The 56,094-nt window shown below is 72.7% G+C and carries 48 protein-coding genes, 1 tRNA gene and 1 pseudogene (1 of these 50 only partly in view); 30 read left to right on the plus strand and 20 right to left on the minus strand.

All coding sequences use genetic code 11. The annotated features are described in order from the left end of the window. The 3 genes and pseudogenes from ACFVUH_RS17755 to aceE form a co-directional block, all read right to left on the minus strand. Positions 1-386 (minus strand): annotated as a pseudogene (locus tag ACFVUH_RS17755) (hypothetical protein); the annotation flags it as partial. Between the two features lie 99 nt (positions 387-485). Then, a complete protein-coding gene (locus ACFVUH_RS17760) occupies positions 486-926 on the minus strand; it encodes a nitroreductase/quinone reductase family protein (protein WP_387914194.1) in 441 nt (146 codons plus the stop codon). A gap of 211 nt (positions 927-1,137) precedes the next feature. Then, complete coding sequence (aceE, locus tag ACFVUH_RS17765) at positions 1,138-3,888, minus strand: pyruvate dehydrogenase (acetyl-transferring), homodimeric type (protein WP_387914195.1); 2,751 nt, start codon at positions 3,886-3,888, stop codon at positions 1,138-1,140. Between the two features lie 516 nt (positions 3,889-4,404). Between aceE and ACFVUH_RS17770 the strand changes: the two genes are divergently transcribed. From ACFVUH_RS17770 to ACFVUH_RS17790, 5 genes are all read left to right on the plus strand, one after another. Continuing rightward, positions 4,405-4,842: a DUF3052 domain-containing protein gene (locus ACFVUH_RS17770; RefSeq protein WP_355371007.1), complete on the plus strand. Its 438-nt coding sequence runs from the start codon at positions 4,405-4,407 to the stop codon at positions 4,840-4,842. Between the two features lie 257 nt (positions 4,843-5,099). After that, positions 5,100-5,558, plus strand: a complete 459-nt coding sequence (locus ACFVUH_RS17775) for a peroxiredoxin (protein WP_355371004.1) — start codon at positions 5,100-5,102, stop codon at positions 5,556-5,558. Between the two features lie 172 nt (positions 5,559-5,730). Next, complete coding sequence (locus ACFVUH_RS17780) at positions 5,731-6,306, plus strand: TerD family protein (RefSeq protein WP_355371002.1); 576 nt, start codon at positions 5,731-5,733, stop codon at positions 6,304-6,306. A gap of 216 nt (positions 6,307-6,522) precedes the next feature. Further along, complete coding sequence (locus ACFVUH_RS17785) at positions 6,523-7,098, plus strand: TerD family protein (RefSeq protein ID WP_355370999.1); 576 nt, start codon at positions 6,523-6,525, stop codon at positions 7,096-7,098. 54 nt (positions 7,099-7,152) lie between these two features. Continuing rightward, positions 7,153-8,262: a DUF475 domain-containing protein gene (locus ACFVUH_RS17790; RefSeq protein ID WP_355370996.1), complete on the plus strand. Its 1,110-nt coding sequence runs from the start codon at positions 7,153-7,155 to the stop codon at positions 8,260-8,262. An 85-nt stretch (positions 8,263-8,347) separates the two neighbouring features. Here the strand turns inward: ACFVUH_RS17790 and ACFVUH_RS17795 are convergent, their stop codons facing one another. Continuing rightward, positions 8,348-9,463: a DUF2637 domain-containing protein gene (locus ACFVUH_RS17795; RefSeq protein ID WP_355370993.1), complete on the minus strand. Its 1,116-nt coding sequence runs from the start codon at positions 9,461-9,463 to the stop codon at positions 8,348-8,350. A 346-nt stretch (positions 9,464-9,809) separates the two neighbouring features. Between ACFVUH_RS17795 and ACFVUH_RS17800 the strand changes: the two genes are divergently transcribed. Next, entirely contained in the window at positions 9,810-10,538 is a 729-nt protein-coding gene (locus ACFVUH_RS17800) for a Tellurium resistance (protein WP_355370992.1), read from the plus strand. Positions 10,539-10,601: 63 nt separating this feature from the next. On the opposite strand, the gene ACFVUH_RS17805 is transcribed toward ACFVUH_RS17800, so the two are convergent. Continuing rightward, positions 10,602-11,657, minus strand: coding sequence for a TerD family protein (locus tag ACFVUH_RS17805; protein WP_387914197.1), 1,056 nt, complete (start codon positions 11,655-11,657; stop codon positions 10,602-10,604). A gap of 321 nt (positions 11,658-11,978) precedes the next feature. Here ACFVUH_RS17805 and ACFVUH_RS17810 point away from each other — a divergent pair, with 321 nt between their 5' ends. From ACFVUH_RS17810 to ACFVUH_RS17820, 3 genes are all read left to right on the plus strand, one after another. Next, on the plus strand, positions 11,979-13,190 hold the full coding sequence (locus tag ACFVUH_RS17810) for an HpcH/HpaI aldolase/citrate lyase family protein (protein WP_387914198.1): 1,212 nt from the start codon (positions 11,979-11,981) through the stop codon (positions 13,188-13,190). 63 nt (positions 13,191-13,253) lie between these two features. Continuing rightward, a complete protein-coding gene (locus ACFVUH_RS17815) occupies positions 13,254-15,776 on the plus strand; it encodes a phosphoribosyltransferase (RefSeq protein WP_387914199.1) in 2,523 nt (840 codons plus the stop codon). A 6-nt stretch (positions 15,777-15,782) separates the two neighbouring features. After that, positions 15,783-16,682: an HAD family hydrolase gene (locus ACFVUH_RS17820; RefSeq protein ID WP_387914200.1), complete on the plus strand. Its 900-nt coding sequence runs from the start codon at positions 15,783-15,785 to the stop codon at positions 16,680-16,682. A gap of 32 nt (positions 16,683-16,714) precedes the next feature. On the opposite strand, the gene ACFVUH_RS17825 is transcribed toward ACFVUH_RS17820, so the two are convergent. Further along, positions 16,715-16,942 carry a zinc ribbon domain-containing protein gene (locus ACFVUH_RS17825; RefSeq protein ID WP_355370978.1) on the minus strand — a complete coding sequence of 76 codons (228 nt, stop codon included), beginning with the start codon at positions 16,940-16,942 and terminating at the stop codon, positions 16,715-16,717. A gap of 89 nt (positions 16,943-17,031) precedes the next feature. Further along, complete coding sequence (locus ACFVUH_RS17830; RefSeq protein ID WP_387914201.1) at positions 17,032-18,354, minus strand: hypothetical protein; 1,323 nt, start codon at positions 18,352-18,354, stop codon at positions 17,032-17,034. 218 nt (positions 18,355-18,572) lie between these two features. Here ACFVUH_RS17830 and ACFVUH_RS17835 point away from each other — a divergent pair. Further along, a tRNA-Val gene (locus ACFVUH_RS17835) sits at positions 18,573-18,644 on the plus strand. A gap of 82 nt (positions 18,645-18,726) precedes the next feature. Here the strand turns inward: ACFVUH_RS17835 and ACFVUH_RS17840 are convergent. Both ACFVUH_RS17840 and ACFVUH_RS17845 read right to left on the minus strand, forming a co-directional pair. Then, entirely contained in the window at positions 18,727-19,917 is a 1,191-nt protein-coding gene (locus ACFVUH_RS17840; RefSeq protein WP_387914202.1) for an HNH endonuclease, read from the minus strand. Positions 19,918-20,158: 241 nt separating this feature from the next. Then, entirely contained in the window at positions 20,159-21,115 is a 957-nt protein-coding gene (locus tag ACFVUH_RS17845) for a restriction endonuclease (protein ID WP_380294736.1), read from the minus strand. A 298-nt stretch (positions 21,116-21,413) separates the two neighbouring features. Here ACFVUH_RS17845 and ACFVUH_RS17850 point away from each other — a divergent pair, with 298 nt between their 5' ends. Further along, complete coding sequence (locus tag ACFVUH_RS17850) at positions 21,414-23,936, plus strand: ATP-dependent Clp protease ATP-binding subunit (protein WP_387914451.1); 2,523 nt, start codon at positions 21,414-21,416, stop codon at positions 23,934-23,936. 13 nt (positions 23,937-23,949) lie between these two features. Here ACFVUH_RS17850 and ACFVUH_RS17855 read toward each other — a convergent pair whose 3' ends face one another. Continuing rightward, complete coding sequence (locus ACFVUH_RS17855) at positions 23,950-24,822, minus strand: metallophosphoesterase family protein (RefSeq protein ID WP_387914453.1); 873 nt, start codon at positions 24,820-24,822, stop codon at positions 23,950-23,952. A 156-nt stretch (positions 24,823-24,978) separates the two neighbouring features. Between ACFVUH_RS17855 and ACFVUH_RS17860 the strand changes: the two genes are divergently transcribed. From ACFVUH_RS17860 to ACFVUH_RS17885, 6 genes are all read left to right on the plus strand, one after another. Continuing rightward, positions 24,979-25,848, plus strand: a complete 870-nt coding sequence (locus ACFVUH_RS17860) for a serine protease (protein ID WP_387914203.1) — start codon at positions 24,979-24,981, stop codon at positions 25,846-25,848. Positions 25,849-26,021: 173 nt separating this feature from the next. Then, the gene (locus ACFVUH_RS17865; protein WP_387914204.1) at positions 26,022-27,479 is read left to right on the plus strand and encodes a S28 family serine protease; all 1,458 of its coding nucleotides are present in this window, start codon (positions 26,022-26,024) and stop codon (positions 27,477-27,479) included. A 152-nt stretch (positions 27,480-27,631) separates the two neighbouring features. Further along, a complete protein-coding gene (locus ACFVUH_RS17870) occupies positions 27,632-28,261 on the plus strand; it encodes a TetR/AcrR family transcriptional regulator (protein WP_387914205.1) in 630 nt (209 codons plus the stop codon). Beyond that, positions 28,245-29,882, plus strand: coding sequence for an acyl-CoA dehydrogenase family protein (locus ACFVUH_RS17875; RefSeq protein WP_387914206.1), 1,638 nt, complete (start codon positions 28,245-28,247; stop codon positions 29,880-29,882). Before ACFVUH_RS17870 ends, ACFVUH_RS17875 begins: the two co-directional genes overlap by 17 nt. After that, complete coding sequence (locus ACFVUH_RS17880; RefSeq protein ID WP_355362067.1) at positions 29,879-30,769, plus strand: amidohydrolase family protein; 891 nt, start codon at positions 29,879-29,881, stop codon at positions 30,767-30,769. The genes ACFVUH_RS17875 and ACFVUH_RS17880 overlap by 4 nt, the downstream gene beginning before the upstream one ends. Positions 30,770-30,871: 102 nt before the next feature. Next, a complete protein-coding gene (locus ACFVUH_RS17885) occupies positions 30,872-31,291 on the plus strand; it encodes a hypothetical protein (protein ID WP_387914207.1) in 420 nt (139 codons plus the stop codon). 64 nt (positions 31,292-31,355) lie between these two features. On the opposite strand, the gene ACFVUH_RS17890 is transcribed toward ACFVUH_RS17885, so the two are convergent. The 3 genes from ACFVUH_RS17890 to ACFVUH_RS17900 all read right to left on the minus strand — a co-directional run bounded on the left by ACFVUH_RS17890 (position 31,356) and on the right by ACFVUH_RS17900 (position 33,551). Beyond that, positions 31,356-32,195 carry a helix-turn-helix domain-containing protein gene (locus ACFVUH_RS17890; RefSeq protein ID WP_387914208.1) on the minus strand — a complete coding sequence of 280 codons (840 nt, stop codon included), beginning with the start codon at positions 32,193-32,195 and terminating at the stop codon, positions 31,356-31,358. 45 nt (positions 32,196-32,240) lie between these two features. Continuing rightward, complete coding sequence (locus ACFVUH_RS17895) at positions 32,241-32,723, minus strand: DUF2269 family protein (RefSeq protein ID WP_355362061.1); 483 nt, start codon at positions 32,721-32,723, stop codon at positions 32,241-32,243. 141 nt (positions 32,724-32,864) lie between these two features. Next, a complete protein-coding gene (locus tag ACFVUH_RS17900; RefSeq protein WP_387914210.1) occupies positions 32,865-33,551 on the minus strand; it encodes a 4'-phosphopantetheinyl transferase family protein in 687 nt (228 codons plus the stop codon). A 315-nt stretch (positions 33,552-33,866) separates the two neighbouring features. Between ACFVUH_RS17900 and ACFVUH_RS17905 the strand changes: the two genes are divergently transcribed. Beyond that, entirely contained in the window at positions 33,867-35,333 is a 1,467-nt protein-coding gene (locus tag ACFVUH_RS17905) for a choice-of-anchor A family protein (RefSeq protein ID WP_387914211.1), read from the plus strand. Between the two features lie 62 nt (positions 35,334-35,395). Here ACFVUH_RS17905 and kynU read toward each other — a convergent pair whose 3' ends face one another. Further along, positions 35,396-36,622, minus strand: coding sequence for a kynureninase (gene kynU / locus ACFVUH_RS17910; RefSeq protein ID WP_387914212.1), 1,227 nt, complete (start codon positions 36,620-36,622; stop codon positions 35,396-35,398). A 65-nt stretch (positions 36,623-36,687) separates the two neighbouring features. Then, a complete protein-coding gene (locus ACFVUH_RS17915; protein WP_387914213.1) occupies positions 36,688-37,518 on the minus strand; it encodes a tryptophan 2,3-dioxygenase in 831 nt (276 codons plus the stop codon). Positions 37,519-37,754: 236 nt separating this feature from the next. Here ACFVUH_RS17915 and ACFVUH_RS17920 point away from each other — a divergent pair, with 236 nt between their 5' ends. Both ACFVUH_RS17920 and ACFVUH_RS17925 read left to right on the plus strand, forming a co-directional pair. Next, complete coding sequence (locus ACFVUH_RS17920) at positions 37,755-38,189, plus strand: Lrp/AsnC family transcriptional regulator (RefSeq protein ID WP_355362051.1); 435 nt, start codon at positions 37,755-37,757, stop codon at positions 38,187-38,189. 22 nt (positions 38,190-38,211) lie between these two features. Beyond that, the gene (locus ACFVUH_RS17925; protein WP_355362049.1) at positions 38,212-38,754 is read left to right on the plus strand and encodes an NADPH-dependent FMN reductase; all 543 of its coding nucleotides are present in this window, start codon (positions 38,212-38,214) and stop codon (positions 38,752-38,754) included. 80 nt (positions 38,755-38,834) lie between these two features. Here the strand turns inward: ACFVUH_RS17925 and ACFVUH_RS17930 are convergent, their stop codons facing one another. Continuing rightward, the gene (locus tag ACFVUH_RS17930; protein ID WP_355362047.1) at positions 38,835-39,470 is read right to left on the minus strand and encodes a MarC family protein; all 636 of its coding nucleotides are present in this window, start codon (positions 39,468-39,470) and stop codon (positions 38,835-38,837) included. Positions 39,471-39,650: 180 nt separating this feature from the next. Here ACFVUH_RS17930 and ACFVUH_RS17935 point away from each other — a divergent pair, with 180 nt between their 5' ends. The 3 genes from ACFVUH_RS17935 (at position 39,651) to ACFVUH_RS17945 (ending at position 43,134) form a co-directional block, all read left to right on the plus strand. Next, complete coding sequence (locus tag ACFVUH_RS17935) at positions 39,651-40,211, plus strand: DoxX family protein (protein WP_387914214.1); 561 nt, start codon at positions 39,651-39,653, stop codon at positions 40,209-40,211. 156 nt (positions 40,212-40,367) lie between these two features. After that, a complete protein-coding gene (locus tag ACFVUH_RS17940) occupies positions 40,368-40,994 on the plus strand; it encodes an FxLYD domain-containing protein (protein WP_387914215.1) in 627 nt (208 codons plus the stop codon). Positions 40,995-41,334: 340 nt separating this feature from the next. Further along, on the plus strand, positions 41,335-43,134 hold the full coding sequence (locus ACFVUH_RS17945) for a glycosyl hydrolase family 18 protein (protein ID WP_355362041.1): 1,800 nt from the start codon (positions 41,335-41,337) through the stop codon (positions 43,132-43,134). Between the two features lie 107 nt (positions 43,135-43,241). Here the strand turns inward: ACFVUH_RS17945 and ACFVUH_RS17950 are convergent, their stop codons facing one another. Beyond that, on the minus strand, positions 43,242-43,802 hold the full coding sequence (locus ACFVUH_RS17950; RefSeq protein ID WP_355362039.1) for a MarR family transcriptional regulator: 561 nt from the start codon (positions 43,800-43,802) through the stop codon (positions 43,242-43,244). 170 nt (positions 43,803-43,972) lie between these two features. Here ACFVUH_RS17950 and ACFVUH_RS17955 point away from each other — a divergent pair, with 170 nt between their 5' ends. The 4 genes from ACFVUH_RS17955 to ACFVUH_RS17970 all read left to right on the plus strand — a co-directional run bounded on the left by ACFVUH_RS17955 (position 43,973) and on the right by ACFVUH_RS17970 (position 48,744). Next, a complete protein-coding gene (locus tag ACFVUH_RS17955; protein WP_387914216.1) occupies positions 43,973-45,313 on the plus strand; it encodes an MFS transporter in 1,341 nt (446 codons plus the stop codon). A 185-nt stretch (positions 45,314-45,498) separates the two neighbouring features. Continuing rightward, a complete protein-coding gene (locus ACFVUH_RS17960) occupies positions 45,499-47,106 on the plus strand; it encodes a dolichyl-phosphate-mannose--protein mannosyltransferase (protein WP_387914217.1) in 1,608 nt (535 codons plus the stop codon). A 3-nt stretch (positions 47,107-47,109) separates the two neighbouring features. Continuing rightward, positions 47,110-47,913, plus strand: a complete 804-nt coding sequence (locus ACFVUH_RS17965) for an ABC transporter permease (protein ID WP_355362033.1) — start codon at positions 47,110-47,112, stop codon at positions 47,911-47,913. Positions 47,914-48,156: 243 nt separating this feature from the next. Continuing rightward, entirely contained in the window at positions 48,157-48,744 is a 588-nt protein-coding gene (locus tag ACFVUH_RS17970) for a TMEM165/GDT1 family protein (protein ID WP_355362031.1), read from the plus strand. Between the two features lie 32 nt (positions 48,745-48,776). On the opposite strand, the gene ACFVUH_RS17975 is transcribed toward ACFVUH_RS17970, so the two are convergent. Then, positions 48,777-49,958, minus strand: a complete 1,182-nt coding sequence (locus ACFVUH_RS17975; protein WP_387914219.1) for a peptidoglycan-binding protein — start codon at positions 49,956-49,958, stop codon at positions 48,777-48,779. Positions 49,959-50,299: 341 nt separating this feature from the next. On the opposite strand from ACFVUH_RS17975, the gene ACFVUH_RS17980 reads away from it, so the two are divergent. Genes ACFVUH_RS17980 through ACFVUH_RS17990 form a run of 3 tightly spaced genes read left to right on the plus strand, consistent with a single transcriptional unit; the run spans position 50,300 to position 52,901 of the window. Next, positions 50,300-52,372 (plus strand): DHA2 family efflux MFS transporter permease subunit, encoded by a 2,073-nt coding sequence (locus ACFVUH_RS17980; RefSeq protein ID WP_387914221.1) that lies wholly within the window; start codon positions 50,300-50,302, stop codon positions 52,370-52,372. Between the two features lie 25 nt (positions 52,373-52,397). Further along, complete coding sequence (locus ACFVUH_RS17985) at positions 52,398-52,529, plus strand: hypothetical protein (protein WP_355362025.1); 132 nt, start codon at positions 52,398-52,400, stop codon at positions 52,527-52,529. A gap of 45 nt (positions 52,530-52,574) precedes the next feature. Next, complete coding sequence (locus tag ACFVUH_RS17990; RefSeq protein ID WP_355362023.1) at positions 52,575-52,901, plus strand: antibiotic biosynthesis monooxygenase; 327 nt, start codon at positions 52,575-52,577, stop codon at positions 52,899-52,901. Between the two features lie 85 nt (positions 52,902-52,986). On the opposite strand, the gene ACFVUH_RS17995 is transcribed toward ACFVUH_RS17990, so the two are convergent. Together ACFVUH_RS17995 and ACFVUH_RS18000 are read right to left on the minus strand one after the other, a co-directional pair. Continuing rightward, positions 52,987-55,437: an LPXTG cell wall anchor domain-containing protein gene (locus tag ACFVUH_RS17995; RefSeq protein ID WP_387914223.1), complete on the minus strand. Its 2,451-nt coding sequence runs from the start codon at positions 55,435-55,437 to the stop codon at positions 52,987-52,989. 121 nt (positions 55,438-55,558) lie between these two features. Continuing rightward, positions 55,559-56,094, minus strand: the 3' portion of a protein-coding gene (locus ACFVUH_RS18000; protein ID WP_387914224.1) for an ECF transporter S component. It continues 370 nt past the right edge of the window; the window shows 536 of its 906 coding nt (coding positions 371-906); the start codon falls outside the window, past its right edge; it ends in the stop codon at positions 55,559-55,561.

Genomic DNA, 56,094 nt, shown 5'->3' on the forward strand with positions numbered 1-56,094 from the left:
CGGCTGCATGATGGGCCCTCGGCGGAGACGAGCCCGACGGCCGGCCCGGGCCCGGCCGGGGTCCGGCCCGGCGGGGCACTCGGCGCGGCCGGCTCACGGCCGGGCCCGGACGGGACGGCCGGGGGCGCGGACGCCCCGGAGCCCGGGTCGGCGGGTGCGGGCGGCGCGACGGCGCCGGGGTCGGCGCCGGACGGCGCGCCGGGTCCGGGTGCGGGGACCGCCGGCCCCGGCAGCAGCTCGACCAGTCCCCGGTCCGGGGCGGCCGGCAGGGCCACCGACGGCCCGCCGAGCTCCTCGGGAGCGGGCAGCAACTGGGACAGCAGGGCGCCGGTCGTCACCCCGACCAGCAATGCCAGGGGGAAGGCCCCCGTTCTCGGTCCGCGCACGATACCGGCCCCCTCCCCTCGCCCCCTGGAAAGACACCTTAAGCGTGACTCTCGGGAAGGTTAAGAGGGAACCGGCACCGTCCTCGGCGCCGTCCCGGCTCAGCCGGCCGGGCGCAGCTCCACCAGCGGCACCACACGGGTGGTTCGGGCGCGGAATTCCGCGAACAGCGGCTCCACCGCGATCTGCCGGGCCCAGACGGCCTCGTGCTCGGCCGCGTCGAGCGGAACGGCCCGCGCGGCGAAGGTGTCCCCGCCGAGCTCGACGGTGACCTCGGGGATGGCGGCGAGGTTGCGGTACCAGGCCGGGTCGGCCGGCGCGCCGCCGTTCAGCGCGAAGACGATCACCCGCCCGTCGTCCTTCAGGTACACCAGCGGGGTGGTGCGGGACTCGCCGCTGCGCCGGCCGCGGGTGGTGAGCAGCAGCAGGGTCTTGCCGGCGAAGTCGCCGCCGACCACGCCCTCGGCCGCCCGGAACTCGGTGATCACCTTGCGGTTGTAGTCGTTCCCGCCGTCGGCGGGCTGGGGGTGGGCGGCGGTCATCGGTGACCCTCCTCGGCTGGTCCGGTTCGTCGGGACGAGCCTAGGAGCTGACACCGGTGTGAGATTCAAGTCGATGTGGCCGGAGTCACACCGGAAGGCCGCGGTCGCGCCGGGAAGTCGCGGTCGCGCCGGGAAAGGCCGAGGGGCCGGTCCTCCCGCACACGGCGGGAGGACCGGCCCCTCGGTGGTGCTACCGGTTCCGGCTACCGGCTCAGGCGTCGCCGCCCGCGGCGCCCGGGTCGGCCGCCGCCACGTCGAGCAGCTGGTAGCGGTCGATCGCGTCCTTCAGCACGCTGCGCTCGAGCTTGCCCTGCTTGGCCAGCTCGGTGAGCACGGCCAGCACGACGGACTGCGCGTCGATGTGGAAGAAGCGACGGGCCGCACCCCGGGTGTCGGCGAAGCCGAAGCCGTCGGCACCCAGCGACTGCCACTGGCCCGGCACCCAGCGGGAGATCTGGTCCGGCACCGCGCGCATCCAGTCGGACACCGCGACGAACGGACCCTCGGCGCCCTGGAGCTTGGCGGTCACGTACGGGACGCGCTGCTGCTCCTCGGGGTGCAGCAGGTTGAACTCCTCGGCCTCCACCGCCTCGCGGCGCAGCTCGTTCCAGGAGGTCGCGGACCAGACGTCGGCCTTGACGTTCCACTCCTCGGCCAGGATCCGCTGGGCCTCCAGGGCCCACGGCACGGCCACGCCGGAGGCGAGGATCTGCGCCGGGATCTGGCCGGCGGTGCCGGCGGCGTACTTGTGCAGACCCTTGAGGATGCCCTCGACGTCCACGTTCTCGGGCTCGGCCGGCATCTTGATCGGCTCGTTGTAGACGGTGAGGTAGTAGAACACGTCCTCGCCGGTCGGGTGCTCCTCGCTGGAGCCGTACATCCGGCGCAGACCGTCCTGGACGATGTGCGCGATCTCGAAGCCGTACGCGGGGTCGTACGCGACGACGCCCGGGTTGGTCGAGGCCAGCAGGTGCGAGTGGCCGTCGGCGTGCTGCAGGCCCTCACCGGTCAGCGTGGTGCGGCCGGCGGTGGCACCGAGCACGAAGCCGCGGGCCAGCTGGTCGGCCATCTGCCAGAACTGGTCGCCGGTGCGCTGGAACCCGAACATCGAGTAGAAGACGTAGACCGGGATCAGCGGCTCGCCGTGGGTGGCGTAGGCCGAGCCGGCGGCGATCAGCGAGGCGGTGCAGCCGGCCTCGGAGATGCCGTCGTGCAGCATCTGACCGGTGGGCGACTCCTTGTACGCCAGCAGCAGCTCGCGGTCGACCGACTCGTAGGTCTGGCCGAGCGGGTTGTAGATCTTCGCCGACGGGAACAGCGAGTCCATGCCGAAGGTGCGGTACTCGTCGGGCGCGATCGGCACGAAGCGGTTGCCGATCCCCTTGTCCCGCATGAGGTCCTTGAGCAGCCGGACGAACGCCATGGTGGTGGCGATGGTCTGGTTGCCGGAGCCCTTCTTGACCGCCTTGTACGCGTCGTCGGCCGGCAGCTCCAGCTTGCGCGGGCGCACCTTGCGGGTCGGCACGTAGCCGCCCAGCTCCTCGCGGCGGTCGTGCATGTACTGGATCTCTTCCGAGTCGCGGCCCGGGTGGTAGTAGGGCGGGTAGCCCTCCTCGAGCTGCTTGTCGGTGATCGGCAGGTGCAGCCGGTCGCGGAAGCGCTTCAGGTCCTCGACCGTCAGCTTCTTCATCTGGTGGGTGGCGTTGCGGCCCTCGAAGTTGGGGCCCAGCGTCCAGCCCTTGACGGTCTGCGCCAGGATGACGGTCGGCTGGCCCTTGTGCTCGCGGGCCGCCTTGAACGCCGCGTAGATCTTGCGGTGGTCGTGGCCGCCGCGGCCCAGGTGCTGGATCTGCTGGTCGGTCATCGACTCGACCATCTTGCGCAGCCGCAGGTCGCCGCCGAAGAAGTTGTCGCGGATGTACGCGCCGGACTCGGTGGCGTAGGTCTGGAACTGGCCGTCCACCGTGGTGTTCAGCTTGTTCACCAGGACGCCGTCGCGGTCCTGCGCGAGCAGCGGGTCCCAGCTGCGGTCCCAGACCAGCTTGATGACGTTCCAGCCGGCGCCGCGGAACTGCGACTCCAGCTCCTGGATGATCTTGCCGTTGCCGCGGACCGGGCCGTCGAGGCGCTGCAGGTTGCAGTTGACCACGAAGGTCAGGTTGTCCAGGCCCTCGCGGGCGGCCAGCGACAGCTGGCCGAGCGACTCGGGCTCGTCCATCTCGCCGTCGCCGAGGAAGGCGTAGACGTGCGAGGCGGAGGTGTCCTTGATGCCGCGGTGCTCCAGGTAGCGGTTCATCCGGGCCTGGTAGATCGCGCCGAGCGGGCCGAGGCCCATCGAGACGGTCGGGAACTCCCAGAAGTCCGGCATCAGCCGCGGGTGCGGGTAGCTGGAGAGGCCGTACGGGGCCTTCGACTTCTCCTGGCGGAAGGCGTCGAGCTGCTGCTCGCTGAGCCGGTCCAGCAGGAAGGCGCGGGCGTAGATGCCGGGGGAGGCGTGGCCCTGGAAGAAGATCTGGTCGCCGGACTCGCCCTCGGCGTCCTTGCCGCGGAAGAAGTAGTTGAAGCCGACGTCGTAGAGCGACGCGGAGGAGGCGAAGGTGGCGATGTGGCCACCCACGCCGATGCCCGGGCGCTGCGCCCGGGAGACCATCACCGCGGCGTTCCAGCGGGTCGCGTTCAGGATCTTGCGCTCGATCTCCTCGTTGCCGGGGAAGAACGGCTCGTCCTTGGTGGCGATGGTGTTGACGTAGTCCGTGCTGCGCATCTCGGGCACGGCGACACGCTTCTCGCGGGCGCGCTCGATCAGCCGCAGCATCAGGTAGCGGGCACGCTCACGCCCCCGCTCGTCGATGGCCGCATCGAGCGACTCCAGCCATTCCGCGGTCTCCTCGGGATCGAAGTCCGGGACCTGACTCGGAAGGCCGCCAATGATGATCGGGTTGCGATCGGATCCGGAAGCCACGCTGTTCCTTCACTGTCGGTCGAAACTGAGGTGTGTCGCGCCGCCTCCATCGTGCTACCGCGCTCGGAGATCCGTCATCTCTACCGATCGGTAACCGCTCTCCCTGACAGAAGGAGCGGTCTGGTGATGTGCGGTTCGGACAGCGTTGTCCGGGCCGCGCACCCCCGGGTGTTACGAACAGAGGTGGTCCGACCTGGTTTCCCGCCCGTCCGATGGCGGACGGCCGGGGTGAGGGCCAACAGGAGACTCTACGCCCGCGCACGCGCGGACCCGAATGCCGTTCGCATCTCGGGCGTGCGTACGGCCTGTGGACCAGGACCTCCCGAAGCATCCTTGTCCTGTGCAGAGAAGGGCAAATCGGTGTGATTCCCGACACGTCGCCCGGCGTGTCCCGGCGCGACACGTCAACCTTTGGAGGGGATCGGGGGTCGGGTACTTGCGCGAACCGCCGCGCCCGTGTGGACTACGGCCACAGCCTCGGCATGGACGCCGGGCCGAATACTGGAGGTTATTCCCGTGAGCGCGACCGCGGACCCCGCGGACAAGTCCAACCCGGCAGCTCGTCTCGGCTTCGAAGAAGGCCAGATCATCCAGGAGCTGGGGTACGACGAAGACACTGACCAGGACCTCCGCGAGGGCATCGAGGAGATCACCGGGACGGATCTCGTCGACGAGGACTACGACGACGTCGCCGACGCCGTCCTGCTGTGGCACCGCGACGACGACGGGGACCTCACCGACGCCCTCGTCGACGCCCTGGAATACCTGGCGGAGGGCGGCCTGATCTGGCTGCTGACGCCCAAGACGGGCCGCGACGGCCACATCGAGGCCTCGGACATCGCCGACGCGGCGAAGACCTCCGGTCTCTCCCAGACCAGCTCGATCGCGATCGCCAAGGACTGGGCCGCGACCCGCCTGGCGACCAAGTCGACCGCCAAGCAGAGCAAGCGCTGAGCGCCGCCTGACGGGCCTCACCGGGCCCCGCCGGAGCATCCTCCGGCGGGGCCCGGTCGTTTTCCGGCGGGCGCCCCGCCGTCCGGGCGCCGGGGGCGGGGCGCCCGGACGGCCGAACCGTTCGCCCAGGGCGAAAGCGGTGGCCCCGGACGGCGCAGCGCTCACCCGTCCGGACCAGCCGCCACCGGTGGATGCGAGGATGGCGCTCGTCGCGCCACCCGCGCGGCCCAGTCGCGTCGAGTGGGAAAGGTCCCCGCATGGCCATCGAGATCGGCACCGAGGCTCCGGACTTCGAGCTCAGGAACCAGCACGGCGAGTCGGTCCGGCTCTCCGACTTCCGGGGCGAGAAGAACGTCGTCGTGGTCTTCTACCCGTTCGCGTTCACCGGTGTCTGCACCGGCGAGGTCTGCGCGATCCAGAAGGAGCTGCCGCGACTGCAGAACGACGAGGTCCAGGTGCTCGGCGTGTCCAACGACGCGCCCTTCAGCCAGCGGGTCTTCGCCGACCAGGAGGGCCTGGAGTTCCCGCTGCTCTCCGACTTCTGGCCGCACGGCGAGGTCTCCCGCGCCTACGGCGTCTTCGACGAGGAGAAGGGCTGCGCGGTGCGCGGCACCTTCGTCATCGACAAGGCCGGCGTGGTCCGCTGGAGCGTCGTGAACGGCCTGCCGGACGCCCGGGACGAGCAGGAGTACCTGACGGCGCTCGGCGCCCTCTGAGCCACCGCCGCGGGCTTCGCCCCGCCCGCTTCGGGCCGGTTCCCCGGCGCGGACGGGAACCCCGCACTACGATCGGCTCGTTGGCTGGTCAGAGGCTCGGACGGTGCGCCGTCGGAGCCTCGGACCGCACCACGGGGGCACCGAGCAGTGCCTCCCGAATCTTGGAGGACAAGTGGGTGTCAGCCTGAGCAAGGGCGGCAATGTCTCGCTCACCAAGGAGGCCCCGGGCCTGACCGCCGTAGTGGTCGGCCTCGGCTGGGACGTCCGCACCACCACGGGCACGGATTTCGACCTGGACGCCAGTGCCCTGCTCTGCAACGACCAGGGCAAGGTCGGCGCGGACGGCAACTTCGTCTTCTTCAACAACCTCAAGAGCCCCGACGGCTCGGTCGAGCACACCGGTGACAACCTCACCGGTGAGGGCGAGGGCGACGACGAGGCGATCAAGGTCAACCTGGCGACCGTGCCGGCCGACGTGCAGAAGATCGTCTTCCCGGTGTCCATCTACGACGCCGAGAACCGGTCGCAGAACTTCGGCCAGGTCCGCAACGCGTTCATCCGCGTGGTGAACCAGCTCGACAACAAGGAGCTGGCCCGGTACGACCTCACCGAGGACGCCTCCACCGAGACGGCGATGGTCTTCGGCGAGCTGTACCGCAGCGGCGCCGAGTGGAAGTTCCGCGCGATCGGCCAGGGCTACGCCTCCGGCCTGCGCGGCATCGCCCAGGACTTCGGCGTCAACGTCTAGTCGGGCGGGGCCGGTGACGGCCCGTAGCAGCAGTACGAACGGCCGGGGCGGCCGCGGACGCGAGGGCGTCGGCGACCGCCCCGGCCGTTCCGTCGTTCCCGGACCACTGGAAGGATGGGAGTTCAGGAAAGTTCAGCCGGCCGGAAGGGGCCGGCCGGGGCCGCGGGGGAATAGACCTGAGATGCGCCCCGGGAGGCATGGGAGGAAGGACAAGCCATGAGTGTCACGCTCGCCAAGGGCGGCAACGTCTCGCTGACGAAGGCCGCGCCGAACCTGACGCAGGTGCAGATCGGTCTCGGCTGGGACGCCCGGTCGACGACCGGCGCGCCCTTCGACCTCGACGCGAGTGCGCTGCTCTGCTCGAACAACCGGGTCCTGGGTGACGAGTACTTCGTCTTCTACAACAACCTCAAGAGCCCCGAGGGCTCGGTCGAGCACACCGGTGACAACCTCACCGGTGACGGCGACGGCGACGACGAAGTGGTCCTGGTGAACCTGGACCTCGTGCCGGCGCAGGTCGACAAGGTCGTCTTCCCGGTGTCCATCTACGACGCCGAGAACCGGGCGCAGAACTTCGGCCAGGTCCGCAACGCGTACATCCGGGTGGTGAACTCGGTGGACGGCCAGGAGATCGCCCGCTACGACCTCACCGAGGACGCGTCCAGCGAGACCGCGATGATCTTCGGCGAGCTGTACCGGTACGCGGGCGAGTGGAAGTTCCGCGCGGTGGGCCAGGGCTACGCGTCCGGTCTGCGGGGCATTGCTCTCGATTTCGGCGTAAACGTACAGTAAAGGCCGCGATCGTCATGATCGTCGCGCCCTGAATCCGAAAGGTAACCAAGTCCCGTGTTCCTCCGCACATTCGGCTGGTCATTCGCGATCACCGTTCTCGGACTGATCGCCGCAGGCCTGCTCTGGGGGGCGGAGGGATTCGGCATCGTGCTGATCCTCTCCATCCTGGAGATCTCCCTCTCGTTCGACAACGCGGTGGTCAACGCCACGGTGTTGAAGCGGATGAACCAGTACTGGCAGAAGATCTTCCTCACCGTCGGTGTGTTGATCGCCGTGTTCGGCATGCGGCTGATCTTCCCGCTGCTGGTCGTCGGCCTCACCGCGCACCTCAACCCGGCGACGGTCATCGACCTCGCGCTGAACAGCGACAAGACCTACAACGGCTCCACGTACGGCCAGTACCTGGAGGCCGCCAACCCGGCCATCGCGGCCTTCGGCGGCATCTTCCTGCTGATGATCTTCCTCGACTTCATCTTCGAGGAGAAGGACTACAACTGGCTGGCCTGGATCGAGCGCCCGCTGGAGAAGGTCGGCAAGCTGGAGGCCTTCTCGACGGTCGTCGCCCTGGTCACCCTGCTGCTGGCGTCCAACTTCTTCGCGGGTGAGCACGCCGAAACGGTCCTGCTCGCCGGTGTGCTCGGCCTCGTCACCTACCTCGCGGTCAACGGGCTCTCCTCGATCTTCGAGTCGGGCCTGGAGGAGGAGGCCGAGAAGGAGGAGGCGGCGGAGAAGTCCGGCAAGTCGATCGTCCAGGTCGGCGGCAAGGCCGCGTTCTTCCTCTTCCTCTACCTGGAGGTCCTGGACGCGTCGTTCTCCTTCGACGGCGTGGTCGGCGCGTTCGCGATCTCCAGCGACATCTTCCAGATCACCCTGGGCCTGGGCATCGGCGCGATGTACATCCGCTCGCTGACCGTGTTCCTGGTCCGCAAGGGCACCCTGGACGACTACGTCTACCTGGAGCACGGCGCGCACTACGCGATCGGCGCGCTCTCGGTGATCCTGCTGGTCGGCATCGAGTACCACATCCCGGAGATCGTCACCGGCCTGATCGGCGTCGCCTTCATCGGCCTCGCCCTCGGCTCCTCGATCCTGCGCAACCGCCGCGAGGGCACCGGCGGGGGCGACGGCGACGGTGAACGGGAGCTGGTGGGCAGCGCCCAGTAGCCCCGCAGGACGTCACAGCACAACGCCGAACGGCCGTTCCCTCCGAGTGGGGAACGGCCGTTCGGCGTCGAGCGGGGGCGGGTGCTCAGCCGAGCTGCTGCTCGATGGCGCGCAGCTTGCGCTCCAGCGAGTCCAGCTTGGGCATCGACAGGGTGTCGTCGTCCGGCGTCAGGTCGATGGTCGAGCTGCCGCGGTAGGACGACGAGGAGGCCGAGGAGGCCGAGGAGGAAGCCGGGGCGGTGGTGCTGCCGGCCGTGCCGCGCGGGCGGCGGGCGGTCTCCAGGGAGCCCGGCGCGGAGGCGGTGGTGGTGAGAGCGTCTGCCTCGGCGGCTAGGGCAGGCTCCGTAGCGCTCGGGCCGTCTCCGGCGGAGGCGAGGGCGGGCACCTGGCGGCCACTGCGGTTGCGCGACAGCATGCCGCCGGACTGCCGGGAGATGGCCTTCAGCTCGGCACGCTCGCGGCGGTCGGCGCTGCGGGCCCGGACCTTGGCGTCCAGCTTGGCCTGGCGCTCCTCGCGCACCTCCTCGACCGCCTCGTCCAGGCTGCGGACGTTCTCCAGCAGCATCAGCGACCAGGCGGCGTAGGTCTCGCGGGGCGCGCGCAGCCAGCGGACGATGCGGATCTGCGGCAGCGGGCGCGGCACCAGGCCCTGCTCGCGCAGCGCGGCCTTGCGGGTCTGCTTCAGCGCGCGGTCGAAGAGGATCGCGGCCGAGATCGACATGCCGGAGAAGAACTCCGGGGCGCCGTCGTGGGACATGCCGCGCGGGGCGTGCACCCAGTTGAACCAGGCCGAGGCGATGGCGAACACCCAGACCAGCAGGCGCGAGCCGAGCGCCGCGTCACCGTGGCTGGCCTCGCGGACGGCGAGCACCGAGCAGAACATCGCGGCGCCGTCCAGACCGAACGGGACGAGGTACTCCCAGCCGTTCGACAGGCCGAGGTTCTCCTTGCCGAAGCCGACCAGGCCGTGGAAGGAGAGCGCGGCCGCGACGCCGGCGCAGCAGAACAGCAGCACGTAGGAGGAGATCCCGTAGATCATCTCCTTGCGCCGGCGCCGCTCCTCGCTGCGCTCCCAGGAGTCGCCGGAATCCTGCTTCCGGTTGTTGTTCTTGAAGCGCAGCGTCGCCACCAGGATGGCGGTGAACAGCAGGGCTGCGCCGCCGATGACGGTCCAGACCAGCTGTATGGAGGTCAGGTTCATTGCGGGTCGGGCCTCGGGTTTCCGCAGGGGACAGGTCACAGTGCGACACGGTGGTCAGGTTCCGTCCCCGGGACCGGGCCTGACGAAGCGTCGTGATCGAACGGGTGGCCCGGCGCGCCCGGGACAGGGGGCGGGCGGGACACCTGTGCGGCTAGACGATATCGCGTCCGAAGTGGCGGCATGGTACGGGAGGTGGCCTTCGCCCCGCCAACCGACCCGCCGGTGTCCCGCCGGTGTCCGCGGAGCGGCGGTGGGTAGGGGAGTTCGGGTACCCGGCGGGCGGGTTGATGCCCGATCATGGAGCGGCGGACCGTCAGATCGACTGGCGGGGCTGGGGGAGGACGGCATGGCCTCGATTTGGGAGTACCTGCGCGGGGAACGGAACAGCCTCGACACGGGCGGCCAGTTCAAGGTCACCCTGACCAAGTCGTCCCCGCAGCACGCGATCACCGGGGCGGCGGCGACCACCGGCTACCTCTACGTCAACCTGCACTGGACCACCAGGGCCGGGGCCCCGCGGGCGTCCGCCCGGGACGCCGTGCGACGGTTCTTCAGCCCCCGGATCCTCAGCCCGATGGAGCCGGACTCCGCGCAGAACGCGCAGGTCAACGTGGACCTCGACCTGGCCTGCATGTACGAGCTGACGGACGGCAAGCGGGGGGTGGTGCAGCCGCTCGGCGGCTTCCTGGGGGACCTCCAGCACGCGCCGTACGTCAAGCTGAGCGGCGACGACCAGTACGGCGCGCCCTCCGGCGAGACGATGTACATCAACCTGGAGAAGAAGGACCAGTTCAAGCGGCTGCTGGTCTTCGTGTACATCTACGACGGCACGCCCGCCTTCGACCAGACCAACGCGGTGGTGACGATCGTGCCGCAGTCCGGGCCGCGGATCGAGGTCAAGCTGGAGGAGCGGGCCCCGGCGGCGCGGTCCTGCGCGGTGGTGCTGATCGAGAACACCGGGGACAACACGCTCACCGTGCGGCGCGAGGTGCGTTACGTCAACGGGTTCCAGGCGGACATCGACCGGCTGTACGGCTTCGGGATGCAGTGGCAGCGCGGGTACAAGCCCGAGTGAGCCCCCGGCCCGGGGACCGGGGCGCCCGGGCCGTCCGGGGTCGGGTCGACCGGGGGCGGGGGCTCAGCGCGGCTGGAACTGCGGGCCCTGCGGGGGCAGGGCGAACTCCTCGGCGGCGGGGGCCGGCTGCGGGGCCGGGGGAGCGGTGTTCGGCGGCGGGTAGCCGTAGCCGCCCTGCTGCGGCGCCTGCGGTGCCTGCTGCGTCTGTGGGGTCTGCTGGGGGTAGCCGTAGCCGGGGGCCGGTGCCGGGGCCTGCTGGGGGTAGGCGTAGCCGTCCGGGCGCGGGGCCTGCGGCGGGTAGCCGTATCCGGGGTGCCGGGAGGGGGGCGCGCTCGGGGCCGGCGGGACGTTCGGCGGCACCGTGGGCGGGTTGGGCGGCGGCGGGGGCGTGTTGGCCGGGACGCCGGCCGGGGCCGGGGCGGCCTGGGCGGCGGCGGGCTGCGGGACGGCCGGGGCCAGGGTGAAGGTGCCCGGCTCGGGGCGACCGGCCGGCCGGGGGTCGGGCAGCGCGGTCCGCGGGTCCGTCGGGGCGGGCTGGGCGGGCGCCGCCGCCTGGGTGCCCGCGTCGCCCTCGTCCTCGACGGTGATGCCGAAGTCGGTGGCCAGGCCGATCAGCCCCGAGGCGTACCCCTGGCCGACGGCCCGGAACTTCCAGACGCCCGCCCGGCGGTAGAGCTCGCCCGCGACCAGCGCGGTCACCTCGTCGCCGTCGGCCATCGCGAACTCGGCCAGGGCCGGTGCGCCCTCGCCGGCCGCGGCGTCGAACAGCTGCAGGCGCAGCCCGCCCACCGCGCGGAAGGAGCCGCCCTCGGAGGAGCCGGCCAGTACCACCCGGTCGACGTCGGCCGGCAGCTTGCCGAGCTCGGCCTCGACGGTGTCGGTGATCTCGCCGCCGTCGGCGGTCTGCTGCTTGGGCAGGTGGCGCACCAGTCCGGACGGGTGGCGCGGCTGGTTGTAGAAGACGAAGTCGGCATCCGAACGGACCCTGCCGCCCGGGCCGAGCAGCAGTGCGGAGGCGTCCACGTCCGGCGCACCGGGCGTGGCGCTCCAGCGCAGCACGGCGCGGACCGCCGCCACCGGCAGTGCGATGTTGGCGCCCTTGGCCATCACGTGCGTCATAGCCGACCATCCTGCCTGTTCGCCACCCCTTCGGACAACGTGACCGGGGGAGGCGCCGTGGTGGGACTTTGCCAACGCTTGCGGTTTGTGAAGTGGAGGGTAACCTTCCGAGAATTCGCCATTGCGGAACCGGCGTGTGCCCGGAGCCGTCCGTACGATGGGCGGGCGGGAGGCGCCGGGGAGCGGCCGAGGGTGACCGGCCGGAACCGGGCCGGGAACCACCACGGCCGTCGAGCGGGTTGAACGGGTGTTGCACCGGGGCCCGTCACCGCCCCTCCCCGCCCCCGCCGGACCGGCGGCCGAACTCCTGAGGAGAGCACCTTGCGCCACTTCGGCCACCTTGCCGACGACGTCCGCGACCGGCTCTTTCTCGCGGCCCCCGGGGAGTTCACCCCGAACGGCGACCCGGCCGTGCTGGCCACCGCGCTGGGTGCCACGCTCTACAGTCCGGCCACCCGGCCCACCCTGCGCGCGGACATCCGCAAGCAGGCCGCGCAGGGGGTCGTCTCGATGGTCCTCTGCCTGGAGGACGCCATCGCCGACCACGAGGTGCCGGACGCCGAGGCCAACCTGGTGGCCCGGCTCGGCGAGCTGTGGGCGGAGGTCACGGAGGGTGTCGACGCGGCCGGGGCCTCCACCGGCTGCACACAGGATCTTCCCCTCCTCTTCATCAGAGTGCGGACCGCCGCCCAGCTCACCGACCTCGCCGAGCGGCTCGGACCGGCGATCGGCCTGCTCACCGGCTTCGTCCTGCCCAAGTTCACCGAGGAGAGCGGCGGGGACTTCCTGGAGGCGCTCGCCGAGGCCGTCACCGGCACCGGGCACCGGCTGTTCGCCATGCCCGTCCTGGAGTCCCCCGAGCTCGCCCACCTGGAGACCCGCCGGGACCAGCTGTTCGGCATAGCGCGCCTGCTCGACAAGCACCGCGAGCGGATCCTCGCCGTCCGCCTCGGCGTCACCGACCTCTGCTCCGCCTACGGCCTGCGCCGCTCGCCCGACCTGACCGCCTACGACGTCTCCCTGGTCGCCTCGGTGATCGGCGACGTGGTCAATGTGCTCGGCCGCGCCGACGGCACCGGCTTCACCGTCACCGGCCCGGTCTGGGAGTACTTCCCGGTCCAGGAGCGGATGTTCAAGCCGCAGCTGCGCCGCACCCCGTTCGCCGAGGCCGAGCCCTCGCGCGAGGCGGTCCGCCGGCGGATCATCGAGCACGACCTCGACGGGCTGATCCGCGAGATCGAACTCGACCGTGCCAACGGGCTGTTGGGCAAGACCTGCATCCACCCCAGCCACGTCCCCGCGGTGCACGCGCTCTCCGTCGTCACACACGAGGAGTACAGCGACGCCCGGGACATCCTCCAGCAGGACCGCGGCGGCGGCGGGGTGCTGCGCTCGGCGTACACCAACAAGATGAACGAGGCCAAGCCGCACCGGGCCTGGGCGGAGCGGGTGATGCTGCGCGCCGAGGTGTTCGGGGTGGCCCGCGAGGACGTCAGCTTCGCGGAGCTGCTGTCGGCCTGCCTCTGCCGCTGACCGGCCCGCCCCTCCTTCCGCACCTTGCCCACCGCACCGCACCACCGAAAGCAGGACCCCTTCGTGACAGCAGCAGAGCAGGAGCGCACCGCAGCGCAGGAGTGGACCGGCCGCTGGGTCGCCGAGCGGGCCGGCGTCGCGCTGACCGGCTCCGAGCGCCTTCCCGAGCTGGTCGGCCTCGCCCTGCGGGAGAACCGCAAGCGCGCCCACCTGCTGGTCTCCACCGTGCTCGGCAAGCACGTCCCGCAGCGCCCCGCCGTGGTGCACGGCGCCGGCCTCGAACTCGGCCGCCGGGTGCGCGAACTGCTCGGCCCGCTCGACGGGCAGGCCCTCGCGCGGGCCGTCGTGCTCGGCTACGCGGAGACCGCCACCGGCCTCGGCCACAGCGTCGCCGACGGCCTGGACGCCCCCTATCTGCACTCCACCCGCCGCCCGGTGCCCGGCCTCGCCCCGCTCGGCGGCTTCGAGGAGGAGCACTCGCACGCCACCTCGCACCTGCTGCTGCCCGCCGACCCCGGGCTGCTCGCCGGCGACGGGCCGCTCGTCCTGGTGGACGACGAGTTCTCCACCGGCACCACCGTGCTCAACACCATCCGCGCCCTGCACGCCCGCCACCCGCGCGCGCACTACGTGGTGGTCGCCCTGGTCGACCTGCGCGGCGAGGCCGACCGGCGACGCCTCGCCGACACCGCCGCCGAACTCGGTGTCCGGCTCGACCTGGTGGCGCTGGCCGACGGCGGCGTCGAACTGCCCGCGGACATCCTGGACCGGGCCGAGCGGCTGATCGCCGAGGCCGGACCGGCGTGCGAACCGCCGGCCGCCCCGGCCGCGCCGCTGGTGCGGGTCGACCTGGCCTGGCCGGACGGGCTGCCCGACGGCGGACGGCACGGCTTCACCCCGGAGCACCGGGCGCGGCTGGAGGAGGCGCTGCCGGCCCTCGCCGACCGGCTGGCCCGGGCCGTCGAGGAGGGCATCGAGGAGGGCGTCGAGGAGCGCGCCGACGGGGGCTCCGACGGGGGCTCCGGCGGCGGGCGGGTGCTGGTGCTCGGCTTCGAGGAGCTGATGTACGCGCCGCTGCGGCTGGCCGGCGCCCTCGCCGAACGGCTCCCCGGCGGCGCCGACCGCGTCCACAGCTCGACCACCACCCGCTCACCCGTCCTCGCCGTCGACGACCCCGGCTACGCCGTGCGCACCCGGCTGGCCTTCCCCGCCCACGACGACCCGGCCGACGACTCCTCGCGCGAGCGCTACGCCTACAACGTCGCCCCCGGCGCCGACCCGGCCCGCCGCTTCGACACCGTGGTCCTGGTGGTCGACGACGTCGCCGACACCCCGGCCCTGCACCACGGCGAGCGCGCCCTGCTCGGCCAGCTGCGCCGCGTCACCGACCGGGTGGTGCTCGCCGTGCTGCCCTCCCACCGGCCGGGCGCCCTGCCGGCTCCGCTGTACGGCCCGGAGTTCTCCTCCTACCGGGCCGACGAGGTGGCCTGGCTGCTCAAGGACCTCTCCGAGGTCGCCCTGGAGGCCCCCACCGAGGAACGCGAGGAGGCCGTGCAGAGCGGCGGCGCCCACTACGCCGAGTCGCTGCCGGTCGAGTACCAGCCGAGCCCCGAGTACCAGGAGCTGTTCCACCAGGCCCTGCGGACCTCCGCCCGCCGGATCGCGCTCGCCGTCGGCACCGTCGCCGAGACCCTGCTGCGCGAACGCGGCCCCGGCCTGGTGCTCGCCTCGCTGGCCCGGGCCGGCACGCCCGTCGGCATCCTGATCCGCCGCTGGCTCGCCGCCGGACACGGCGTCGACGCCCCGCACTACGCCGTCTCCATCGTCCGCGGCCGCGGCATCGACCCGGTCGCCCTGCGCTACCTGGACGCCCACCACCGGGCGGCCGACGTGGTGTTCGTCGACGGCTGGACCGGCAAGGGCGCGATCACCCGCGAACTCGCCGAGGCGCTCGCCGGAACCGGCTTCGACCCCGGCCTCGCCGTCCTCGCCGACCCCGGCCGCTGCGTGTCCACCTTCGGCACCCGGGACGACTTCCTGATCCCCTCCGCCTGCCTCAACTCGACCGTCTCCGGCCTGGTCTCGCGCACCGTGCTGCGCGCCGGACTGATCGGCCCGGACGACTTCCACGGCGCCAAGCACTACACCGAGCTGGCCGGCGCCGACGTCTCCGGCGCCTTCCTGGACACCGTCGTCGACCACTTCGCGGACGTCCGGGCCGAGGCCGTCGCGGCGGCCGGGCGCTTCCTCGCCCCCGAGCACGCCGCCGAGCGCGCCCCCGACTGGGCCGGCTGGGCCGCCGTCGAGCGGATCAGCGCCGAGTTCGGCATCGACGACGTCAACCTGGTCAAGCCCGGCGTCGGCGAGACCACCCGGGTCATGCTGCGCCGCGTCCCCTGGCGGGTACTGGCCCGGCGCGGCGCGGGCGCCGACCTCGACCACGTCCGGCTGCTCGCCGCCCAGCGGGGGGTCCCGGTCGAGGAGGTGGACGACCTGCCGTACTCCTGCGTCGGCCTCATCCACCCCCGCTACACCCGGGGTGCCACCGGCGCCTCCGGTACGGCCGTCCTGGTGAAGGAGTCCTGAGCCCCGATGACTGGATACCTGAGCGGTGGCATGAACGGCGGCGCCGCGGGCCGCTTCGTCGTCGCGAGCGACCTCGACCGCACCCTGATCTACTCCAACCGCGCCCTCGCCCTCGACGTGCCGGACCGGCTCGCGCCGCGCCTGCTCTCAGTCGAGGTGCACGACGGCAAGGCGCTGTCGTTCATGACCGAGCAGGCCGCCGAACTGCTCGTCGAACTCGCCCGGGAAGCGGTGCTCGTCCCCGCCACCACCCGCACCCGGGCCCAGTACGAGCGGGTCAACCTGCCCGGCCCGACGCCCGGCTGGGTCCCGCCGTACGCCATCTGCGCCAACGGCGGGCGACTGCTCGTCGACGGCGTGCCGGACGCCGACTGGCAGGACGAGATGGCCGCCAGGCTGGCCGGCGGGGCGGCCCCGCTGGCCGAGGTGGTCGAGCACCTGGCGCTCTGCGCCGACCCCGAGTGGACGCACAAGCGGCGGGTCGCCGACGAGCTCTTCGCCTACCTGGTCGTCGAGCGCGCCGAACTGCCGCAGGGCTGGCTCGCCGAGCTCACCGGCTGGTGCGCGGAGCGCGGGTGGGGCGTCTCGCTGCAGGGGCGCAAGGTGTACGCGGTGCCGGCGCCGCTCAGCAAGAGCGCGGCGCTGGCCGAGGTCGTGCGGCGGGTGGGCGGGGGCACCGTGCTCTCCGCCGGGGACTCGCTGCTCGACGCCGACCTGCTGCGCGCCGCCGACGCCGCCTGGCGCCCCGGCCACGGCGAACTGGCCGACAACGGGTGGACGGCGCCCGGCGTCACCGCCCTCGACGAGGTGGGCGTGGCGGCGGGCGAGGAGATCGTCCGCCGCTTCCTGGCCCGGGTGCGCGGCGAGGCCGTCGAGCCGGACGCCGCCGTTGTCGGGGTGTCCTAGGGACCGTCCTGGCCAGCCGGCCGACCGGCCGATCAGCCGCAGCAGCCGCCGCCGCAGCAGCCCCCGCCGCCACCGGCCGAGGGGGCCTGCTGCGGCGCGCCGCCGGCGGAGGCCGCGCCGGTGACGGCGACGGTCGACAGCAGCTTCACGGTGTCCTGGTGGCCCTGCGGGCAGACGGCGGGGTCGTTGGCCTGCGCCATCGCACGGCGCAGCTCGAAGGTGGCGCCACAGGCGCGGCAGCGGAAGTCATAACGAGGCATGTCCGCCAGCGTATCCGCGTTGCCGCGCGCCGTGGAGGCCGTGCGGCCGTGCAGTGGCCGTGTGGTCGTGTGGTCGTGCGGTGCTCCGGTCAGCGGTGGCCGCCGCCCAGCTCGCCGCGGATCAGCTCCACCACGTTCGCCGCCGTCTCCCGCACCGCGGCCAGCTCGGTCAGGAACCGCCAGTAGTCCGGATGCCGCCCGGCCGACTCCAGCTCCGCCACCGCGCGGTCCAGCCGCGCCACCGCGGCGTCCAGCGGTCCGGCGTGCCGCGGATCCGGCGCGTGCCGCCCGGCCATCGCCAGCCGCTGGGCGTCCCGCAGGGCGAACCGGGCCCGCTCGACCTCCTTGTTCGGGTCGATCTGCACCTCGTTCAGCTGCCGCAGCCGGTCGTTCACCGCGACCACCGAACCGTCCGCGGTGTCCAGCAGCGCGCGCACCGTGCCCAGCGCACCCGTGGCGTCCGCCCAGCGCTGCTCGTCCCGGGCCCGGGCCGCCTCGGCGAGCTTGCCCTCGGCGGCCCGCCCGGTCTCCGCGACCTGGTCCGGCACCCGCTGGAGGTCCTGCCAGCACGCGGTGGAGAACCGCCGGCGCAGCTCGCTCAGCGCCGGCTCCACCGTGGCGGCCTTCGTCTCCAGCGCCTGGATCCTGGTCCGCAGACTGGCCACCCGACGGTCGATCTCCCGGGCCCGCTCCGGCAGCTGCCCGACCTCCGCCGCGATCGCCTCGGCACGCTCCCGCACCCGCTCCGCGCGCTCCAGCGTGCCCGGCACCCCGTGCTGCGCGACACCCTCGTTGAGCCGCCCCAGCTCCGGCGCCAGCTCCGCCAGCCGCGCCGCCGGCCCGTCCGCCCGCAGCCCGGCGCCGCGCGCCGCGTCCAGCGCGTTGCTGGCGTCCAGCAGCGCCCGCCTGGCCTGCTCGATCGCCGGGGTCACCCGCATCAGCTGCTGCTCGGCCCGTTCCAGCGTCGGCTGCAGCTTGCGCAGGAAGTCGTTCAGCTCCGCGAGCGCCGAGCCGAGCTGCCCCTTCACGTCGTCCAACTGGTGCTTGGCGCGGGCCGCCGCCCCGGACTCCAGGTCCTCCGCGTCCAGGTCGTGCGCGTCCAGGGCGGCCAGGTAGTTCACGGTCACCTGGTCGACCCGGCCGGAGATCGCCTGGAAGTCCGCCACCGCCCGCCGAGCCGTCGCCCCGTCCCCGGCGGAGCGCACCGTCTCCACCGCCAGCCGCACCTCGCGCTGGGCGGAGTCCACGTCGTAGAACGCCTGCTGCGCCGCGTCCCGCGCCGCCCGGGCGTCCGCCCGCATGCCCTCCCCGCCGCGCCGCCCCCACCAGCCCCCGCCGGTCCCGAACGACGCCGCCCCCGCGGCCCCCAGCGCCCCCGCGACGACCAGCGGCAGCACCAGCGCCTCGGCCACCGCACGTCCCGGCCACCGCCGCCCCCGCCCGCCTCCGCCGGCCACCCTCACTGCGCGCTCCCTGGTTCCCGACCGTTGATCCACCGACCATTGTTCCCGATCACCCCACCCCACCGGCACCCCACCCGTCCCACCCCCCGACCACCCGCACCACAGCACCCCCCCGGACCAGGTACCCTAAGCATTCGTCGTGCGCCCGAACGGGCCCGCACGACCGGGGGCGCGTAGCTCAGCGGTAGAGCGCTGCTCTTACAAAGCAGATGTCGGCGGTTCGAAACCGTCCGCGCCCACAGCAGAGAAGGGCCAGTTCGGAGGAGTGATCCTCCCGAACTGGCCCTTGATCGTTTTCGGGCCGCTGGGTGCCCGGTTCGGCTATCGGGTTGCCGATACTTCGGCCTCTCGGCCGGTGCAGCGCAGCCACTCGGTGTAGCGCCACCGGAGAGCCTCTGGGTGTGGCAGGCGGTCCAGGGTGAGCTTTGGGTGCACGATGCCCATGGCTTCCAGGCTCGGCCCGCCGGGGCGCGGTTCGACGGTCAGGGTGTCGGGGTTGATGGCGAAGAGGTGAGCGTCGAAGGCCCTGTGGAGCGCGGCGTTCATCGGCAGGCCGTTGCGGGCGTCCGAGGTGCCGCCGTCAGCGTCGCCTCGGAAGTGCGCTGCCTCGATCATCTGGGGGATCGCGATTCCTGAGAGCGGGCAGCGTGGACCGTAGCGCTGGAACACTTCGAGCTTGAACCGCGCCTGGTCCGGTCGTGTGACCACGGTCCCGTTCCGTCGGCGGCGCCTGTTGCCTTCGAGCTGGAACGGCTGCTCTTCCGAGCGGTCGTGGTCGAGGACTTGCGCGGGCGGGGTTTCACCGAACTTGACCAGGAACAGGCTGCTGTCATCCTCCCAGCCCTCGACCCAGGCAAGGTGTACGCCTCGGAGGTTGCCATGTTCGGTGATCACAAACAGCGGAAGTCGGAGCGTCGCGGCCGCTTTTGTGGCGTTGACTTCACTGAGATCGCGGCCCGGCACCCGGGTGACCGGGTAATGGTACAGGACTTCGTTCTCGTTCAGGTCGTCAGGGTAGTGCTGGCCCGTGTGCTTGAGCCCGATCGTCACACCGTCGGGGTGGATCTTCTGGGTGCGGGTCTTGTCCGTCCAGATGCCCCGGTAGTTGCCGTAGGCGCCAACGGAACGGACGACGTCCGCGGTGACTAGCCCTGAGCTGTCCCGCCGTCCGAGCAGGTTCCGCCACACAGCCAGGCGCCACTCCCGCTCTGCGTCTACGGTCTCCGTGTGGCTGTTGAGGATCGTGAACCCCATGGCGCGCAATACGGGGTTCGTGGATGCTTCGCCACCATGGAACCGGTCGTTCGGCAACGGGCCGCTGGCCCCGTGCTGGTAGCCGAAGGCGACGCCGGCGATCGCCTTGGCGTCGTACAGCAGGTCAGCGTGGCTGAGGTAGTACTGCGTGGAGGGGCCGAACCCGTGTTTGTTGCGGAAGGCCTGCCCGCCCAAGTCGTTGTACTCGGCGAGTGCCCTTTCCACCGAGGTGGCACTCGTCAGATCCCTGATTCCCATGGCCCACCCTTAGGTCTCGACGTGCAACGCGAGCCTTCTAACTTCACATCTCGGAGATCAGTTCCCCCGTCGAGTGTGAGGCGGGACTCAGGCGCGGACCAGGGGCCCGGTGTGCGGGCGCGGCGACTGCACGCAGCTCAGCGGCATGTCCCTGTGCTGTCACTTGTGCAGAGGTCGGCCGGGCGATTCGCTGGAGGACTGCCCGTTCCACTCGTGTGCTGGAACGGGCAGTACGGGGTGATCAGTTGCGGGTGCCAGCGGTGACGAGGGGGAGGTTGGGGTCGGTGCTGAGATAGGCCCCGTCCTGGGGCCAGATGACGGTGCAGCCCTGGCTCTCCGCGAGAACGAGCAGGTCGGCGCGAGGCTTGCTCGGCACCAGAATGGCCTTGGTGGTGCCGGCGGGCAGGAAACGTATGTAGTCGGCGAGTTGGCCGATGGCCATGCGGACGGCCTCGCGGGTCACGCTGCCCTTGGCTTCCACGAGGAGGTCGAGGTCCGCGGCGTACAGGTCGGTGAAGAGGGGACGGGTCTCGCCGGCGGGCAGGATCTGCTGTCGGACGACCTCGTGCTGCTTGGCCCGCAGGAAGTCGCTGAAGGCGGTCAGGAGTTTGCCTTCCTTGCGCTCGGCCTCGTAGGGCTCCCGGTTCGGGTCGACGAAGGACTTCTCGGTCACCTGTTGTTCCACCGGCAGTGTCTTCACGGCCTCCGGCTTGGCCTTGAGTAGGCGGCCGAGTCGAGTGGTGGGGGCTTGCGGCTCGGTGTCGACGGCACGCAGTCGGAAGACGATGACCTTCCGCAGCGGGCCGTTGTCGGTCTCCGGTGCGTCGGCTTCGTACCAGGGAAGGTCTTCGTCGATCTCGAACTCACCACGGTAGGTGACGACTCCACGGGCACCGTCGAAGACCCTCAGGGCTCGGCCGTCCCTCCGGTGGTGGAGGATGCTGGCGTTGCCGGAGATCATCCGCTGGTCGCCGCGCTGTCCCTCGCCGCTGTAGTGGAAGAGCCCGTCGATCCAGTCGTCGTAGTAGCCGTGCTTCTCTCCGGCCGCCTGCTCGGTGAAGATCATGACATTGGGGCTCTTGGCGGATGGGCCGATCCCGCCCTGGGTCCGCCCTCCGTACGTGGTGTGGAGCGTCTTCCGCTCGATCTGGTCGCCGGGCTTGAGGTCCCACTCGGCTGGTGGCGTGATCGCGGACATGAGGCTCCTGAAGAGGCAAGGGTCTTCGAGGAATCTAGTAGGACTAGATGCTTAATGGGTACCGATTTTGATCTCGGATTCGGGCCGGTCGGGGGCAGGCGCGTTGCTGGCCGAGCTTCCCCTGCTATCTCCCACCCGGTGCCGCCGGAGTTGTGGCGCTGCGCTCGTCCAGGGGCGGGGCGGCGGTGTGGGGATGGTGGGCGGTGGGTCGCCGGGGTGGCGGCGCTTGGGGGGCGGGGGGTGGTGGGGTGTGTTTGTGTGGGCGCTAACCGTTTGGGAGAGGTGACCCTCCGTGACCATGCCGCCGTTCGGTTCGAACGACCCTTTCTCCGACCTGCTCAGCCGGTTCTTCGGGATGAGCCCGCTGGCCTCCCCGCCCGCCGTGCAGCGGGTGCCGATCGGGCGGCTGCTCAGCGAGTCGGCGCAGGAACTGCTCGCCACCGCCGCGCAGCGGGCCGCCGAGGACGGGAGCAGCGATCTCGACACCGCCCATCTGGTCTGGGCGGCCACCCGGGTGGAGCCGTCGCGCCGGATGCTGGAGCGGGCCGGGATCGACCCGGACCGGCTGGCGGGTGATCTGGCCGAGGCGCTGCCCTCCGGGGACGGGGCGCCGGAGGCCGACGGGCGGCCCGCGCTGACGCCGGCCGCCAAGCGCGCGCTGCTGGCCGCGCACGCCCGGTCGCAGGGGGCCGGGGCCTCGTACATCGGGCCGGAGCACATCCTGGGCGCGCTGCTGGAGGAGGAGCGCTCGGGCGCCGGCGCCGCGCTGCGCAACGTCGCGCCGTCGCAGGAGGCGCTGCGCACCGTGCTGGACGGTCGTGGCGTGGGCGGCGAGCGCAGCCAGGGCGGAGCGAACCCGAGCCGGACGCCGACGCTCGACGAGTACGGGCGGGACCTCACCGAGGAGGCCCGGGCCGGCCGGCTGGACCCGGTGGTCGGCCGTGCCGAGGAGATCGAGCAGACCGTCGAGATCCTCTCCCGCCGGACCAAGAACAACCCGGTGCTGATCGGCGAGCCCGGGGTCGGCAAGACGGCGATCGTGGAGGGGCTGGCGCAGCGGATCGTCTCCGGGGACGTGCCGCAGAGCCTCAAGGAGAAGCGGGTGGTCACCCTGGACCTCACCGCGCTGGTGGCCGGCTCCAAGTACCGGGGCGAGTTCGAGGAACGGCTGAAGAGCGTGATCGACGAGGTCACCGAGGCCGAGCAGAGCGTGATCCTGTTCCTCGACGAGCTGCACACCGTGGTCGGCGCGGGCAGCGGTGGCGAGGGTTCGATGGACGCGGGCAACATCCTCAAGCCGGCGCTGGCCCGCGGCGAGCTGAGCGTGGTCGGCGCGACCACCCTGGACGAGTACCGCAAGCACGTGGAGAAGGACGCCGCGCTGGAGCGCCGCTTCCAGCCGGTGCTGGTGCCGGAGCCGAGCGTCGAGGAGACGATCGAGATCCTCCAGGGCCTGCGCGACGCCTACGAGGCGCACCACCAGGTGCGGTTCGCCGACGAGGCGCTGGACGCCGCCGCCACCCTCTCCGACCGCTACGTCAGCGACCGCTTCCTGCCGGACAAGGCGATCGACCTGCTGGACCAGGCCGGCGCCCGGGTGCGGCTGCGCAGCCTGAGCGGCTCCACGGTCGCGATGCCGGTGCAGGACCGGATCACCAAGCTGCGCCGCGAGCTGGAGGAGGCGGTGGCGGACGAGGAGTTCGTGCGGGCCGCCAACCTGAAGAGCGAGCTGCGGCAGACCGAGGACGAGCTGGCCGCGATCGCCGAGTCCCGCGAGGAGGTCGTGGCGGTCACCGCGGATGACATCGCCCAGGTGCTCTCCAGCCGCACCGGCATCCCGGTCGCCGAGTTGAACGCGACCGAGCGCGAGCGGTTGCTGAGGCTGGAGGAGCACCTGCACGAGAAGGTGATCGGCCAGGACCAGGCGGTCACCGCGGTCGCCCAGGCGGTGCGCCGCGGCCGGGCCGGGATGGGCGATCCGGACCGGCCGACCGGCTCGTTCCTGTTCCTCGGCCCGACCGGGGTCGGCAAGACCGAGCTGGCGAAGGCGCTGGCCGCGCTGCTGTTCGGCGACCCGGACCGGATGATCCGCTTCGACATGAGCGAGTTCCAGGAGAAGCACACCGTCTCCCGGCTGGTCGGCTCCCCGCCCGGGTACGTCGGCTACGACGAGGCGGGCCAGCTCACCGAGGCGGTGCGCCGCAAGCCGTACAGCGTGCTGCTCTTCGACGAGGTGGAGAAGGCCCACCCGGACGTCTTCAACCTGCTGCTGCAGGTGCTGGACGACGGCCGGCTGACGGACGCCCAGGGCCGTACGGTCGACTTCCGCAACACCGTGGTGATCATGACGAGCAACATCGGCTCGCAGCGGATCCTCGACCACGCGGGCGACGTCGACGAGATCCGCGACGAGCTGATGCGGGACCTGCGCGGGCAGTTCCGCCCGGAGTTCCTCAACCGGATCGACGAGGTGATCGTCTTCCACGCGCTCACCCGCCGGGACCTGCTCCAGGTGGTGGACCTGCTGCTGGACCGCTCCCGGCGCCGGCTCAAGGCCCAGGACGTCGAGCTGGAGGTGACCGAGGGCGCGAAGGAGTGGCTGGTGAACCGCGGCTACCAGCCGGAGTTCGGGGCCAGGCCGCTGCGCCGGACGATCCAGCAGGAGCTGGACAACCGGATCTCCAACCTGCTGCTGGACGGCACCGTGCGGGAGGGGGACACCCTGCTCGCCGAGGTGTCGGACGGTGAGCTGACGGTGGTGCTGGCGCGGCCGGAGCGCTCGGCGACCTTCGAGGAGGCGGAGGAGCGGGCAGGGGAGTAGCCGCCCGTTCCGGTCAGGCGCCCGGGAGCACCTCGCGCAGCAGCGGGTCGGGCAGTCCGCGCTTGCCCCACTCGCGCGGGTAGCCGAGTGACACCTCCTCGAACGGCACCCCGTCGTAGGCCGTGCGCCGGGGGATGTGCAGGTGCCCGTAGATCATCGTGGCGGTGTTGAACCGGCGGTGCCAGTCCGCGGTCAGCTCGGTGCCGCACCACTGGGCGAACTCGGGGTACCAGAGGACCTCGGTGGGCTGCCGGACCAGCGGGTAGTGGTTCACCAGCACGAGCGGCAGCTGCGGGTCGTGCTCGGTGAGCCGCTTCTCGGTCAGCCGGACGCGCTCGCGGCACCAGGAGTCGCGGTCCGGGAACGGGTCCGGGTGCAGGAAGCGCTCGTCCGCGCAGACCACACCGGACGCGTAGGCGGCGGCCAGTGACTCCTCCTTGGTGGTGGTGCCGGGGGCCCGGAAGGAGTAGTCGTACAGCAGGAACAGCGGGGCGACGGCGACCGGGCCGCCCGCGCCGGTCCACACCGGGTAGGGGTCCTCGGGGGTCACCACACCGAGCTCGCGGCAGATCTCCAGCAGGTGCTCGTAGCGCTCGACGCCGCGCAGTTGGACCGGGTCGTTGGGGTGGGTCCACAGCTCGTGGTTGCCGGGGGCCCAGATCACCTTGGCGAACCGTTCGGCGAGCAGGCCCAGGGCCCAGCGGATGGTGACGGTGGACTCGGCCACGTCACCGGCGACGATCAGCCAGTCCTCCGGCGAGCCGGGCCGCAACTGTTCGACCAGGTCGCGGTTCTGCTGGTAGGAGACGTGCAGATCGCTCACCGCGAGCAGCCGGCCCCCGGCCGTGCCCCGTCGCGTGCCGTCCGCGTGGTTGTCACCGGCCATGTCGGCCCCCCAGATGGTCGTCGCTGCCGTCCCGGCCACAGTACCGGGGTCCGGCGGCCGGAACAGGGTGTCGGGAGTCGTAGCCACGGCCGAATCCCTTGACATGTCGTCATGTCCGCGCCAGCTTTGGGGCACCCCCACACCGAGAGGTCTCTCATGAAGAAGCCGCTCATAGGCACGCTGGCCGCGCTCCTGACCGCCGGGGCGACCGCCCTCGCCGGAGCCCCCGCCGCGACCGCCACCACCACCGCGACGCCCGGTGCCGCGGAATCGGTGCAGGCCGGAAAGGTCGCCGCCGTCAACTTCGCCGGCACCGTGGCCCTCAGCAACTGTTCCGGCTCGCTCATCCGGTTCCCCGCCTCGACGGCGAGCGACCCGGCGCTGGTGCTCTCCAACGGCCACTGCCTGGAGACCGGTATGCCCGGCCCCGGCCAGGTGGTCGTCAATCAGGCCTCCAGCCGCACCTTCACGCTGCTGAACGCGAGCGGCGGCTCGGCCGGCACCCTGCGCGCCACCAAGATGGTCTACGGCACCATGACCGACACCGATGTGTCGATCTACCAGCTGAACACCACCTATGCCGCGATCCAGTCCTCCTACGGCATCGCCCCGCTGACCGTCGCGGCCACCCACCCCGTCCAGGGCACCGCGATCAAGGTCGTCTCCGGGTACTGGAAGAAGATCTACTCCTGCTCGGCCGACGGCTTCGCCTACCGGCTCAAGGAAGCGGACTGGACCTTCAAGGACTCCCTCCGCTACACCTCCACCTGCAACGTCATCGGCGGCACCTCCGGCTCGCCGGTCGTCGACGCCGCCGGCGGCCAGGTGGTCGCGGTGAACAACACCATCAACGAGAGCGGCCAGCGCTGCACCCTGGACAACCCCTGCGAGGTGGACCAGAACGGCGTGGTGACGGTCCGCCCGGGCATCGGCTACGCGCAGGAGACGTACATCATCCCCGCCTGCTTCGGCCCCGGGAACAAGCTCGACCTGACCCGGGTCGGCTGCACCCTGCCCCGCCCCTGACCAGCACGTTCGTCCCCGATGGGCCATCCGCGACCGGCGGGTGGCCCATTCGGCCGTCCGTCCGTCGGACGGACGGCCCGCCCGGTGGCCGCGCACCGAAGGCCGCATACCGACGGCCGGAGCGTGGTACGGACCATGGCAACACCCAGTTCCGTTGACCCGATGGAGAGTTGATGACCACGACGATGAGAAGGCTGCTGGTCGCCGCCCTGCTGATACCCCTGCTCGGCCTCGGCCTCGCCCCGACGGCGTTCGCCCGCGGGACGGACGCGCCCGCGGCGGCCTCCGTCGCCGACGACCCGTCGGCCGACGTCAAGGACCGCCTGGCGGCGATCCGCGGCATGACGGTCACCGAGGAGCAGCCCACCACCACCGGCCACCGCTACTTCCTGCTCACCTACACCCAGCCGATCGACCACGACCGCCCCTGGCTGGGCACCTTCCAGCAGCGGCTCAGCGTGCTGCACCGTGGCTACGACCGGCCGACCGTCTTCTTCACCAACGGCTACACGCTGCGCACCACGCCCAGCCGCACCGAGCCGGCCCGGCTGGTCGACGGCAACCAGGTCTCCATCGAGTACCGCTACTTCACGCCCTCCCGGCCCGAGCCGGCCGACTGGTCCAAGGCCGGCATCGAGCAGGCGGCCACCGACGCGCACCGGCTGATCACCGCGCTGAAGCGGATCTACCACCAGGAGTGGCTGTCCACCGGCGGCTCCAAGGGCGGCATGTCCTCCACCTACCACCGCCGCTTCTTCCCGGACGACGTGGCCGGCACCATCGCCTACGTCGCGCCGAACGACGTCAACGACCGCGAGGACTCCGCGTACAGCCGGTTCTTCGAGAACGTCGGCACCCCCGAGTGCCGGGCCGCGCTGAACGGCACCCAGCGTGAACTGCTGGCCCGCCGCGACCGCTTGGAGCCCCGCTACGCCGCCGACAACGCCGCCGCCGGCTCCACCTTCACCACCGTCGGCAGCGCCGACCGCGCCTACGAGCTGGCCGTGCTGGACTCGGTCTGGACGTTCTGGCAGTACAGCCTGGAGGCCGACTGCGTGAACGTCCCGGGCGCCGCCGGCACCGACGACGCGCTGTACGCCTGGCTCGACTCGCAGTCCGGCATCACCGGCAACAGCGACCAGGCGCTCGCCGGGTACACCGCGTACTACTACCAGGCCGGCACCGAGCTGGGCTCGCCCTCCTTCGACGTCTCCCGGCTCAAGGGCCTGCTGCACTACGACTACAAGGAGCTGTACGCGCCGCGCACCTACGTGCCGCGCAGCATCCCGATGCGGTTCGACCCGTCCGCGATGCGTGACATCGACCGCTGGGTGCGCAACGACGCCGAGCGGATCATCTTCGTCTACGGCCAGAACGACCCGTGGGGCGCCGAGCCGTTCCGCCTCGGCCGGGGCAGCGAGGACAGCTACGTCTACACCGTGCCCGGCGGCAACCACGGCTCGAACATCACCAGGCTGCCGGCCGCCGAGTCCGCGGCGGCCACCGCCAAGGTGCTGGAGTGGGCCGGTCTCGGCTCCGCCTCCGCCCGCGGGCTGAGCGGCGGGTACCAGGTGCCGCCGATCGGGCCGCTGGACGAGGAGGGGCTGAAGCAGGACCGCGTCCGGCTGTAGCCGCTTCCCGCACGACAGCCGCTTCCCGCGCGACGCGGCGAGGGCCGCCCGGCGACCGGGCGGCCCTCCGGCGCTCCCGGGGGCGGCGCGGCCCGTGCGGCGGGCCCGCGCACCCCCTCCCCGAAGCAGTGAATCAGTGCTTCAATGCTTGCATGGCCTACCGACGCACCCCCGCCGTGCAAGCCCGCCTGGACGCCCAGCGCGAGGCGGTGCTCCAGGCCGCGGTCGGCCTGCTCGCCGAGCGCGGCTACGGCGGCTGCAGCATGGCCGCCGTCGCCGAGCACGCCGGGATCGCCACCGGCTCCGTGTACCGGCACTTCGCGAGCAAGGCCGAGCTGTCCGTCGAACTCTTCCGCCGGGTGGTCACCCGGGAGGTCGCCGCCGTGCACGAGGCCGTCGCCCGCCACGACACCCCCCGGGAGCGGATCGCGGCCGTCGTCGAGACCTTCGCCGCCCGAGCCCTGCGCGCCCCCCGGCTCGCCCACGCCCTGCTGGTCGAACCGGCCGACACCGTGGTGGACGCCGAGCGCCTGGTCTTCCGCCGCACCTTCCGCGACGTGCTCGCCGCCGAGATCGCCGCCGCCCTCGCCGCCGGCGAGCTGCCGCCCCAGGACCCGCAGCTGACCGCCGCCGCGATCGTCGGCGCCACCGCCGAGGCGCTCACCGGCCCGCTCGCCGCCGCACCCCCGGCCGATCCCAGGACCGCCCCCGACGCGGTGGTCCCCGCCCTGGTCTCCTTCACCCTCCGTTCTCTGGGAGTACCCGATGACAGCGACGCATGAGGTCACCAACCAGGTCCCGCTCCCGTACGGGCACGACACCGCGGCCGACCCCGGGCTGCTCGCCGCCCTGCACCGGGCCGGCGCCGGCTGGGCCGAGCCCGAGCTGCACGAACTCGGCCGGCTGGCCGGCTCCGAGCAGGCCGCCGAGTGGGCCCGGCTGGCCAACGAGAACCCGCCGTTGCTGCGCACCCACGACCGCTTCGGCCACCGGATCGACGAGGTCGAGTTCCACCCGGCCTGGCACGAGCTGATGCGCACCGCCGTCGGCCACGGCCTGCACGCCGCCCCCTGGCGGGACGACCGCCCCGGCGCGCACACCGCCCGCGCCGCCAGGTTCTACGTCTGGGGCCAGGTCGAGGCCGGCCACACCTGCCCGGTCTCGATGACCTACGCCGCCGTCCCGGCCCTGCGCACCACCCCGGGGCTGGCCGCCGAGTTCGAGCCGCTGCTCGCCGCCACCGCGTACGACTTCGGCCTGCGCGAGCCGCACGGCAAGCGCGGACTGATCGCCGGCATGTCGATGACCGAGAAGCAGGGCGGCTCCGACGTCCGCACCAACACCACCACCGCCGTCCCGCGGCCGGACGGGAGCCACCGGCTGACCGGCCACAAGTGGTTCACCTCGGCGCCGATGTCCGACCTCTTCCTCACCCTCGCCCAGGCGCCCGGCGGGCTCAGCTGCTTCCTGCTGCCGCGCGTCCTGCCGGACGGCACCCGCAACCGGCTCCGGCTGCAGCGGCTCAAGGACAAGCTGGGCAACAAGTCCAACGCCTCCGCCGAGATCGAGTACGACGAGGCGTACGGCCTGCTGGTCGGCGAGGAGGGCCGGGGCGTGCGGACCATCATCGAGATGGTCAACATGACCCGCCTGGACTGCACCATCGGCGCCGCCTCCGGCATGCGGCTCGGCGCCACCCGGGCCGTCCAGCACGCCCTGCACCGGCGCGCCTTCGGCAAGGCGCTGGTCGACCAGCCGCTGATGCGGAACGTGCTCGCCGACCTGGTCGTCGAGTCCGAGGCGGCCACCGCGGTGGCGATGCGGCTCGCCGAGGCCACCGACGCCGCGATCGCCGGGGACGAACAGGAGGCGCTGGTGCGCCGGCTCGGCCTGGCCGTCGCCAAGTACTGGGTCTGCAAGCGCGGCCCGGCGCACGCCGCCGAGGCCCTGGAGTGCCTGGGCGGCAACGGCTACGTCGAGGAGTCCGGGATGCCCCGGCTCTACCGCGAGGCGCCGCTGGTCTCCATCTGGGAGGGCTCCGGCAACGTCGCCGCCCTGGACGCGCTGCGCGCCATGGCCAAACGCCCGGAGACGGTCGAGGCCTTCCTCGGCGAGCTGGACGCCGCCGCGGGCGCCGACCGCCGGCTCGACGCGGCCGTCGCCGGCCTGCGCAAGCAGCTCACCGACCTCGACCAGCTGGAGTACCGCACCCGCCGGCTGGTGGAGGCGATGGCGCTGGCCTTCCAGGGCTCGCTGCTCGTCCGGTACGGCGACCCGGCGGTGGCCGACGCGTTCTGCGCCTCCCGGCTCGGCGGCGACCACGGCGCGGCTTTCGGCACCCTGCCGCCCGGCCCGGACGCCGGGGCGATCATCGACCGCGCCCGCCCGGTGCCCGCGGCATGAGCCTGCCCGAGCCGGTGGCCGAGGCGGCCGGGGTGCGGGCCTTCTGGCAGCACCTCGGCCTGCCCGGCCTGATCGACGTCCACGTTCACTTCATGCCGCAGAACGTGCTCGACAAGGTGTGGGCGTACTTCGACGCGGCCGGCCCGCTGACCGGCCGCCCCTGGCCGATCACCTACCGCGAGGCGGAGGAGCGACGCGTCGCGCGGCTGCGGGAGTTCGGTGTCCGGGCGTTCACCGCGATGCTCTACCCGCACAGGCCCGGGATGGCCGAGTGGCTCAACGCCTGGGGCGCGGACTTCGCCGCCCGCACCCCCGACTGCCTGCACACCGCGACCTTCCACCCCGAGCCCGGCGCCGCCGGGTACGTGGCCCGGGCGCTGGCGGGCGGCGCCCGGGTGTTCAAGGCGCACCTGCAGGTCGGCGGCTGGGACCCGCGGGACGGGCGGCTCGACGAGGTGTGGGGCCTGCTCGCCGACACCGGCACACCGGTGGTCACCCACTGCGGCTCCGGCCCCGTTCCCGGCAAGCACACCGGCCCGGGGCCGATCGGGGAGGTGCTCGCCCGGCACCCCCGGCTGGTCCTGGTCGTCGCCCACCTCGGGATGGACGAGTACGCCGACTTCCTCGGCCTCGCCGAGCGGTACCCCGGGGTGCGGCTGGACACCACCATGGCGTTCACCGACTTCGCCGAGCGGGACGCGCCCTTCCCGCGCACCGAACTGCCCCGGCTGCGGGCGCTGGGCGAGCGCGTCCTGCTCGGCAGCGACTTCCCCAACATCCCCTACCCGTACGGGCACCAGCTGGAGGCGCTGGACCGGCTCGGGCTGGGGGAGGAGTGGCTGCGCGCCGTCTGCCACGACAACGCGGCGGCCCTGTTCGGGATATGACCTCGGAGGTCATCGACGCCTCTGCCGCGCCCCGGCACAGTGGTGTGCACCCGGCGGCGGCGCCGACCGGGATCCCACCCCCCGTCCGGAGGTCGATCCGCCATGTCCGCGCACACCCTGACCACCGCCCGCCGCACCGCCCCCGCCTCCGTCAAGGCGCTGCGGGGCTTCCTCGCCCTCGACGCCGTCGTCAGCGGCGGCAACGGCCTCGCCTACCTGGCCTTCCCCGGTCCGCTCGGCGAGCTGCTGGGCGTCGGCCGCTCGACCCTGCTCGAACTCGGCGCCGTGCTGGCGGTGTTCGGCCTCGCGGTCGGGCTGCTGGCGGCCCGCCCGCAGCCGCCGGGGCTCGCGGTGCGGGCGGTGATCGACGTCAACCTGGTCTGGACGGTGCTCAGCGTGGTGGCGATGGAGCTGTGGCTGGAGCCGACCACCGCCGGCTACGTCTGGATCCCGCTCCAGGCCGCGACGGTGGCCCTCTTCGCCGCGCTCCAGTTCACCGCCCTGCGCCGGCTGCCCGCGTGACCGGCTGCCCGCGTGACCGGGTGAGCGCGTGACCGGCTGACCGCGTGGCCGCCCGCCCGGGTGGCTACCGGGCCGTCCCCACGGCCTCCTGCAGGAACGCGACGGTCTCCGGGTCGGCCGGGAGGAAGGTCTCCATGGCCAGCTCGGAGACGGTCACGTCCATCGGCGTGTTGAAGGTCGCGATCGTCGACAGGAAGGACAGCACCCGCCCCTCGTGGGCGACCCGCAGCGGCAGGGCGAACGGGAACAGCTCGGTGACGTCCTCCTCCTCGTCACCGTCCGCGGCCGTGCCGGGCGGCTCGGGGTAGGCCCGGACCTCCTCCAACAGGGCCCGCAGCGGCTCCGAGCGGACCAGCCCGAGCTGCTGCTCCATCCGCTCCAGCAGGTGCCGCCGCCACTGCCGCAGGTTGCGGATCCGCGGCGCGAGGCCCTCCGGGTGCAGGGTGATCCGCATCGCGTTGAGCGGCGGCTCCAGCAGATGCGGCGCGACCCCGGAGAGCAGCAGCCCGAGGGCGCGGTTGGCCGCGAGGACCTGGAAGGTCCCATCGACGACCAGCGCCGGGTACGGGTCGTGCGAGGCGAGCAGCCGCTCCATCCCGGAGCGCAGGGCCGTCATCGCCGGGTCGTCCAGCCGCTTCTCCGGGTAGTGCGGCGCGTACCCGGCGGCCAGCAGCAGCGCGTTGCGCTCGCGGACCGGGACGTCCAGGTGCTCGGCGAGCCTGAGCACCATCTCCTGGCTGGGCCGGGCGCGGCCGTTCTCGATGAAGCTGATGTGCCGGGCCGAGGAGTCGGCCAGCAGGGCCAGCTGCAGTTGGCTGAGCCGGCGCCGCTCCCGCCAGCCGCGCAGCAGCGCGCCCACGCCCCGGCCGACGGCTTCCGGTCCCATCCCCACCGTGATCGTCATGGCCGGGACAGTACTACCGCGGACGCGGACGCGGACGTGGGGGCGTCAGGCGCCGGTGGTGGAACCCGGCCGGACGATCATCAGCACCACGACGACCGCCCAGAGCAGGTTGAAGACGCCCGCCGTCATCGGCAGCAGCTTGAGCCCGTTGACCGCCTTGCCGTGCTCCGCCGAACCGCCGTCCAGGGCGAGCGCGTCCACCGCGGCCTGCTGCGCGGGCAGGACGAACAGCAGCAGCGACAGGGCCGCGACGGCGGTCAGCACCATGGAGGCGATCATCCAGGACTGGCCGAGCACGTCCATCACCTGGGCGAGTCCGATGCCGAGGACCGGAACGGCGATCCCGAGCAGCGCGTAGACCTGGGTGATCCGGTGCAGCAGCCGCAGCATGCCGGCGTCGGCGGCCTGCTCGGGCCCGCCCGCCAGCGCGGCCTTCGCCCGGCGCGGGAACATGCTGACGGCCACGGCCACCGGGCCGATGAACAGCACCGAGGCGAGGACGTGCAGGCTCAGCAGGAACTTGGCCATGGCGGGGCACCCTTGTGACTCAACGGGGGCGGCCCGTCGGCGGTCGCGGCGCGGGCAGCCGGGGCGGACGGATCTCCCGGCCCCGCCCAGGACGCTAACACCGCTTATCCGACCGTCCGACCGGCCCCCACCTGGGCAGCTCTAGAGAGCGCCCAGCTCGACCGCCCGCGGCGGCAGCTCGCAGACCGCCGCGACGGCCGCGCCGTGCGCCTCGTCCACCCAGTCGAGCAGCCGGAGCCCCTCGAAGGGGCTGAGCAGCGGCCGGCCGTCGGGCAGGTCGAGCGGGAGCCCGGAGAGGTCGACGGCGGCGAGGCCGTCCAGGGTGGTGCGGCCGATCTTGATCAGGGCCTCCTTGCGCACCCAGAGCCGCAGGAAGGCCCGCGCCGGGTCGGGGTGCTCCCGCACCAGCCGCAGCTCCGCCTCGGTGAGCACCCGGGGCGCGACGTCCAGCAGGCTGCCGCCGCGGTCGGTCAGCTCGACGTCGACGCCGATCGGCCGGTGCCCGGCGGCGGCCGCGACCACGCCCTTGGTGTGCGAGAGGCTGACCTCGATCCCGGGGTGGTCGGGCAGGTAGGGCTTGCCGTGGTCGCCCTTGCCGCAGTCGGGGCAGTGCTGGGCGAGGGTCAGCGCGGTGGCCGGGACGCCGAGCAGGCCGGCGGCGCAGAGCCGGACCAGGGCGTGCGCGGCGATGAAGTCGACCCGTCCCGACTCGTGCCGGAACCGGGCGGCGCGCTCCTTCTCCACGGGGGTGAGCAGGTGCTCGCCGGCCCCGGGGTGGCGCAGCACGTCGGCGCTGGTGGCGACGGTGGCGATGGCGTCGGAAGTCATGCCTCCAACCTAGCGGGGCCGCGGGCGGCCAGGGAGGAGACGGCCGATCCTTCCGTTCGGAAGATTTCCGGATCGACACTGATGGTCTGTAGGGTGCCGATTGCCCGATTTGATACCTGATATCCAAAATCTCTGGATTCTCTAGGTATCGGCCGGGATGATGCAGGATCAAACGGAACGAGGCGGGTGCCCTTCCACCTGCCTCTCTCTTCGCGGAGGAATGTGCAGATGAGTCAGGGAGCCGGTACGCCCGGTCACAGAAGAGCCAGCGCGGGACGGGTCCCCAGGCCCCGCGGACGCCGGAACGTCAGGGTCGTGGCGGCGACGGCCACGGCCGTGCTGCCGCTCGCGGCGGTGCTGACGGTCGGTTCGGCCGCCCCGCTGGCGCCGCCGCTGGGCGCGTGCAGCGGATCGGACTGCCCGGCCACCTGGCCGGGCGTCAACAACGGCGACTTCCCGGGCCGGGACGCCGCCGTCAACGTCTTCACCGGCGGCAGCTACACGGTCGCCGGCCGGGCGGCCGAGGCCGAGGGCAAGATCGTCACCCTCGGCGACTTCACCGTCGACAAGAACGGCGGCGGCAACTTCAACGCGGGCGTGGTCGGCGTCGGTTCGCGGGTCGTCCCGCCGAACGGCAGCGACTTCCTCACGGTCGGCGGCAAGGTCACCGTCCAGCCCGGCAACAGCCTGCTGATCGGCGGCATCGACTCCAAGGGCCAGGCCTTCGGCAACCTGCGGCACGCGGGCACGCTCACCGGCTCGGTCTCCATCGACCCGACCGGCGAGGCGATACAGGACGCCGACGCCGCCGCGCCGTACCGCTCGGTGCTCACCCAGATCGAGAACGTCTCCTCCTGTGTCGGCCGCACCGCCGCCACCGGCACCGTCGCGCTCACCGGCAGCGAGGCGACCTTCACCGGTGACGGGACCAGCATGAAGCAGGTCTTCAACGTCCCCGGGAACCTCACCTCGCCGACCGGCGGGCAGATCGGCCTGGTGTTCGCGAACATCCCGGCCGGTGCGACCGTCGTGGTCAACATGCAGTCGGCCGACCCGGTCATCAACACCTACACCGGTACCGGCCTGCCGGGCGACCAGACCACCGAGATGCGCTCCAAGCTGCTGTGGAACTTCCCCACGGCCACGGCGGCGCAGATCAACGGCAGCGCGCAGTTCCAGGGCGCGGTGATGGCGGGCAACCCGGCCGGCACCACGACCATCGACATGCCGGGCATGAACGGCCGGGTCTACCTGGCGGGCAACCTGGTCCAGACCGGCAACGGCGGCTACGAGATCCACAGCTACCCGTTCGACGGGGACCTGCCGGACTGCGCGGTCGAGCCGACGCCGACGCCGACCGTGACTCCGACCCCGACCCCGACGCCCACGCCGACCGGGACGGCGACCACGCCGGCGCCGACCTCCCCGGCGCCGACCGGGACCGCCACCTCGCCGGCCCCGAGCGAGACCCCGGCTCCGACCGGGACCCCGAGCGAGACCCCGAGCGAGACCCCGGCCCCGACCGGGACCACCACCGAGCCGGCGGTGACCGGCCCGACCGCCACGTCCAGCTCGTCCGCCGCCGCACCCACCGGCGACGGCCCCACGAGCCAGGGCCCGGCCGGGCAGCAGCCCGCGCCCAGCAGCGGCGGAGGCGGTGGCCTGCTGGCCTCGACCGGTTCCGGCAACGCCGCGACCTTCGGCATCGTCGGTGTGGTGCTGCTCGCCCTCGGCGGCGCCCTCGCCGTCGTGGCCGCCCGTCGCCGCGGTCGCCACAGCTAGCCGACGGCGCGTCAAAGGCCGCCCGGTCCTTCGACCGGGCGGCCCCTTTGCGTTCGCCGGCCTCAGGTCACCTCGCCGCGCCGGGAGAAGCGCTCGTCCTTCCACTCGCCGCTCTCCAGCACCTGGGCCAGGTGCCGCGCCGCGTCCCACACCTCGGTGTGCGAGAGGTAGAGCGGGGTGAAGCCGAAGCGCATGAGGTCCGGGGCCCGGAAGTCCCCGATCACACCGCGGGCGATCAGCGCCTGCACCACCGGGTAGCCGTCGGCGTGCCGCAGCGCCACCTGGCTGCCGCGCCGGGCGTGCTCGCGGGGGGTCACCACCTCGATGCCGTCCAGGCCCTCCACCAGACCGATGAACAGATCGGTCAGCGCCAGGCTCTTGGCCCGTACGGCGGCCCGGTCGGCCCGCTCCCAGACGTCCAGCGAGGCCTCCAGCGCGGCCTGGCCGAGCAGCGAGGGCGAGCTGGTGAGGAAGCGGCCGATGCCGTCCTTCGGGTCGTAGCCGGGCTCGAAGGCGAACGGGCGGGCGTGCCCGAACCAGCCGCTCAGCGGCTGCGGCGCCCCGGCCGCCAGATGCCGTTCGGCGACGTACAGGAAGGCCGGTGAGCCGGGGCCGCCGTTGAGGTACTTGTAGGTGCAGCCGACCGCGAAGTCGGCGCCGGCGGCGGAGAGTTCGACCGGCAGCGCGCCCACCGAGTGGCAGACGTCCCAGATCATCAGCGCCCCGGCGGCCCGCACCCGGGCGGTGATCCCGGGCATGTCCAGCAGTTCGCCGGTCCGGTAGTCGACGTGCGAGAGGACGACCGCGGCGACGTCCCCGTCCAGGTGCGCGTCCAGCTCGGCCGGGTCGATCAGCACGCTGCGGGCGCCCGGGACCAGCCCGGTCACGCCCTCGGCGATGTAGAGGTCGGTCGGGAAGGCCGTGCGGTCGCCCAGGACGGCGGAGCGGCCCGGACGCAGCCGCAGCGCCGCCGCCAGCACCTTGAACAGGTTGACCGAGGTGGTGTCGCAGACCACCAGCTCCTGCGGGGCGGCCCCGACCAGCGGGGCGATCCGCCGGCCCAGCCGGTACGGCTGCTCGAACCAGCCGGCGTCGTTCCAGCTGCGGATCAGCTCCCGGCCCCACTCCTGCTCGACCACCGTCCGCACCCGCTCGGGGGTGCGGACCGGCAGCGCGCCGAGCGAGTTGCCGTCCAGGTAGATCACCCCCGGCGGCAGGGCGAACTCCCCGCGGAACGCCGCCAGCGGGTCGGCGGCGTCCAGCGCCGCGCACTCCTCGCGCGTGATCATGCCCAGCCCTTCCCTCGCCCTGTCCTCTTCCACTGCCCGTTCGTGCCCGCCGGTCCGCGGGGCCGTCACAGCCCGTCCCGGATCGCCCACAGCTCGGGGAAGACGTCCTGCTCGGCGGAGCGGCGCAGCCAGGTCAGACCGCTGGAGCCGCCGGAGCCGGGCTTGCCGCCCATCGCCCGCTTGACCGCGGCCAGGTGGCGCTGGCGCCAGCGGGTCACCCGCTCGGCGACGTCCAGCAGCGCCTCGGCCAGCGGCAGCAGGGCCGCGTGCTCCGGCTCGGTGTAGACCCGCCGCCAGGCGTCCGCGACCGCCTCGTCGGCCTGGTGGCGCTGCTCGGAGACGGTCGGCGGCACGGCCAGGCCGTGGTGGGCCAGCAGCGCGAGCGCGTCGTCGTAGAGGGTGGGGGAGCGCAGGGCGGCGGTCAGCTCGGCGTGCGTGCGCGCGCTGTCGCGGTACATGTTCAGCAGCGCGGCGTTCTTGTTGCCGAGCAGGAACTCCAGCTGCAGGAAGGCCGAGGACTGGAAGCCGGAGGCCTCGCCGAACAGCGGGCGGAAGGCGTTGAACTCCTGCGGGGTGAGCGTGGCCAGCAGGTCCCAGGACTCCACCAGCACGTCCTGGACGTGGGTGCCGCGGCGCAGCGCGGCCAGGGCGCCCGGCAGGTCGTCCGCGCGCAGGGCCCGCTGGGCGAGCGTCCACTCGTGCCGCAGCAGGCCGAACAGCAGTTCCATCACCTGGGTGGTGACGATGAACGACAGCTCCGCGGGTTCCTCGCTGAGCGGGTGCTGCAGGCCGTGCAGTTCGTCCAGCCGCACGTAGCGCGCGTACGGGGTGCCCCGCTCCGGCTCCCCGGCCCGGCCGAACGACAGGTTGGGCCTCTCCACCGTGTCGTGCCCCATGCCCGATCCCTCCTGAAGTCGTCGGCGAACCGAACCGCCGGACGGGCCCGGGATCCGCGCCGGTCGCCCCGGTCGTCGCCGGAGCCCCATTGTGCGGCGGCCCGTCCCGCATTTGAATGGGCGGCGGGCACGGCAACCGCGACCGCGCCTGTCGTACGAGAGGTGTTTTCCCGATCCTCTTCACGATCGCAAAGCAGCGGTTTCCAGCCAACCGGACCACACCCTCAGGAGCCGCCGTGGACGCCGTCGACCGCCGCCTGCTGGCCGAGCTGCAGGCCGACGCCCGGCTCTCCTACAACGAACTCTCGCGCCGGGTGAGCCTGTCCGCACCCGCCGTGGCCGAACGGGTCCGCCGGCTGGAGGCCGACGGGGTGATCTCCGGCTACCACGCCCATGTCGACCTCACCCGCTCCGGCCTGCCGATCACCGCGCTGGTGCAGCTCCAGTGCTACGGCCCGCGCTGCGTGCTGCGCGACCCGGAGGTGGCCGGCTGGCCGGAGGTGCTCCAGTTGCACCGGGTCACCGGCGGCGCCTGCTGCGTGCTGCTGGTCGCCGTTCCGGCGATGGCCGATTTCGAGGCCCTGATCGACCGCCTCGGCGGCTACGGCCAGCCGGCCAGCTCGATGATCCTCTCCAGCCCCGTTCCCTGGCGGCCGGTGGTCGTGCCCTGAGCCGGCCGATAGGTTCCTGCCCATGCCGATCGACCGTCACATCCTGCTGCTCCCGGGCAGCCTGCGCGCCGGGTCCGTCAACGAGACCGTGCTGCGCACCGCCGCCGCCGTGGCGCTGGCCACCGAGGGGATCGCGACCACCTACTACACCGGGCTGGCGGGACTGCCGCACTTCAACCCGGACCTCGACACCGATCCGCTGCCGGAGCCGGTCACCGCGCTGCGGGCGGCGATCGAGGCCGCCGACGCCCTGCTGATCTGTACGCCCGAGTACGCCGGGACCCTGCCGGGTGCCTTCAAGAACCTGCTGGACTGGACGGTCGGCGGCATCGAGATCGCGGACAAGCCGGCCGCCTGGATCAACGCCGCCGGGACCGGCCGGGGCCTGGGGGCCGAGGCGACGCTGGGCACGGTGCTGCGCTACACGGGGGCGGCCGTGGTGGAAGGCGCCTGCGTCCGGTTGCCACTGGTGCGCGGGGACGTCGGGGCGGACGGGCTGGTCGCCGATCCGCTGGTGCGCGACCGGATCGGGGAGGCGCTGGTCCGGCTGGCCGCGGCCGCCTGAGCCGCCCCGCCGCGCCGCCCGAACCGCTCCGCCGCGCTGCGCCCCGAGTCGCAGCGCGGCTCAGTACCCCTCGGCGCCCCTCAGTGCCCCGCGGGCAGGTGCACGCCGAGCCCGGCCAGCCCTTCGAGGAACAGCTCGGCGCCGACCGCCGCGAGCAGCAGGCCGAGCAGCCGGGCGATCACCTCCAGCGAGGTCCGGTGGGTGCGCTGCATCAGCGGGGCGAGCACGGCGACGCTGATGAAGTTGATCACCACCACGGCGACGTACGCGCCGGCCACGGTGGCGTGCCAGCCCCAGTCGTCCTTGGCGAGCGAACCGACCAGGACCGCGGTGACGGCGAGCGGGCTGGCCAGGTACGGCAGCATCAGCTCGCGGATGCCGTCCACCAGCGGGCCGGCGAGGTGCTCGTCCGCCTCGTCGGCGCCGGCGCCGAGGTGCACGCCGAAGACCAGCGCGACCGCGTAGACGAAGAAGATCAGTCCGCCGGCGAGCTGCAACGACTGGTCGCTGATGTGGAACAGCGAGGTGACGAAGTCGGCGCTGAAGGCGAGGCCCGTCCCGATCACGGCCGAGATGACCGAGCTCCAGGCCGCCAGCCGCCGCAGCTCCCCGGTGCTCCGGGTGCCGGCCAGCCGGGCGAAGGACAGCAGGACCTTCGGCGGGCCGACCACGGCGAAGAAGGCGATGAAGGCGCTGCTCAGATCGAAGACGAACATGCGCCAAGCATGGCCGCGGCGATCGGCCCCGCCCGGCTGCCACGCCTGTCCGAATTATTCCCGTTCGCACCCTGATTCGCCCGAACGGCCGCCCCGGGTCGAGCCGACCGGCGCTTTCCGCTGCCATGGAAGCCGGACCACCCCTCCGCGCGGCGGAGGGCTCCCGAGGGGACATTCGACATGGCTCTGAACCGTAGCGACCTGGGCCTGCTGGCCCTGCGCGGTGCCGTCGGCGGGGTGCTGATCGCCCACGGCACCCAGAAGCTGTTCGGCTGGTTCGGCGGTGGCGGCCTGGACGGCACCGCCAAGGCGATGGAGGCGATGGGCTTCCACCCGCCGCGACAGAGCGCCCTGGCCGCGGGCCTCGGCGAGGCCGGCGGCGGCGCGATGCTGGTGGCCGGGCTGGCCACACCCGCGGCCGGCGCGGTGGTGGCCGGGACGATGGCGGGCGCGGTCGCGGTGCACGCGCCGGCGGGCTTCTTCGCGATGGGCGGCGGCTACGAGTACCCGGCGTTCCTCGGCGCGACCGGTCTGGCGCTGGGCCTGGCCGGCCCGGGCCGGTACTCGCTGGACCACCTGACCGGGCACGCCTTCAACCAGCCGTGGGCCGGCCTGCTGGCCTTCGCGGCGAGCGCGGCCTCGGCGTACGGGGTGGTGTCCCGCCGCCGGCACGCCCTGCGGCTGGCGGAGGAGCGCGCGGCGGTGGAGGCGGAGACCCAGGAGGGCGCCGGGCTCTCCTGACCCGGCGCACCTGCCGGGGCGGGGTCACCCGAACGCCCCGGCCCTGGTGGCGAACGCCGCGCGCTCCCCGGAACGTGGGCGGGGAGGCCCGCCGGGCAGCCCGGCGCCGGCCGGACCCGACGGCCGGAACCCCGACGGCCAGAATCGAGGACCCCGATGGACCGCCAATCGATCCGCCGCCCCGCGGCCCCGTCCCGGCCGACCGCCGCCGACCCCTGCGCCCCCGTCGTCCGCCGCCCGCACCGCGTGCTGACCGCGGCGGTGGTCGCCGCCCTGGTCGGCGGGGCGGCGCTGGCGGGCTGCTCCTCGTCCAGCGAGGGCAAGACCGGCGCCGCGGCCAGCACGGCCGCCGCGCAGGCGGGTTCGGCGATCGCCGGCGCCGCCTCCGCCGCGGCCTCGGCCGCGAGTTCGGTACTGGCCTCGGCGGCCGGCGGGCTGCCCTCGGCGGCGGCCTCCGCGGTCTCCTCGGCGCAGGCGAAGGCCTCCTCCGCGATCGCCGGCATCAAGGGCGGGCTGGACGCGAAGGGCGACGTCGCGCTCGGAGCGGTCTCGTTCGCGAACGGCAAGGCCGAGACGACGCTGACCGTCACCAACCACGGGCAGGACACCAGTCGGTACGTGATCCAGGTGAACTTCACCGACGACAGCGGCAATGTGCTGGACGTGACGGCGGTGACCGTGCCGGACCTGGCGGCGGGTCAGAAGACCGAGGCGAAGGCGACCAGCAACCGGGACCTCTCGGGTTCGGTGAAGGCCGCAGTCGCCAATGCCGTTCGGTACTGACCGCGTACGGCCTTCCCCGCCGCATCCCGGCCACCCCCGCTGATCCGCAGGTCAGCGGGGGTGCTTCGGTTCCCGGCGAACCTTAAGGGCGGCTCAAGCGTCAACATCACCCCTTGACGGGGTAGTTGGTCTAGTCCATTTTAGTGCCCAGGTGCAGGGAGCCCCTGAGCCGGCGTCAGCGGTTCGCCGCTGACGCCGGTTCGGCTTATCCCGGCGTCCGTCAAGGCATGTTCCGCTCGATTCCCCCATCCTGTTCTGTCATGTCCCGGTCGTACGGCCCCACCCCGTACCTGCGCCCCGGGGCGCGTCGGAATCCCCCACACCCAGGAGTCACGCACCCATGCTCCGTTCACGCATCGAAAGGGCCGGGGCCCCGGTTCAGGAGGGCGGCCGCCGCAAGCGGTCCAAGTCCCTGACCGCGATCGCCGCCGGTACCACGGCCTCCCTGCTGCTCGGCGCGGGCCTCGCGCTCAGCGGCGGCGCCACCGCCAACGCCGCCGTCGGCAACAGCACCGGCGCGCCCGCCACCAGCGGTGGCATCAAGGTCGCCTACTTCGACCAGTGGTCGATCTACTCGAACGCGTACTACCCCAAGACGATCCAGGACACCGGCGTCGCCGGGAAGCTGGACTACCTGATCTACTCGTTCGCCAACATCCACCCCACCAACGGCACCTGTTTCCAGGCGACCAAGGCCGCGAGCCAGGACGAGAACAACCCGAGCGCGGGTGACGGTGCGGCGGACGCGTTCGCCGACTACCAGAAGAGCTTCGGCCCGGACATCTCGGTCGACGGCGTCGGCGACGTCTGGGGCCAGCCGATCGCGGGCAACTTCAACCAGCTGAAGAAGCTGAAGGCGAAGAACCCGAACCTCAAGATCCTGATCTCGCTCGGCGGGTGGACGTACTCCAAGTACTTCTCGTCGGCGGCTGCCACGGACGCCTCGCGCAAGAAGCTGGTCTCGTCCTGCATCGACATGTTCATCAAGGGCAACCTGCCGGTCGACGCCGGCTACGGCGGCCCGGGCTCGGCGGCCGGCATCTTCGACGGCATCGACATCGACTGGGAGTACCCGGGCGGCGGCGGCCACCTCGGCAACCAGGAGAGCCCGAACGACAAGCAGAACTTCACCCTGCTGCTGAAGGAACTGCGCGAGCAGCTCGACGCGCAGGGCAAGGCCGACGGCAAGACCTACCACACCGCGGCCGCGGTGGGCGCCGGTCAGGACAAGATCAAGAACGTCGAGACCGACAAGATCGGTCAGTACCTGTCGTTCCTCGACATCATGACGTACGACATGCACGGCGGCTGGGAGGCCAAGGGCCCGACCAACCACCAGGCCCCGATCTACAGCGGCCCGAACGACCCGATGAACCCGGTCCCCGGTGGCACCGGCAAGTACTCGGTCGACAACGCCGTCAAGGCCTACACCGTGGGCGACCCGCAGTACGGCATCCCCGGCGGCTTCCCGGCCAAGAAGATCAACGTCGGCGTGCCGTTCTACTACCGCGGCTGGACCGGCGTCCAGAACAACGGCAAGAACGGTCTGTTCCAGGCCGCCACCGCCCCGGCCCCGGGCGCCCCGCTCTCGGGCGGCGTCGCCGGCATCCAGATGTACAAGGAGCTGGCCGGCTTCGTCGACAACCCGGCGAAGACCTACTGGGACGAGGACGCCAAGGCGACCTACTTCTACGACGGCAACGTCTTCTGGTCCGGTGAGGACGCCCGCTCGATCCAGGCCAAGCTGGACTACGCGCACTGCAACGGCCTCGGTGGCTCCTTCGCCTTCTCGCTGTACGACCTGGGCAACAAGACCGCCCTGTTCGACAAGATGGTCGAGGCCACCAACGGTTCGGCCGCCGGCTGCCCGGCCCCGCCGGTGACCACCCCGCCGACCACCCCGCCGACCACGCCGCCCACCACGCCGCCGACCACCCCGCCCACGACTCCGCCGACCACGCCGCCGACCACCCCGGCCGGCTGCGCGGGCGCCCCGAGCTGGGACGCGGCCGCCACCTACGCGACCTCGACCAAGGTCTCCTGGAAGGGCCACTACTACACCAACAAGTGGTGGACCAAGGGCGACGACCCGAGCGCCAGCGGCGCCTGGGGTGTCTGGACCGACAACGGCCCCTGCTGATCCACCACTGATCGGATGAGGGCCTGACGGACCCTCGCACCACCGCACGAAACGGTCCGGCCCGCCGGGGGAGTCCCCCGGCGGGCCGGACTGCTGTCCGTGCGCCCTCAGTTCAGGTCGGCGGTGCGCCCGAGGGCGTCCGGCTGGCTCTCCTCGATCCGGCGCAGCATCCGGGCGAGCATCCCGGAGAGCACGGTGCGGTCCTCGCCGACGAGGTCCTGGAGCAGCTCCTCCTCGAAGACCGCGGCCATCCGCATCGACTCCAGCCACTTGTCCCGGCCGAGCTCGGTGAGCTCGATGATCACCCGGACCCGGTTGGACTCGTCCCGCTCCCGGGTGACCAGTCCCTCGGTGACCATCCGGTCGATCCGGTGGGTCATCGCGGCGGGGGTGAGTCCGAGCCGCTTGGCCAGCTCGCCGGGCCCGAGCCGGTAGGGGTCGCCGGCGACGACCAGCGCCTTGAGCACCTCCCACTCGGCGGAGGTGATTCCGAGCACAGTCAGCTGGCGGTCGTAGGCGACGCTCATCCGCCGGGCGACCCGGGAGAGCGTCTGCACGATGGTCTCCACCTGCGGGTCGACGGTGGGGAATTCCCGCTGGTAGAGGGCCACCTGCTCGGCGATGCCCAGCTCGCGGGGGGTGGCCGGCGCGGGCTTCTCTGCAGTCATGCGGACCAGTCTCCCATGCGAAGTGCACTCCTTAAGCCTTTGACTCAGCACTCTTCGGGTGCTAAGACTTTAGAGTCAAACTTTAGCTCTTAAGTCTTCTTCCCTTAAGAGTATGCAGCGAAACTGACGGAGCCCTGACGGGGCCCGTCCGCAATGAAGGGGTGTGCACGGTGACCGGCACGGTGAAGCAGCAGAGGCAGCAGCGACGCGGGGCGGGCGGCCCGCTGCGCCGCGTCCAGATCGGAAACGCGCTCAGCGCGTTCGGCAGCGGATTCACGATGCCGTACATGTTCGTGTACGTGGACCAGGTCCGCGGGCTCGGTTCGCTCGCCGCCGGGATGGTGTTCACCGTCTTCGCGCTGGCCGCGCTGGCCGTCCTGCCGTTCACCGGCCGCGGCATCGACCGGTACGGGCCGCGCCCGGTGCTGCTGGCCGGCACCGCGCTGGCCGCCACCGGCGCGTTCGCCTTCGGGCACGCCACCGGCACTCCGGCGCTGCTGGTCTCCTCGTTCCTGTTCGGCGCGGGTGTCACCACCTGCCAGCCGGCGCTCGCCACGATGATCGTCCGCTGCTCCACCGCGGCGACCCGCTCGCACGCCTTCGCGCTGCAGTTCACCCTGGTCAACCTGGGCATGGGCATCGGCGCGCTGGTCGGCGGGCAGATCGTGAACGTCACCGACCCGGCCAGCCTGACCCGGCTGTTCACCATCGAGGCCGCGACCTTCCTCGGCCTCGCCCTGGTGACCGGCACCGCCCGGATCCCCAAGGCCGCCCCGCTGCTCGTCCAGGACCAGAACGACGGCCCGCAGGGTCTGCGCGCCCTGCTCGCCGACAAGGCCATGCTCCGGCTCAGCATCCTCGCCGGGCTGATCTTCTTCACCTGCTACGGCCAGTTCGAGTCCGGCGTCGCCGCCTTCGCCACCGACACCGTCGGCACCGCCCCGTCCACCCTGGGCATCGCCATCGGCGCCAACGCGCTGACCATCGTGGTGCTGCAGATGTTCGTGGTGCGGATCACCGCCCGCCGCCGGCGCACCACCGCGATGGCCGCCGCCGCCGTGGTCTGGCTGGGCGCCTGGGCGATGGCCCTGGTGGCCGGGCTGATCCGGACCGAGGCGATGGCCGCCACGGTCGCGATCGTCTCGATCTACGCCCTGTTCGGTGTCGGCGAGTCGCTGCTCGCCCCCACCATGGGCCCGATGGTCGCCGACCTCGCCCCGGCCCGGCTGCTCGGCACCTACAACGCCGGGTACGCCCTGGTGAAGCAGATCGCGATCGCGGTCGGCCCGGCGGTGGGCGTGCTGCTGGTCGGCTCCGGCACCTGGCCGCTCTACCTGGCGGCGATGGCCGGCAGCACCGTGCTGATCGTCGTCCTGGCGCTGCGCCTGCGGCCGTACCTCACCGCAGCCCAGGACAACGCGGTCGACGGCCCGGCCGGCGAGGAGCAGGCCCCCGCGGCCCCGGTCCGCGCCCCGGCCCGACCGGTCCGGGAGCTCCAGGCCGCCGCCTGATCCCCGGGCGGCACCGCCCCGACGGGCGCCGGACAGGTCACCTGTCCGGCGCCCGTCGCGCTTGGTTTCACGCTCGGCGGCACATAGTGTCAGTGGCTGTCGACCGTCCGGCCGGCCCCGGGGGGCACCGGCCGGCCACGACCGGCACAGGCGAGACAGGCGAAATCGGCGAGGCTATCCACACCATGACCCAAGCGGCGCTCACCCACCCCCCGGCGGAAGCGGCACCCGCCGACCCGGCACCGGAGCGGCGGGGGCTGCTGCGCCGGGCGGCGGACCGCTCCGACTGGCTCGGACCGATCGCCGTGGCGGTCTTCGCCGGGCTGCTGCGGTTCTGGAACCTCGGCTACCCCAACGCCTTCGTCTTCGACGAGACCTACTACCCCAAGGACGCCTGGTCCCTGCTCCAGCAGGGTTACGAGGGCACCTGGCCGGAGCACGCCAACGAGCAGATCCTGGCCGTCCCGCAGCAGGTCCCGCTGACCTCGGCGCCCGAGTTCATCGCCCACCCGCCGCTCGGCAAATGGGTGATGTCCCTCGGTGAGTGGGCCTTCGGCCTGCACCCCTTCGGCTGGCGGTTCATGACCGCGCTGCTCGGCACCGTCACCGTGCTGATGCTCGCCCGGATCGGCCGCCGGCTCTTCGGCTCCACCCTGATCGGCTGCACCGCCGCCCTGCTGATGGCCGTCGACGGCCTCCAGCTGGTGATGAGCCGGGTGGGCCTGCTCGACGGCATCCAGATGTTCTTCGTCCTGGCCGCCTTCGGGGCGCTGCTGATCGACCGCGACCGCACCCGCGCCCGGCTCGCCGCCGTCCTGCCCGAGCGCGGCGGCGACACCGTCCGGCTCGGCCTGCGGCCCTGGCGGATCACCGCCGGGCTCTGCCTGGGCGCCGCCGCCGGCGTCAAGTGGAACGGCGCCATGGTGCTCGCCGCCTTCGGCCTGCTCACCGTGCTGTGGGACCAGTCGGGCCGCCGCTGGGCCGGCGCCCGCCGCCCCTGGCGCGCGATGCTCCGCCTCGACGCGCTGCCCGCCTTCCTCGCCATGGTCGGCTCCGCGTTCCTCGTCTACCTCGGCGGCTGGTCCGGCTGGCTGTTCACCCGCGGCGGCTTCGACCGCCAGTGGGCCGACGGCCGGGCCGGGCTCTCCCCGGACAGCGTCCTCGGCATCGGGCTGCCGCAGGTGTCGATGAGCTGGGTGCCCGCGCCGCTGCGCAGCCTCTGGCACTACCACGCCCAGATGTACGACTTCAATACCGGCCTGAGCAGCCCGCACACCTACCAGTCCAACCCGTTCAGCTGGCTGCTCCAGGGCCGGCCGGTCTCCATGTACTGGGAGCAGGTGCCGGCCGGACAGCGCGGCTGCACCGACTCCGGCGGCTGCGCGGCGCAGATCCTCGGCCTCGGCACCCCGCTGCTCTGGTGGACGGCCTGCATCGCGCTGGTCTACCTGCTCTGGCGCTGGGTCTTCCGCCGGGACTGGCGCTCCGGCGCGGTGCTGTGCGGTGTGGCCGGCGTCTACCTGCCGTGGTTCCAGTACCAGGAGCGGACGGTCTTCTCCTTCTACATGGTGGTGCTCGTCCCCTTCCTCTGCCTGGCCGTGGCGCAGATGCTGGGAGCGATGCTGGGGCCGCCGGGGTGCCCGCCCGAACGGCGCCGGATCGGTGCGATCGGCGCCGGGCTGATCGTGCTGGCGATCATGGCCTGCTTCGCCTTCTTCTACCCGCTGTACACGGCGGAGGTGATCCCGATGTCGTCCTGGCAGGACCGGATGTGGTTCACCAGCTGGATCTGACCGGTGCCCGGCCGGTCGGGCGCGTCGTCGCTCGCCGACGCGGGGCAGCTGCTGCCGGTCACCCCGGGGCTGGGCGTGGTCACCGCCCTGCTGCTGCTGGCCGGCGTGGCCGTCGCCGGGTGGGGGCGGCTCGGCCAGGGGCACGCCGTTCTGCGGGCCGGGCTGCGCGCGGTGGTGCAGCTCGCCGCCGTCGCGCTGGTGATCACCTGGGTGGTCGGCTCGCGCTGGTGGTCGGCGCTCTTCGTGCTGCTGATGTTCACGGTCGCGGTGCGCACCGCCGGGCGGCGGATGGTGCCGGCCCCCGGGCGCGGCTGGCTGTGGGCGGCCGCGCCGATCGGGGCCGGGGTGCTGCCGGTGCTCCTGCTGCTGCTCGGCAGCGGGCTGCTGCCGTTCGAGGGCCTGTCGGTCATCCCGGTCGCCGGCATCCTGATCGGCGGCGCGCTCAGCGCCACCTCGCTGTCCGGGCGGCGCGCCCTGGACGAGCTGCGTCAGCGGCACGGCGAGGTCGAGGCGGCGCTGGCGCTCGGCTTCGAGGACCGGGACGCCCGGATGGAGATCTGCCGCACGGCCGCCGCCACCTCGCTCGTCCCGGCGCTCGACCAGACCCGCACGGTGGGCCTGGTCACCCTGCCGGGCGCCTTCGTCGGCATGCTGCTCGGCGGGGCCTCGCCGGTCCAGGCGGGTGCGGTGCAGCTGTTCGTGCTGGTCGGGCTGCTGGCGGTGGAGTCGGTGGCGGTCGTGGTGGTGCTGGAGCTGGTCGGCCGGGGGCTGGTGAGCGCCGGTCGGCCGGGGGACGTGATCGGGTAGGCTGAGCAGCGTTGAAGGGGAGTAGCCCTCCACCGGACCGTCGACATACTGGCCCCTCGGGCCCGGCGCCCGGGGCACCCGCGGTTCGCGGCCGGTGCCGGCGAGACCTTCGGCCGCAGTGCTGTGTGGACAGACGCGCCTCGTGCGCGTGCCGTGGAATGCCAACCAGTGCTGTCGGGCCGGAGCGACCCCTGACGGAGCTGCTGCGGGCCGGCAGCCCGAACCCGAGGGACACCACCCCCGATGAGTCTGACCGTTGCCGTGATCACCTTCGGCATCATTTTCCTGTCCGAACTGCCGGACAAGACCGCCCTGGCCAGCCTGATGCTCGGCGCCAAGTACCGGGCGAGCTACGTCTTCGCCGGCATCGCCGCGGCCTTCGCCCTGCAGGTGGGCATCGCGCTGGTCGCCGGGCACCTGCTCTCGCTGCTGCCGCACCGCTGGGTGGAGGGCGTCACCGGTGTGCTGTTCCTGGCCGGCGCGGCGATGCTGCTGTTCCACGGCGGGGGTGACGAGGAGGACGGGCACGCCGCCAAGGAGCCGTCCGCCAACAGCTTCTGGAAGGTCGCCGGGGCCAGCTTCGTGGTCGTGGCGATCGCCGAGTTCGGCGACCTGACCCAGATCATGACCGCCAACCTGGCCGCCAAGTACGCCGACCCGCTCGCGGTGGGCCTGGGTGCCTGGCTGGCGCTGTGCGCGGTGGCGGGGATCGCGATCCTGGGCGGGCAGAAGCTGCTGAAGCACGTGCCGATGAAGATGATCATCCGGTTCGCGGCGGGTGTGATGGTGCTGATGGCCGCGTTCAGCATCTTCCAGGCGATCAAGGGCTGACGCGGCGGGCGGTCCGGTGCGCCCCCGGCCGTTCAGCAGCCGGTTCGGGCCTCCAGGGCGGCGCGGGTGCTCGGGCCGTAGACACCACGGGCGTCGCCCCGGATGCCGTTGATGTCCTGGAAGTACATGACGATGAGCTTGGTGCGGTCGTCGTACTTTCCGGTCGGGGGCACCTTCTCCCAGCAGATCACGACGGAGAGTTTCCGCTGGAGCTCCTGGACGTCGGGCCCCTCCATCCCGTACTCCAGGACCCGGATCGTCGGGGTCGGCGTCGGTGTCTGGGTGGCGGTCGGGGAGGGGGCGGCCGGGGTGGGCGCCGCGGTGGTGGGCGCGGGCGGCGGGGCGGTGGGGAGCGGCGCCGGTGGTGCGGGCGGGGCGGTGGAGGCCGGATCCGGATCCGGCGCCTTCACCGGCGGGGCGGCGGCCACCGTGGTGGCGGGGGCGTCCGGGGGCGGGGTGCCGGTCGGGGACTTGCTCGGCGACGCCTTGGCGGTCGTCCGGGACGGGGTCGGTGTCGGCGCCGGGGTGTCCTCGGTGGGTGACGGTGCGCTCGGGCTCGGCTGGGCCGGCGTGGTCGGGTCCACCGGTGCCAGGCCGAGCGTGGCGGTCGGCACGGGGGCGGCCCCGTCGGGCGGTGCGGAGGAGGGGGTGATGGCGTAGGCGAGTCCCACGGTGACGGCCAGCAGGCCGGCGCCGGCCGCGATCAGCAGGCCCTTGCGGCGGGCGAGCGGGCCGCGGGCGCTCTTCTGCTCGGCCGCGCGCCGGGCGGCCCGGCCGCCGGCGGCCGGGGTCTCGGGTGCGGCGGCGGCGTGGGCGAACGGGAACACACCGAGCTCGTCCTCGGCGGGCGCGGCCGGTGCGTCGTGCGGGTGCGGCGGCCGGGCCGGCGGCGGGAACTGCGGGGCGGCGGCGACCGGCGGCAGCACGGTGGTCGCGTAGGCGTCGGCGTCCGGGCCCAGCGGGGGAGCGGCGGGCGGCAGCACGGTGGTGCCGAACGGGTCGCCGGCCGGTGGCGGCGGCACCGCTTCGTAGGCCGCCCCGGGCGGCGGGCCGTCGACGACCTGGCCGACGGCCAGCGGCACGTACGGGCGGACCAGCGGCGGGCCTTCCAGGTGCGGCAGGACGGTGGTCTCGTCGAGGCTGCCGTCCGGGACGAGGCAGCCGCACCCGGTGGAGCGTGCGGTGCCGCACGTCGGGCAGTGCTGGTCCGGCATCGGCCGGCCCTCCTGGGTATCTCGGTCGGTGGCGGTCTCGGACCCGGGCTCCGGTCGGGCTCCGGTCGGACTCGTGTGCGGACGTCGGACGGGCCTGATTATGCAGGACGTCCCCGAGGGGGGACAGGGGCGTCCGGCGCGTTGTGGGGGTCTTGTGCCGGTTGGTGGGGGTTTGCGGCCGGTGGACGGTCGATGTGTCGACGTGGAGGTCGCGACAGCGTCCCGACCGCGCGCGCCCTGACGTTCGGCTCAACGGAAAAAGTGCGAATCGTCGCATTTCTGACAGCATGGTGAGCCGGGAGTGATCACCGCAGAGCTGCTGCTACGGATACGGAGACGCCATGACGGATCCGACCGCCGCGTCCGACCGGGTCCCGGCGGGCGAACCGGGCCCGCCCCAGCCCGCGCCCGGCAACCTGTGGGTGCCGATCGGGGCCCTGCTGCTGGCGATGCTGCTCGCGGCGCTCGACCAGACCATCGTCTCCACCGCCCTGCCCACCATCGTCAGCGACCTCGGCGGCCTGGAACACCTCTCCTGGGTGGTCACCGCCTACCTGCTCGCCTCCACCGCGGCCACCCCGCTCTGGGGCAAGCTCGGCGACATGTACGGCCGGAAGGTCTTCTTCCAGGCGTCCATCGTGATCTTCCTGCTGGGCTCGGTGCTGTGCGGCATCGCCCAGAACATGGGCGAGCTGATCGCCTTCCGCGCCCTGCAGGGCCTGGGCGGCGGCGGGCTGATCGTGCTCTCCCAGGCCATCGTCGGGGACCTCGTCGCCCCCCGGGACCGCGGCAAGTACCAGGGCGTCTTCGGTGCCGTCTTCGGCGTCACCAGCGTGCTCGGCCCGCTGCTCGGCGGGCTGTTCGTCGACAACCTCAGCTGGCGCTGGGTGTTCTACATCAACCTGCCGATCGGCGTGGTCGCCCTCGCCGTGATCGCGGCGGTGCTGCACGGCACGCAGACCCGGCGCCGGCACCGGATCGACTACCTCGGCACCACGCTGATCGCCGCCGTCGCCACCTGCGTGGTGCTGGTGACCTCGCTCGGCGGCACCACCTGGGCGTGGGGCTCCTGGCAGATCATCGGCCTGGCCGTGCTCGGCCTGGTCCTGCTGGGCGCCTTCGTCCTGGTGGAGCGGACCGCCGCCGAACCCGTGCTGCCGCTGCGGCTGTTCCGCTCCCGGACGTTCAGCCTGGTGGCCGTCATCTCCTTCGTGGTCGGCTTCGCGATGTTCGGCGCGCTCACCTACCTGCCGACCTTCCTCCAGATCGTGATGGGCGTCTCGCCGACGATGTCCGGCATCCACATGCTGCCGATGGTGATCGGCATGCTGATCACCTCGATCGGATCCGGGCAGATCGTGGCCCGCACCGGTCGCTACCGGGTCTTTCCGATCGCCGGAACGGCCATCACCGTCGTCGGCCTGCTGCTGCTCTCCACGCTCGACGAGCACACCAGCACCTTTGTGATGAGCTGCTGGTTCCTGGTCTTCGGGCTGGGCCTCGGCCTGGTGATGCAGGTGCTGGTGCTGATCGTGCAGAACTCGGTCGGCTACCAGGACCTCGGCGTCGCCACCGCCGGTGCCACCTTCTTCCGCTCCATCGGCGCCTCGGTCGGGGTCTCCGTCTTCGGCACGGTCTTCGCCTCCGGCCTCAACCGCCGCCTCCACGACGCGCTGGCCGGCATCCCGCTGCCGCCCGGCTTCGAGCCGGGAACCATCGCCTCCGACCCGCGCGTCATCGGGCAGCTGCCCGCCGCCGCCCAGGCCGGGATCCACCACGCCTACGCCGAGTCGATCACCCGGGTCTTCCTCTACGCGGTGCCGGTGGCCGTGGTCGCCTTCGTCCTCTCGCTGTTCCTGCGGGAGCAGAAGCTGCGCAGCACCGTGACCGCCCCCGACCTGAGCGAGTCGATCGGCGTCAACCCGGTGGAGCGCTCCTCGCTGGACGAGATCAGCCGGGCCCTGTCGGTGCTGAGCACCCGTGAGGCGCGACGCGACCTGTTCAAACGGATCACCGCCACCGCCGGCCTCGACCTCAAGCCCGCCTCCAGCTGGCTGCTGCTCCAGATGCACCACCACGGCTCCGTGGAGCCGGCCGAACTGGCGGAGCGCCGGATCATCCCGTTCCCGGTGGTGGAGGAGGCGGTGCGCGAGGTCGAGGGCCGCGGTCTGGCCGCCCGCACCGGCGGGCTGCCGCTGCGCCTCACCGAACCGGGCGAGGCGACGGCCCGCCAGCTGGTCGCCGCCCGGCGCACCCAGCTGGCCGAACTCCTCGGCGACTGGGACGAGAAGCAGTACACCGATCTCGCCGACCTGCTCACCCGGATGGCCTCCACCCTCTGCGCCGACGCCCGCGACCGCCCCGACCCGTCCGGCCACGAGCCCCCGTACCACGGGGAGGGCCGCTCCTTCTGACCGCGCCGCCGCCGGCGACACCCTGGTGCTGCCCGCCGGAGCCCCGCGCCGGCTGCGCTCCGACGGGGGCTTCACCGCCGTGGTCGCCTCCCCGGCGCCGTCCACCGCGCACGACCTGGAGACCGGGAACAGGGTCGCCCCGCCGTGGATCGTGTGAGGTGTAGCAGACTGCCTTCTCAGAACAACCCCGAGGAGGTACGGCGTGTCCGTCGTCAAGATCAATGTCCTGACCGTCCCCGCTGAGCAGCGGGAGGAGCTGGAGAAGCGTTTCGCCGCCCGGGCCGGCGCGGTGGAGAACTCGGACGGCTTCGAGTACTTCGAACTGCTGCGCCCGGTCGAGGGCACCGACCAGTACCTCGTCTACACCCGCTGGCGCGACGAGGAGTCCTTCCAGGCCTGGCTCACCGGCCCGATGCGCTCGGCCCACCGCCCCGCCGCCCCCGAGGGCGAGGCCCCGCAGCGCCCCGCCGCCACCGGCTCGACCCTCTGGTCCTTCGACGTCGTCCAGGCCACCGGCCCCAAGGCCTGAGCCCGACACGCACGAGGCCGCGCCCACGCGGGGAGCGTGGGCGCGGCCGTCGGTGTCCGCCGTGCGGGCGTCGTCCCTACGGGACTCAGCGGGTGCGGCGGGCCCGGATCACCAGGAGCGCGCCGGCCGCGACGGCGCCGAGCGCGGCGAGCCCGACGAGGGGCAGCAGCCGGGCCGTGTCGCTACCGGTCTCGGGGAGGTGGCCGCCGTGGTGCGGGGGACCGGTCGGGCCGGGCTCCGGGCTGTGGCTGGGGTTCGGGTTCGAACTGTGGCTGTGGCTGGGGCTCGGGCTGGGGCTCGAACTGTGGCTGTGGGTCGGGCTCGGGCTCGGGCTCGGACCGTGGCTGTGGGTCGGGCTGGGGCTCGGGCTGTGAGTCGGACTGTGACTGTGGCTGGGGCTGTGGGTCGGGCGCGGGCTGTGGGTCGGACTGTGGCTGTGGGTCGGGCTGGGGCTGGGGCTCGGGCTCGGCACGGTGACCGGAACCTCGGCGCGGCAGCGCGGGTCGGTCGATCCCGGCGGGCAGTTGTTCGGGAAGGTGCCGGAGGTGACGGCGTTGCGCAGCACCGCGTCGGCGGCCAGCGGGGAGTGCACGGTGACGGAGTAGTCGATCGTCGCGTTGGCCCCGGCGGGCAGGTCACCGGTCCAGGTGAGCGTGGTGCCGGCGAAGTTGACGCTCCCGCGGTCCGCGACGGCGTCGTTGTTGTACGCGGCCGAGTTCAGCAGACCCGACAGGTCGTCGGTCAGGGTGATGCCCGGGGCGTCGGCCTGGCTGGTGTTGGTGACCTGGAGCCGGTAGCGGACGGTGTCGCCGGGCCGGGCGGTAGCCGGGGTGGCGGTCTTGACGATGGTGTAGCCGGGGACCTCGGCGACGGTGTTGCGGACGGTGTTGCTGGTGCGCTCCTGCTCCCGCTGGGTCTGGCTGCCCCGGAAGTGGAGTGTGGCCGTGTCGTCGAGGTGGGTGCCGACGGCGGTCGAGTCGTCGACGGTGACCTGGAAGGCGACCGTGGCCTCGGCGCCGGGTGCCAGGTCGGCGACCGTGCAGGTGACGGTCTGTCCGGAGGCCTGGCAGGCGGGGTTGGACCCGGCGACGAAGGTGGTGCCGACCGGGATCCGGTCGGTCACGGTGACGCCGGTCGCGGTGTCGAGGTCGCTGGAGCTGCCGTCCTGGTGGCGGTTGGCCACCGTGAACGAGTAGGTGATGGTCTGACCGGGGCCGACCAGGCCGGGCGGGTTGTCGTCGGGGCTGCCGGGCGGCGTGTTGGCCTTCGAGACCTGGAGGTCGGGTTCGAGGGCGTCCAGGGCCAGCCAGAGCGCCTGCGGCTCCAGCGCGTCACCGGCGCCGCTGATGCGGACCAGGGCCTGGTGGCTGCCGGCCGGGATCTTGCCGGTGACGTCGATCATCCGGGCGTCGTAGCCGTAGTTGTTGACCGGGTCCGGATCGCGGGTGGTGATGTTGGTGCCGGTCCCGTCCGTCGCGACGTGGTCGATCCGGCTGGTGAAGGCGTTGTCCGTGCCGATCCCGGTGGGGCCGGGCATCGGCAGGAGGGTCAGGTTGTCCGTCGCGGAGCCGACGGCCAGGGTGTCGCCGGCGATCGGGGCGTCACCGTCGCCCACGGTGATCCCCATGATCGCCTTCGGGGCCGTGGTGGCGGGGGTGCGGATGCCCCCGAGCGTGATCGTCGTCGCGTTGTTCGGGTCGCGCAGCAGCTGGTAGCCGTCCCAGACCTGGAGGTAGCGCAAGGGCTCCGCCTGGTCCTCGTAGGCGACGACCAGCGACCAGCCGCCCCAGCAGCCGACGTTGTTGCCGCCGAAGTTCTGCGCGGAGGACCGTCCGGCGCACGCCTGGATGTCCGCGACGGTGTAGCTGCCCGGGCCGGCCGCCTTCACCTCCGCGGTCACGTCCTTGACCGCCCCGCCGGCCAGCAGCGGCTCCGGCGGGGTGCCGCCGACCATCTGGTCGAACCAGTCGTAGGTGTCGGCGGTGAGCTGCTCGTAGGAGGCGCCGCCCGGGACCTTCCAGAAGACCTGGTTGCCGGTGTTGATGTCCCCGGAGGTGCCGCCGGCGGTGCTGGTGTTGGTCGGGTTGAACTGCCAGTACAGCCGGGCCGACAGGACGTTGGCGCCGGCCGGCAGCAGCAGCTGCGCGGAGGAGGCGTTGGGCCCCGGCGCGTTCGGGTCGACCTTGACGAACTTGGTCCGGCCGTTGTTCGACCCCTCGGTGTCCGAGCAGACCGTGCCGTCGCTGTCGTCGCAGGTCAGCACCGAGTTGGAGGCCATGGTGAGATTGCCGTGCGCCAGGAGGTCGACCACCGGGTCCGGGCCGATCGGACGCTGTGTCCCGGCCCCCCTCGGCCTCGGTTCGGCGGCCCTGGCCGCCGGTTGCGCGGCCGGCCGGACGTGGTCGGCGCTCGCCGCCTCCGCCTGGGCCACCGGGGCCGGATCGGTCAGTGCGGCGGCGCCCGCACCGAGCACCACCGCCAGCAATGCGGACAGGACGTACGGCGGCCGCGGCCGCAGTCTTCGGACAGGGGACACGGGAACCTCGCTGTCGGGGGGTGACGCTGACAGCAGAACCTCGTACCTGTATCGACCGGCGCCGAATCCCGACCGGCGGGACCTTCATACGGCTGGGGCAGTCGAAGGCGGCGGACCGTCGTCAGGGGCGGGCGGTGTGGTTCACCCCTTCGGCCGGCGGGGTGCTGCCGGCTGGGCGGGTCGGCGGGCGGAAGGCGACCGGGGCGGTGAAGGCGGCGCGGCGGGTGGCCCGGCGCAGGGCGCGCAGCAGCGGGGTGCCGAGGGTGAGGCAGAGGACGACGGTGAGCGCGGCGCGCGGGAGGTCCCAGCCGAGGGAGGTGGTCAGGCAGTAGGCGGCGAAGCGGACCAGGTTGTCGGAGAGCGGATCGCCCGGGACGAAGGAGATCGAGCTCGCCAGGCCCGCGATGTAGGGCCAGCCCTGGAGGTTCATGATCACGCCGTAGAGGAGCGAGGCCACGGCTCCGTAGCCGGCGAGGAGGACGAGTTCGCGGCGGCCGCGCAGCCGGGCCGGGCCGGGCAGGAGGCCGGCCCCGAGGCTCACCCAGCCCATCGCGAGCATCTGGAACGGCAGCCAGGGCCCGACGCCGCCGGTCAGCAGGGCGGAGGCGAACATCGACAGCGCGCCGAGCACGAAGCCGAAGCCCGGCCCGAGCACCC

Origin of the sequence: Kitasatospora sp. NPDC058032 (assembly GCF_042885845.1) — a bacterium.
In the GTDB taxonomy this organism is placed as follows: domain Bacteria; phylum Actinomycetota; class Actinomycetes; order Streptomycetales; family Streptomycetaceae; genus Kitasatospora.

Bases quoted from the DNA above. Each gene is read 5' to 3' on its own strand.
- ACFVUH_RS17825 (WP_355370978.1), bottom strand. From the start codon at position 16,942: ATGCCTCGTTATGACTTCCGCTGCCGCGCCTGTGGCGCCACCTTCGAG.
- ACFVUH_RS17970 (WP_355362031.1), top strand. From the start codon at position 48,157: ATGAGTCTGACCGTTGCCGTGATCACCTTCGGCATCATTTTCCTGTCC.
- ACFVUH_RS17880 (WP_355362067.1), top strand. From the start codon at position 29,879: ATGAGCCTGCCCGAGCCGGTGGCCGAGGCGGCCGGGGTGCGGGCCTTC.
- ACFVUH_RS17870 (WP_387914205.1), top strand. From the start codon at position 27,632: ATGGCCTACCGACGCACCCCCGCCGTGCAAGCCCGCCTGGACGCCCAG.
- ACFVUH_RS17845 (WP_380294736.1), bottom strand. From the start codon at position 21,115: ATGTCCGCGATCACGCCACCAGCCGAGTGGGACCTCAAGCCCGGCGAC.
- ACFVUH_RS17800 (WP_355370992.1), top strand. From the start codon at position 9,810: ATGGCCTCGATTTGGGAGTACCTGCGCGGGGAACGGAACAGCCTCGAC.
- ACFVUH_RS17840 (WP_387914202.1), bottom strand. From the start codon at position 19,917: ATGGGAATCAGGGATCTGACGAGTGCCACCTCGGTGGAAAGGGCACTC.
- ACFVUH_RS17925 (WP_355362049.1), top strand. From the start codon at position 38,212: ATGCCGATCGACCGTCACATCCTGCTGCTCCCGGGCAGCCTGCGCGCC.
- ACFVUH_RS17820 (WP_387914200.1), top strand. From the start codon at position 15,783: ATGACTGGATACCTGAGCGGTGGCATGAACGGCGGCGCCGCGGGCCGC.
- ACFVUH_RS17945 (WP_355362041.1), top strand. From the start codon at position 41,335: ATGCTCCGTTCACGCATCGAAAGGGCCGGGGCCCCGGTTCAGGAGGGC.
- ACFVUH_RS17980 (WP_387914221.1), top strand. From the start codon at position 50,300: ATGACGGATCCGACCGCCGCGTCCGACCGGGTCCCGGCGGGCGAACCG.
- ACFVUH_RS17885 (WP_387914207.1), top strand. From the start codon at position 30,872: ATGTCCGCGCACACCCTGACCACCGCCCGCCGCACCGCCCCCGCCTCC.
- ACFVUH_RS17900 (WP_387914210.1), bottom strand. From the start codon at position 33,551: ATGACTTCCGACGCCATCGCCACCGTCGCCACCAGCGCCGACGTGCTG.
- ACFVUH_RS17775 (WP_355371004.1), top strand. From the start codon at position 5,100: ATGGCCATCGAGATCGGCACCGAGGCTCCGGACTTCGAGCTCAGGAAC.
- ACFVUH_RS17935 (WP_387914214.1), top strand. From the start codon at position 39,651: ATGGCTCTGAACCGTAGCGACCTGGGCCTGCTGGCCCTGCGCGGTGCC.
- ACFVUH_RS17785 (WP_355370999.1), top strand. From the start codon at position 6,523: ATGAGTGTCACGCTCGCCAAGGGCGGCAACGTCTCGCTGACGAAGGCC.
- ACFVUH_RS17850 (WP_387914451.1), top strand. From the start codon at position 21,414: ATGCCGCCGTTCGGTTCGAACGACCCTTTCTCCGACCTGCTCAGCCGG.
- ACFVUH_RS17855 (WP_387914453.1), bottom strand. From the start codon at position 24,822: ATGGCCGGTGACAACCACGCGGACGGCACGCGACGGGGCACGGCCGGG.
- ACFVUH_RS17760 (WP_387914194.1), bottom strand. From the start codon at position 926: ATGACCGCCGCCCACCCCCAGCCCGCCGACGGCGGGAACGACTACAAC.
- ACFVUH_RS17975 (WP_387914219.1), bottom strand. From the start codon at position 49,958: ATGCCGGACCAGCACTGCCCGACGTGCGGCACCGCACGCTCCACCGGG.
- ACFVUH_RS17805 (WP_387914197.1), bottom strand. From the start codon at position 11,657: ATGACGCACGTGATGGCCAAGGGCGCCAACATCGCACTGCCGGTGGCG.
- ACFVUH_RS17950 (WP_355362039.1), bottom strand. From the start codon at position 43,802: ATGACTGCAGAGAAGCCCGCGCCGGCCACCCCCCGCGAGCTGGGCATC.
- ACFVUH_RS17865 (WP_387914204.1), top strand. From the start codon at position 26,022: ATGACCACGACGATGAGAAGGCTGCTGGTCGCCGCCCTGCTGATACCC.
- ACFVUH_RS17960 (WP_387914217.1), top strand. From the start codon at position 45,499: ATGACCCAAGCGGCGCTCACCCACCCCCCGGCGGAAGCGGCACCCGCC.
- ACFVUH_RS17915 (WP_387914213.1), bottom strand. From the start codon at position 37,518: ATGGGGCACGACACGGTGGAGAGGCCCAACCTGTCGTTCGGCCGGGCC.
- ACFVUH_RS17940 (WP_387914215.1), top strand. From the start codon at position 40,368: ATGGACCGCCAATCGATCCGCCGCCCCGCGGCCCCGTCCCGGCCGACC.
- ACFVUH_RS17795 (WP_355370993.1), bottom strand. From the start codon at position 9,463: ATGAACCTGACCTCCATACAGCTGGTCTGGACCGTCATCGGCGGCGCA.
- ACFVUH_RS17875 (WP_387914206.1), top strand. From the start codon at position 28,245: ATGACAGCGACGCATGAGGTCACCAACCAGGTCCCGCTCCCGTACGGG.
- ACFVUH_RS17895 (WP_355362061.1), bottom strand. From the start codon at position 32,723: ATGGCCAAGTTCCTGCTGAGCCTGCACGTCCTCGCCTCGGTGCTGTTC.
- ACFVUH_RS17860 (WP_387914203.1), top strand. From the start codon at position 24,979: ATGAAGAAGCCGCTCATAGGCACGCTGGCCGCGCTCCTGACCGCCGGG.
- ACFVUH_RS17890 (WP_387914208.1), bottom strand. From the start codon at position 32,195: ATGACGATCACGGTGGGGATGGGACCGGAAGCCGTCGGCCGGGGCGTG.
- kynU (WP_387914212.1), bottom strand. From the start codon at position 36,622: ATGATCACGCGCGAGGAGTGCGCGGCGCTGGACGCCGCCGACCCGCTG.
- ACFVUH_RS17930 (WP_355362047.1), bottom strand. From the start codon at position 39,470: ATGTTCGTCTTCGATCTGAGCAGCGCCTTCATCGCCTTCTTCGCCGTG.